This is a genomic window from Streptomyces sp. NPDC055966, assembly GCF_042269865.1.
Lineage (GTDB): Bacteria > Actinomycetota > Actinomycetes > Streptomycetales > Streptomycetaceae > Streptomyces.
Genome location: NZ_JBHJYK010000026.1, coordinates 1 through 55,901 on the forward strand (window position 1 = coordinate 1; position 55,901 = coordinate 55,901).

49 protein-coding genes and 8 pseudogenes (1 of these 57 running past the window's edge) are annotated in these 55,901 nt (G+C 69.4%); 33 read left to right on the forward strand and 24 right to left on the reverse strand.

Annotation, left to right across the window (positions count from 1 at the left end; translation table 11 throughout):
- Positions 1–516: 516 nt before the first annotated feature.
- Positions 517–1,551 (forward strand): alpha/beta fold hydrolase, encoded by a 1,035-nt coding sequence (locus ACFC8N_RS39670; protein WP_376294260.1) that lies wholly within the window; start codon positions 517–519, stop codon positions 1,549–1,551.
- 22 nt (positions 1,552–1,573) lie between these two features.
- Here ACFC8N_RS39670 and ACFC8N_RS39675 read toward each other — a convergent pair whose 3' ends face one another.
- Positions 1,574–2,338, reverse strand: coding sequence for an SDR family NAD(P)-dependent oxidoreductase (locus ACFC8N_RS39675; protein WP_376294040.1), 765 nt, complete (start codon positions 2,336–2,338; stop codon positions 1,574–1,576).
- Positions 2,339–2,458: 120 nt separating this feature from the next.
- Complete coding sequence (locus ACFC8N_RS39680; RefSeq protein WP_376294043.1) at positions 2,459–3,418, reverse strand: SDR family NAD(P)-dependent oxidoreductase; 960 nt, start codon at positions 3,416–3,418, stop codon at positions 2,459–2,461.
- Between the two features lie 161 nt (positions 3,419–3,579).
- Here ACFC8N_RS39680 and ACFC8N_RS39685 point away from each other — a divergent pair, with 161 nt between their 5' ends.
- The 6 genes from ACFC8N_RS39685 to ACFC8N_RS39710 all read left to right on the forward strand — a co-directional run bounded on the left by ACFC8N_RS39685 (position 3,580) and on the right by ACFC8N_RS39710 (position 10,565).
- Positions 3,580–4,164 (forward strand): TetR/AcrR family transcriptional regulator, encoded by a 585-nt coding sequence (locus ACFC8N_RS39685; protein WP_376294045.1) that lies wholly within the window; start codon positions 3,580–3,582, stop codon positions 4,162–4,164.
- A 125-nt stretch (positions 4,165–4,289) separates the two neighbouring features.
- The gene (locus ACFC8N_RS39690) at positions 4,290–4,499 is read left to right on the forward strand and encodes a hypothetical protein (RefSeq protein WP_376294047.1); all 210 of its coding nucleotides are present in this window, start codon (positions 4,290–4,292) and stop codon (positions 4,497–4,499) included.
- Between the two features lie 629 nt (positions 4,500–5,128).
- Positions 5,129–6,802 carry an NAD-dependent malic enzyme gene (locus ACFC8N_RS39695; protein WP_376294049.1) on the forward strand — a complete coding sequence of 558 codons (1,674 nt, stop codon included), beginning with the start codon at positions 5,129–5,131 and terminating at the stop codon, positions 6,800–6,802.
- Complete coding sequence (gene fumC / locus ACFC8N_RS39700) at positions 6,799–8,280, forward strand: class II fumarate hydratase (protein ID WP_376294052.1); 1,482 nt, start codon at positions 6,799–6,801, stop codon at positions 8,278–8,280. Before ACFC8N_RS39695 ends, fumC begins: the two co-directional genes overlap by 4 nt.
- A gap of 1,506 nt (positions 8,281–9,786) precedes the next feature.
- On the forward strand, positions 9,787–10,101 hold the full coding sequence (locus ACFC8N_RS39705) for a putative quinol monooxygenase (protein ID WP_376294055.1): 315 nt from the start codon (positions 9,787–9,789) through the stop codon (positions 10,099–10,101).
- A 233-nt stretch (positions 10,102–10,334) separates the two neighbouring features.
- Positions 10,335–10,565, forward strand: coding sequence for a hypothetical protein (locus ACFC8N_RS39710; protein ID WP_376294262.1), 231 nt, complete (start codon positions 10,335–10,337; stop codon positions 10,563–10,565).
- Between the two features lie 233 nt (positions 10,566–10,798).
- Here the strand turns inward: ACFC8N_RS39710 and ACFC8N_RS39715 are convergent, their stop codons facing one another.
- The gene (locus ACFC8N_RS39715; RefSeq protein WP_376294279.1) at positions 10,799–11,020 is read right to left on the reverse strand and encodes a hypothetical protein; all 222 of its coding nucleotides are present in this window, start codon (positions 11,018–11,020) and stop codon (positions 10,799–10,801) included.
- A gap of 41 nt (positions 11,021–11,061) precedes the next feature.
- Here ACFC8N_RS39715 and ACFC8N_RS39720 point away from each other — a divergent pair, with 41 nt between their 5' ends.
- Both ACFC8N_RS39720 and ACFC8N_RS39725 read left to right on the forward strand, forming a co-directional pair.
- Positions 11,062–11,859 (forward strand): DUF1989 domain-containing protein, encoded by a 798-nt coding sequence (locus ACFC8N_RS39720; protein ID WP_376294057.1) that lies wholly within the window; start codon positions 11,062–11,064, stop codon positions 11,857–11,859.
- 467 nt (positions 11,860–12,326) lie between these two features.
- On the forward strand, positions 12,327–12,692 hold the full coding sequence (locus tag ACFC8N_RS39725) for a hypothetical protein (protein WP_376294060.1): 366 nt from the start codon (positions 12,327–12,329) through the stop codon (positions 12,690–12,692).
- Here ACFC8N_RS39725 and ACFC8N_RS39730 read toward each other — a convergent pair.
- From ACFC8N_RS39730 to ACFC8N_RS39740, 3 genes are all read right to left on the reverse strand, one after another.
- Positions 12,619–13,440 carry an IS5 family transposase gene (locus ACFC8N_RS39730; protein WP_376294062.1) on the reverse strand — a complete coding sequence of 274 codons (822 nt, stop codon included), beginning with the start codon at positions 13,438–13,440 and terminating at the stop codon, positions 12,619–12,621. The genes ACFC8N_RS39725 and ACFC8N_RS39730 overlap by 74 nt on opposite strands.
- Positions 13,441–13,725: 285 nt before the next feature.
- Positions 13,726–14,520 (reverse strand): rhomboid-like protein, encoded by a 795-nt coding sequence (locus ACFC8N_RS39735; RefSeq protein WP_376294065.1) that lies wholly within the window; start codon positions 14,518–14,520, stop codon positions 13,726–13,728.
- Positions 14,521–14,692: 172 nt separating this feature from the next.
- Complete coding sequence (locus tag ACFC8N_RS39740; protein ID WP_376294282.1) at positions 14,693–14,953, reverse strand: hypothetical protein; 261 nt, start codon at positions 14,951–14,953, stop codon at positions 14,693–14,695.
- Here ACFC8N_RS39740 and ACFC8N_RS39745 point away from each other — a divergent pair.
- A pseudogene (locus ACFC8N_RS39745) lies at positions 14,880–15,326 on the forward strand (histidine kinase); the annotation flags it as partial. The gene ACFC8N_RS39740 and the pseudogene ACFC8N_RS39745 sit on opposite strands and share 74 nt — an antisense overlap.
- Before the next feature lie 36 nt (positions 15,327–15,362).
- Here the strand turns inward: ACFC8N_RS39745 and ACFC8N_RS39750 are convergent.
- Positions 15,363–15,488 carry a hypothetical protein gene (locus ACFC8N_RS39750; protein ID WP_376294284.1) on the reverse strand — a complete coding sequence of 42 codons (126 nt, stop codon included), beginning with the start codon at positions 15,486–15,488 and terminating at the stop codon, positions 15,363–15,365.
- 19 nt (positions 15,489–15,507) lie between these two features.
- Between ACFC8N_RS39750 and ACFC8N_RS39755 the strand changes: the two genes are divergently transcribed.
- The 3 genes from ACFC8N_RS39755 to ACFC8N_RS39765 all read left to right on the forward strand — a co-directional run bounded on the left by ACFC8N_RS39755 (position 15,508) and on the right by ACFC8N_RS39765 (position 16,874).
- A complete protein-coding gene (locus ACFC8N_RS39755) occupies positions 15,508–15,837 on the forward strand; it encodes an ATP-binding protein (RefSeq protein WP_376294265.1) in 330 nt (109 codons plus the stop codon).
- On the forward strand, positions 15,834–16,502 hold the full coding sequence (locus ACFC8N_RS39760) for a response regulator transcription factor (protein ID WP_356028048.1): 669 nt from the start codon (positions 15,834–15,836) through the stop codon (positions 16,500–16,502). Before ACFC8N_RS39755 ends, ACFC8N_RS39760 begins: the two co-directional genes overlap by 4 nt.
- A 204-nt stretch (positions 16,503–16,706) precedes the next feature.
- Complete coding sequence (locus ACFC8N_RS39765) at positions 16,707–16,874, forward strand: transposase (RefSeq protein WP_376294067.1); 168 nt, start codon at positions 16,707–16,709, stop codon at positions 16,872–16,874.
- Here the strand turns inward: ACFC8N_RS39765 and ACFC8N_RS39770 are convergent.
- Positions 16,871–17,014, reverse strand: coding sequence for a hypothetical protein (locus ACFC8N_RS39770; RefSeq protein WP_376294069.1), 144 nt, complete (start codon positions 17,012–17,014; stop codon positions 16,871–16,873). The genes ACFC8N_RS39765 and ACFC8N_RS39770 overlap by 4 nt on opposite strands.
- A 338-nt stretch (positions 17,015–17,352) precedes the next feature.
- Here ACFC8N_RS39770 and ACFC8N_RS39775 point away from each other — a divergent pair, with 338 nt between their 5' ends.
- On the forward strand, positions 17,353–18,096 hold the full coding sequence (locus ACFC8N_RS39775; RefSeq protein ID WP_376294070.1) for an HAD family hydrolase: 744 nt from the start codon (positions 17,353–17,355) through the stop codon (positions 18,094–18,096).
- On the forward strand, positions 18,093–20,495 hold the full coding sequence (locus tag ACFC8N_RS39780; RefSeq protein WP_376294073.1) for a glycoside hydrolase family 65 protein: 2,403 nt from the start codon (positions 18,093–18,095) through the stop codon (positions 20,493–20,495). The genes ACFC8N_RS39775 and ACFC8N_RS39780 overlap by 4 nt, the downstream gene beginning before the upstream one ends.
- A 630-nt stretch (positions 20,496–21,125) precedes the next feature.
- Here the strand turns inward: ACFC8N_RS39780 and ACFC8N_RS39785 are convergent.
- Positions 21,126–21,746, reverse strand: a complete 621-nt coding sequence (locus tag ACFC8N_RS39785) for a TetR/AcrR family transcriptional regulator (protein ID WP_376294075.1) — start codon at positions 21,744–21,746, stop codon at positions 21,126–21,128.
- Positions 21,747–21,808: 62 nt separating this feature from the next.
- Between ACFC8N_RS39785 and ACFC8N_RS39790 the strand changes: the two genes are divergently transcribed.
- On the forward strand, positions 21,809–23,029 hold the full coding sequence (locus ACFC8N_RS39790; protein ID WP_376294078.1) for an amidohydrolase family protein: 1,221 nt from the start codon (positions 21,809–21,811) through the stop codon (positions 23,027–23,029).
- A 307-nt stretch (positions 23,030–23,336) separates the two neighbouring features.
- Here ACFC8N_RS39790 and ACFC8N_RS39795 read toward each other — a convergent pair whose 3' ends face one another.
- Positions 23,337–24,017 carry a maleylpyruvate isomerase family mycothiol-dependent enzyme gene (locus tag ACFC8N_RS39795; protein ID WP_356028065.1) on the reverse strand — a complete coding sequence of 227 codons (681 nt, stop codon included), beginning with the start codon at positions 24,015–24,017 and terminating at the stop codon, positions 23,337–23,339.
- A 344-nt stretch (positions 24,018–24,361) separates the two neighbouring features.
- Here ACFC8N_RS39795 and ACFC8N_RS39800 point away from each other — a divergent pair, with 344 nt between their 5' ends.
- The 4 genes and pseudogenes from ACFC8N_RS39800 to ACFC8N_RS39815 all read left to right on the forward strand — a co-directional run bounded on the left by ACFC8N_RS39800 (position 24,362) and on the right by ACFC8N_RS39815 (position 26,967).
- A complete protein-coding gene (locus tag ACFC8N_RS39800; RefSeq protein WP_356028067.1) occupies positions 24,362–25,300 on the forward strand; it encodes a MerR family transcriptional regulator in 939 nt (312 codons plus the stop codon).
- A 146-nt stretch (positions 25,301–25,446) separates the two neighbouring features.
- Positions 25,447–25,993, forward strand: a pseudogene (locus tag ACFC8N_RS39805) (GNAT family N-acetyltransferase).
- A gap of 158 nt (positions 25,994–26,151) precedes the next feature.
- Positions 26,152–26,408 (forward strand): annotated as a pseudogene (locus tag ACFC8N_RS39810) (transposase family protein); the annotation flags it as partial.
- 181 nt (positions 26,409–26,589) lie between these two features.
- Positions 26,590–26,967, forward strand: a complete 378-nt coding sequence (locus ACFC8N_RS39815) for a nuclear transport factor 2 family protein (RefSeq protein WP_356028069.1) — start codon at positions 26,590–26,592, stop codon at positions 26,965–26,967.
- A gap of 153 nt (positions 26,968–27,120) precedes the next feature.
- Here ACFC8N_RS39815 and ACFC8N_RS39820 read toward each other — a convergent pair.
- A pseudogene (locus tag ACFC8N_RS39820) lies at positions 27,121–27,614 on the reverse strand (transposase); the annotation flags it as partial.
- 76 nt (positions 27,615–27,690) lie between these two features.
- Here ACFC8N_RS39820 and ACFC8N_RS39825 point away from each other — a divergent pair.
- Positions 27,691–28,281 carry a DUF6461 domain-containing protein gene (locus tag ACFC8N_RS39825; RefSeq protein ID WP_356028071.1) on the forward strand — a complete coding sequence of 197 codons (591 nt, stop codon included), beginning with the start codon at positions 27,691–27,693 and terminating at the stop codon, positions 28,279–28,281.
- 5 nt (positions 28,282–28,286) lie between these two features.
- Here ACFC8N_RS39825 and ACFC8N_RS39830 read toward each other — a convergent pair.
- Positions 28,287–28,838, reverse strand: a pseudogene (locus ACFC8N_RS39830) (transposase); the annotation flags it as partial.
- A 98-nt stretch (positions 28,839–28,936) separates the two neighbouring features.
- On the opposite strand from ACFC8N_RS39830, the gene ACFC8N_RS39835 reads away from it, so the two are divergent.
- Positions 28,937–29,113, forward strand: coding sequence for a hypothetical protein (locus ACFC8N_RS39835; RefSeq protein WP_356028220.1), 177 nt, complete (start codon positions 28,937–28,939; stop codon positions 29,111–29,113).
- Between the two features lie 237 nt (positions 29,114–29,350).
- On the opposite strand, the gene ACFC8N_RS39840 is transcribed toward ACFC8N_RS39835, so the two are convergent.
- Both ACFC8N_RS39840 and ACFC8N_RS39845 read right to left on the reverse strand, forming a co-directional pair.
- A complete protein-coding gene (locus ACFC8N_RS39840) occupies positions 29,351–29,965 on the reverse strand; it encodes a transposase (RefSeq protein WP_376294268.1) in 615 nt (204 codons plus the stop codon).
- Positions 29,966–30,018: 53 nt separating this feature from the next.
- Positions 30,019–30,501: a winged helix-turn-helix domain-containing protein gene (locus ACFC8N_RS39845; RefSeq protein WP_376294083.1), complete on the reverse strand. Its 483-nt coding sequence runs from the start codon at positions 30,499–30,501 to the stop codon at positions 30,019–30,021.
- Positions 30,502–30,733: 232 nt separating this feature from the next.
- On the opposite strand from ACFC8N_RS39845, the gene ACFC8N_RS39850 reads away from it, so the two are divergent.
- Complete coding sequence (locus ACFC8N_RS39850) at positions 30,734–31,462, forward strand: rhomboid-like protein (RefSeq protein WP_376294086.1); 729 nt, start codon at positions 30,734–30,736, stop codon at positions 31,460–31,462.
- A 1,626-nt stretch (positions 31,463–33,088) separates the two neighbouring features.
- Here the strand turns inward: ACFC8N_RS39850 and ACFC8N_RS39855 are convergent.
- The gene (locus tag ACFC8N_RS39855) at positions 33,089–33,664 is read right to left on the reverse strand and encodes a TetR family transcriptional regulator (protein WP_356028079.1); all 576 of its coding nucleotides are present in this window, start codon (positions 33,662–33,664) and stop codon (positions 33,089–33,091) included.
- Between the two features lie 91 nt (positions 33,665–33,755).
- Between ACFC8N_RS39855 and ACFC8N_RS39860 the strand changes: the two genes are divergently transcribed.
- The gene (locus tag ACFC8N_RS39860; RefSeq protein WP_376294089.1) at positions 33,756–34,586 is read left to right on the forward strand and encodes an oxidoreductase; all 831 of its coding nucleotides are present in this window, start codon (positions 33,756–33,758) and stop codon (positions 34,584–34,586) included.
- 319 nt (positions 34,587–34,905) lie between these two features.
- Positions 34,906–35,130: a hypothetical protein gene (locus ACFC8N_RS39865; protein WP_362817433.1), complete on the forward strand. Its 225-nt coding sequence runs from the start codon at positions 34,906–34,908 to the stop codon at positions 35,128–35,130.
- Between the two features lie 374 nt (positions 35,131–35,504).
- Here ACFC8N_RS39865 and ACFC8N_RS39870 read toward each other — a convergent pair whose 3' ends face one another.
- Positions 35,505–36,122: a helix-turn-helix domain-containing protein gene (locus ACFC8N_RS39870; RefSeq protein ID WP_356028089.1), complete on the reverse strand. Its 618-nt coding sequence runs from the start codon at positions 36,120–36,122 to the stop codon at positions 35,505–35,507.
- Positions 36,123–36,249: 127 nt separating this feature from the next.
- Between ACFC8N_RS39870 and ACFC8N_RS39875 the strand changes: the two genes are divergently transcribed.
- Entirely contained in the window at positions 36,250–37,242 is a 993-nt protein-coding gene (locus ACFC8N_RS39875) for a 4,5-dihydroxyphthalate decarboxylase (protein ID WP_376294093.1), read from the forward strand.
- 367 nt (positions 37,243–37,609) lie between these two features.
- Here the strand turns inward: ACFC8N_RS39875 and ACFC8N_RS39880 are convergent, their stop codons facing one another.
- The 3 genes and pseudogenes from ACFC8N_RS39880 to ACFC8N_RS39890 all read right to left on the reverse strand — a co-directional run bounded on the left by ACFC8N_RS39880 (position 37,610) and on the right by ACFC8N_RS39890 (position 39,289).
- On the reverse strand, positions 37,610–37,747 hold the full coding sequence (locus ACFC8N_RS39880) for a hypothetical protein (protein WP_376294096.1): 138 nt from the start codon (positions 37,745–37,747) through the stop codon (positions 37,610–37,612).
- 413 nt (positions 37,748–38,160) lie between these two features.
- Positions 38,161–38,553, reverse strand: a pseudogene (locus ACFC8N_RS39885) (hypothetical protein); the annotation flags it as partial.
- Positions 38,546–39,289 carry an alpha/beta fold hydrolase gene (locus ACFC8N_RS39890; RefSeq protein ID WP_356028095.1) on the reverse strand — a complete coding sequence of 248 codons (744 nt, stop codon included), beginning with the start codon at positions 39,287–39,289 and terminating at the stop codon, positions 38,546–38,548. The gene ACFC8N_RS39890 and the pseudogene ACFC8N_RS39885, both read right to left, overlap by 8 nt.
- A gap of 49 nt (positions 39,290–39,338) precedes the next feature.
- Between ACFC8N_RS39890 and ACFC8N_RS39895 the strand changes: the two are divergent.
- Positions 39,339–39,719, forward strand: a pseudogene (locus ACFC8N_RS39895) (winged helix-turn-helix transcriptional regulator).
- A gap of 340 nt (positions 39,720–40,059) precedes the next feature.
- Here ACFC8N_RS39895 and ACFC8N_RS39900 read toward each other — a convergent pair.
- Positions 40,060–42,018 (reverse strand): BTAD domain-containing putative transcriptional regulator, encoded by a 1,959-nt coding sequence (locus ACFC8N_RS39900; protein ID WP_376294099.1) that lies wholly within the window; start codon positions 42,016–42,018, stop codon positions 40,060–40,062.
- 280 nt (positions 42,019–42,298) lie between these two features.
- On the opposite strand from ACFC8N_RS39900, the gene ACFC8N_RS39905 reads away from it, so the two are divergent.
- Positions 42,299–44,347: a histidine kinase gene (locus tag ACFC8N_RS39905; protein WP_376294102.1), complete on the forward strand. Its 2,049-nt coding sequence runs from the start codon at positions 42,299–42,301 to the stop codon at positions 44,345–44,347.
- Positions 44,340–45,035 carry a response regulator gene (locus ACFC8N_RS39910; RefSeq protein ID WP_376294104.1) on the forward strand — a complete coding sequence of 232 codons (696 nt, stop codon included), beginning with the start codon at positions 44,340–44,342 and terminating at the stop codon, positions 45,033–45,035. Before ACFC8N_RS39905 ends, ACFC8N_RS39910 begins: the two co-directional genes overlap by 8 nt.
- On the opposite strand, the gene ACFC8N_RS39915 is transcribed toward ACFC8N_RS39910, so the two are convergent.
- The 4 genes from ACFC8N_RS39915 to ACFC8N_RS39930 all read right to left on the reverse strand — a co-directional run bounded on the left by ACFC8N_RS39915 (position 45,002) and on the right by ACFC8N_RS39930 (position 51,450).
- Positions 45,002–47,317 (reverse strand): M14 family metallopeptidase, encoded by a 2,316-nt coding sequence (locus ACFC8N_RS39915; protein WP_376294106.1) that lies wholly within the window; start codon positions 47,315–47,317, stop codon positions 45,002–45,004. The two genes, ACFC8N_RS39910 and ACFC8N_RS39915, sit on opposite strands and share 34 nt — an antisense overlap.
- Before the next feature lie 146 nt (positions 47,318–47,463).
- Entirely contained in the window at positions 47,464–47,571 is a 108-nt protein-coding gene (locus ACFC8N_RS39920) for an ALQxL family class IV lanthipeptide (protein WP_376294109.1), read from the reverse strand.
- Positions 47,572–47,597: 26 nt separating this feature from the next.
- The gene (gene lanL, locus ACFC8N_RS39925) at positions 47,598–50,375 is read right to left on the reverse strand and encodes a class IV lanthionine synthetase LanL (RefSeq protein ID WP_376294111.1); all 2,778 of its coding nucleotides are present in this window, start codon (positions 50,373–50,375) and stop codon (positions 47,598–47,600) included.
- 1 nt (position 50,376) lies between these two features.
- On the reverse strand, positions 50,377–51,450 hold the full coding sequence (locus ACFC8N_RS39930) for a radical SAM protein (RefSeq protein WP_376294114.1): 1,074 nt from the start codon (positions 51,448–51,450) through the stop codon (positions 50,377–50,379).
- Positions 51,451–52,562: 1,112 nt separating this feature from the next.
- On the opposite strand from ACFC8N_RS39930, the gene ACFC8N_RS39935 reads away from it, so the two are divergent.
- From ACFC8N_RS39935 to ACFC8N_RS39950, 4 genes and pseudogenes are all read left to right on the forward strand, one after another.
- Positions 52,563–53,945 carry an NADP-dependent succinic semialdehyde dehydrogenase gene (locus ACFC8N_RS39935; protein ID WP_376294117.1) on the forward strand — a complete coding sequence of 461 codons (1,383 nt, stop codon included), beginning with the start codon at positions 52,563–52,565 and terminating at the stop codon, positions 53,943–53,945.
- A 58-nt stretch (positions 53,946–54,003) separates the two neighbouring features.
- Positions 54,004–54,363 (forward strand): annotated as a pseudogene (locus tag ACFC8N_RS39940) (NAD(P)-binding domain-containing protein); the annotation flags it as partial.
- 36 nt (positions 54,364–54,399) lie between these two features.
- Positions 54,400–55,200, forward strand: a complete 801-nt coding sequence (locus ACFC8N_RS39945) for a maleylpyruvate isomerase family mycothiol-dependent enzyme (protein WP_376294119.1) — start codon at positions 54,400–54,402, stop codon at positions 55,198–55,200.
- Positions 55,201–55,234: 34 nt separating this feature from the next.
- Positions 55,235–55,901, forward strand: partial view of a type 1 glutamine amidotransferase domain-containing protein gene (locus ACFC8N_RS39950; protein ID WP_362817454.1) — the 5' portion only. 29 nt of this gene lie beyond the right edge of the window; only the first 667 of its 696 coding nucleotides appear in the window; it begins with the start codon at positions 55,235–55,237; its stop codon lies off the right edge, out of view.

Below are 55,901 nucleotides of genomic sequence, written 5' to 3' on the forward strand. Positions count from 1 at the left end.
GGGTGGTTCTGGTCATGAGGGGGTGGTTCTCCTGTCGTGCCCTCTCAGGCTAACCCGACGAAGCGGGACGTCTCACCCAAGGCTGACAGAGAGGGCTCATCACACGGAGCGGTCCCACCATCCGGCGGACGAGCAGTGAACGACGGCAGCAACGGGGCGAGCAGCTCCCAGAGTTCGTCAGGAACCAGACGCTGCGACAGATCAGCACCCACGACCTGCATCATGCCGCACAGACTTCACACCACGTGAGACAGCCACTATGTCGACTGCATGCCGGGTGGCCACTGGGATCACTCAGACGGAGCAATGTGTACATGGCCCGTCACGTTGCGCCGTCAGCGGTACGAGTGTTCCATGACAGAGGAGCGAACCGGCGTGAGAGCCCGGCCATGAAGGTCCTCGACCACGGAGATCAGACACATCCGACTGCCGGCCCCTCCCTCGGCGTCACGCCCTCCGTGGCCTGCCCGCGCCCTCCTCGAACAAGGAGATTCACCGATGGAAATGCGCGGACCCATGCATAGCCGTCGTCAATTCCTCGGAGCCGCAGCCGCAACCGCTGTGACAGCCCAGTTCGCCATGGGGGACACTGCGCAGGCACAGTCGGAATCGCGAGAACATATGGCTCATCCCGGGGTCGATCCTGCGAAACGGACGTCCTTTGGCCCGGTGAAGCAGATCCACGCCGGGGAACTCGACGTGGGGTACGTCGAAGCCGGACCGGCGAATGGGCAGGCGGTCCTGCTCATGCACGGCTGGCCCTACGACATTCACAGCTACGAGGCGGTCACGCCGTTGCTCGCGGCCAAGGGGTACAGGGTGATCGTCCCCTATCTGCGCGGCCATGGCACCACGCGATTCCTGTCGAGCAAAACGCCCAGGAACGCACAACAGTCGGCGTTCGCTGTCGACATCGTCGCGCTGATGGACGCCCTGAAGATCGACAAGGCCGTTCTCGCCGGGTACGACTGGGGATCGCGGACGGGCGACATCATTGCGGCCCTCTGGCCGGAGCGCTGCAAAGCGCTGATCTCGGTGACCGGCTACCTCGTTGTGAATGTCGAGGCCAACAAGACGCCGACGCCGCCGAAGAGCGAATGGGCCTGGTGGTATCAGTACTACTTCTCTACCGAAAGAGGCGTACTCGGCCTCCAGGAGTACCGGCGCGATCTGGCCAAACTGGTCTGGAAGTTCAACTCCCCGACCTGGAACTTCGACGAGGCGACCTTCGATCGGACGGCAGCGGCATTCGGCAACCCCGATTACGTCAGTATCGTGATCGACAACTACCGCTGGCGCCTTGGGCTCGCGAAGGGTCAGCCGCGGTATGACGAGCTGGAAAAGCGTCTGGCCGCGGCGCCGGTCATCAAGGTGCCGACGATCACCATCGACGGAGCGCACGATCCGTTCACCCCTCCGGGGAACGGGTCCGCGTATCGCAAGAAGTTCGCGGGCAAGTACGCGCACCGGACCCTGGACGTAGGGCACAACGTTCCGCAGGAGGACCCGCAGGGGTTCGCGGCGGCTGTCGTGGAGGTCGACGGGTTCTGACCGGTGCGGCGCCGCGAGGGACCTACCAGGTCTGCTCGGAAGCGCGGACGAGGACTTCGTTGACGGACACCCTGCGGTCACGCGTGACCACGAAGGCGACCGTGTCCGCGACGTCCTCGGGGCGCAGCATCTCCATCCCGGCCAGCTGCCGGCTCAACGACGCCCTGATCTCGTCCCGCGAGTGCGTGACGAACTCGGTGTCCACCGTCCCGGGTTCGATCACGCTCACGCGCAGTCGCTGCCGCATGATCTCCTGGCGCAGGGCCTCGGTGAACCCGTTCACACCGAACTTGGTCATGCTGTAGACCGCCGTGCCCGGCCGTGCCACACGTCCCGCGGTGGAGCTGATGTTGACCAGGTCCGCGACCCGGCGGGGCGAGTCCTCCGCCGCGCTCAGCAGGTGCGGCAGCGCCGCGTGGGTGACATGGAGCAGAGCCTGGAGGTTCACCCTCAGCATGCGTTCCCATTCCTGGGCCGGCGCGTTCAGGACCGGTCCGGCCATGCCCACGCCAGCGTTGTTGACGAGGACGTCCAGGCGGCCGAGTTCGACCACCACACGTTCCACGGCGGCCGTCGCCTCTTCCGGGTCCGTGATGTCGGCATCCACCACGAGGGCCGCCCCGCCCTCGGCGCGTATCTTCCCGGCCAACTCCTTGAGCCGGTCACGGCGCCGGGCGACCAGGGCGACGGCGGCGCCCTCCGCGGCGAGGCTCAGGGCGGTTGCCTCGCCGATGCCGCTGCTGGCGCCGGTCACCAGGGCAACGGTGTTCTGCAGACGTGCGGCCATGACTGTCTCCTTGATCTGGATCGAGATCGAAACTGGGGGGGAATGCGTGGCGGCGGCGATGCGGTGGTGGCCGACCGGCGCCCGTTGCGGGCCCGCGGCTGCTGGTGCTGGACGGTGCCGTCAGGCGGCCGTGGAGACGGTCGTGAGCATGTCGAGGGAGACCTGCCACAGACGGGCCGCGTTGTGGGGGTCCACCGCGTGGGCGGCGACTCCCCGGCGCACACCAGGCCGGTGCGGGCCGGCCTCGTTGCAGTCCTCGAAGTACCGGCCGGTCACACCCTCGGCCAAGGGAGAGGCGGCGAGCAGCACCGAGGTCGCGGCACCCTGCTCGATGTTCTTCCAGGACACGTCGGTGCTGGTGGGGTCGAACGAGGCCGGGCTGTTGGAGATGTCCCCGATGTGGCGGCCGAGCCGGGTGCTGGTGATGCGGCCCGGGTTGAGGGCGTTGACGGCGATGAGGTCGGTCGCCCAGCGGCGGCCCGCCTCGACCGCGAACAGGACATTGGCGGTCTTGGACTGGCTGTAGGCAGCCCATGGGTCGTAGGGGCGCTGCTCGAAGTTGATGTCGTCGAAGATCACGCCGCCGTTGACGTGGCCGACCGAGCTGACGGCGACCACGCGTGCACCGTGGGCTGCTGTCAGGGCGCTGTGCAGGCCGGTGGCGAGGGCGAAGTGGCCGAGGTGGTTGGTGGCGAACTGCATTTCCCAGCCCTCTTTCGTCCGCTCCAGCGGCGAGGCCATCACGCCGGCGTTGAGGACCAGGATGTGCAGGGGCCCCCGCCACGCCGCCACAAAGGCGTGCACCGATTTCTGATCGGCGAGGTCGAGCGGCGCGGCGTCGACCGTTCCCGGACCCTTTGCCGGCGCGATCTCCTTCGCGACCCGCACGCCGGCGGCCAGGTCGCGGACGCCGATGGTCACCTCGGCGCCGGCGGCGGCCAGGACCCGGGCGGTTTCACGTCCGATGCCGGAAGCGCCCCCGGTGACGATGGCGCGCCGGCCGCTCAGGCCGATGCCTGCCAGTACCTCGGCGGCGGTGGTCTGCGCTCCGAACGGGGTCGTGAGGAGGTTGTCGGTCATGGGTTCTCCAGGAAGGCGACGGGAACGGGAGGCGAGTGCGCGTCCGATGGCGCGCGGCCAGGGGGTGTCGTACCCTCATATCCGGAACTGGTTCCGGTTACGCCATCGAGAGTAAGCGGAACCGGTTCCGGTTGCAAGTGTGACGAGGAAGGGAGTCGGCGGTGACCGGCATCGAGGGGGGCTCGGCGCGGCCCGGCAGGCCGTTGCGCGCCGACGCGCAACGCAATGAGGACCGACTGCTGGAGGCGGCAGCGGACGCCTTCGCCCGTGAGGGAGCGGGCGCCTCGGTCAAGGACATCGCCCGTGCGGCAGGTGTCGGCGTCGGCACCCTCTACCGCCGGTTCCCCTCCAAGGAACTGCTGGTCGAGGCGATCTACCGGCAAGAAGTACAGCGCCTGTGCGAGGCGGCACAGCACCTCACCGCCACACAGCCACCGGTGGACGCGCTGCGGACCTGGATGGAGCGCTTCATCGACTTCATGGCCGCCAAGCAGGGCATGGCCGACGCGCTGGCCGTGGTCCTCACCGACGAGAGCGAGAGGGTACACACCCGGTCACTGCTCGCCGGCGCCATCGCCCACCTGCTCGGCGCCGCGGAGGGGCAGTCGGTGGCACGGCCGGGGGTCGAGGCGCAGGACGTGCTGATGGCCCTCGGCGGAATCAGTCTCATGGCCGCCAGCGAGGAACGACGCGACCTGGCCACCAGACTCATCGACCTGCTCCTGCACGGCGTCGTGACGAGCTGACGCGATCCGCGCGACCGCCGCCCCGGAGACTCCCTCGACGCCGCGATGGCCATGACGCCGGGCGGACCAGTGGGCAGTCGGTGTGGGCGCACCCCTGAACGCGGGAAGCGACCTGGGCGGCCTCGGTGGCGTCGAGGCTGGGTGGTCCGACGAGTCCACTCACCGCAGCCACCGAGCAGGAGCTGCGGCAGGCCGTACCGACACGGCTCGCCGCGGCCTTGGGCGGTACCGGTGCCTTGCCGGTGTCGGTCGGCGAAGGGCGACTGCGCGTCTGCTTCGACGGCGGGGTCCCGCTGCGGCGGGCCGACGCCGCGCACGGCACGTCGGTGCGCTGAGCACCCTCTCGGAGGCCCTCCGCACCGGCAAGGCGCAGCACCTTCCGCATCGGCAGGAATACATCCGCCGCCCGCGTCAGGACGTCACCGTGTCCCCGGTACGGCCATGACCTCGCCATGCCGGTCTTTCCCCTCGGCCCGGTCGGAGGCCGCAGCGCGACAGCGCGCCGGCGGATGGTCACCGCCGTTGTCGTCGAGGGCCCGGGCCCGTCGCTCGACGGGCCCGGGCCGGACGGCCCGCCGCCCAGGCCTTGCGCGGCGGGCTGGACGCCGAGGCGACCGCGGACCGGGTACTCGATGCCGCGTCCGCGGCCACGACGATGTGACGGTGCTGGTCGTGGGACGCGCCGAAGCGTGAAGTCGCGCACCCCGTCGGCGAGTCGTTAGCCTGAGTTCATACTCTGGCACCGATGAGGTCCCCACCGATGTGTGGGGCGGGCCCGCCGGGCCGCGCGCGTCGGCGAGTGACCGTCCCGTGGGGACGCCGGGCTCATACCTCCATATTCCGCCGGGCCCCGGGGCCGGTCCGACCGTCGCAGGTTCCGATCAGGATTGCACTCCGCATAGAGCGTGTCCGCGCAGTCACCCCGGGCAGAGCCGACTCGGCTTTCGCACAGAGGGAGATCGTCATGACCGACAGCCACGCGCGGACCCCGGCCATCCCCGGCGTCCTCGTCGATCCACTGCGTAACCGCGGCGTGGCCTTCACACCTGAGGAACGGGAAGCCCTCGGCCTCACGGGGCGCCTGCCCTCCGCAGTGCTCACGCTCGACCGGCAGGCTCAGCGTGCCTACCAGCAGATGCAGGCTCAGAACAGCGACCTCGCCAAGAACGTGTACCTGGAACAGCTGCACGACCGCAATGAAACCCTGTACTTCAAGGTACTCACCGAACACCTCGCCGAACTTCTGCCGATCGTCTACGACCCCACCGTGGGCGAAGCGATCGAAAAGTACTCCCACGAGTACCGACGCCCGCGCGGCATCTTCCTGTCCGTCGACCGGCCCGACGACATCGAGAAGGCCTTCGCCACGCTTCAACTCGGGCCCGAGGACGTCGACCTGATCGTGTGCACCGACGCGGAGGAGATCCTGGGCATCGGGGACTGGGGCGTGAACGGGATCCAGATATCGGTCGGGAAGCTCGCGGTCTACACCGCGGCCGCGGGCATCGACCCGAGCCGTGTCGTTCCCGTGTCGCTGGACGTGGGTACGGACCGGGCATCGCTCCAGGAGGACCCGCTGTACCTGGGCAACCGGCATCCCCGCGTCCGTGGCGCCGACTACGACTCGTTCATCGAGAAGTACCTGGAGACGGCGTCGTCCGCGTTCCCCGACGCGCTCCTGCACTTCGAGGACTTCGGTCCCAGCAACGCACGGCGGATCCTGGAGCAGTACGGCGGCCGCTACCGGATCTTCAACGACGACATGCAGGGCACCGGAGCCATCACACTGGCCGCGGCCCTGTCCGCCGTCAAGGTCAGCGGTGTGCGGATGCGTGACCAGAAACTGGTCGTCTTCGGCGCCGGGACCGCCGGCGTGGGCATCGCCGACCAACTGCGCGACACGATGATCCGCGACGGCGCGGACGCGGAGCGCGCCGCCGCACAGGTGTGGCTCGTCGACAAACAGGGACTGCTCATCCGGGACATGACCGACCTGCGCGACTTCCAGCAGACCTACGCGCGTGATCCGGCCGAGATCGCGGACTGGGAGCGGAGCGATGGTCAGGTCTCACTGCTGGAAACAGTGCGCAGGGTCGAGCCGACCATACTGCTGGGCACCTCCACCGCGCACGGCGCGTTCACGCGTGAGGTCGTCGAGGCCATGTCCGAGGGCACCGAGCGGCCGATCATCTTCCCGATCTCCAACCCCACCTCCCGGATCGAGGCCATGCCCGCCGACGTCATCGCCTGGTCCAGGGGGAAGGCGCTCGTCGCGACCGGCATCCCCGTCGAGCCCGTCGAATACGACGGCGTGACCTACCAGATCGGGCAGGCCAACAACGCACTGCTGTACCCCGGCCTGGGCCTGGGCACGATCGTCTCCGGTGCGTCCCAGGTGACCGCGGGCATGCTGCTCGCGGCCGCGCAGGCCGTCGCCGACCAGGTCGACCCCTCGGGGCCGGGCGCCTCCCTGCTGCCGCCCGTGGACGACCTGCGGGAGTCGTCCGCGATCACCGCGACCGCGGTGGTCGCGGCGGCCCTCGACGACGGCGTGGCCACCTCCAAACCGGTCGACATCGCAGAGGCTGTCCGCCAGGCCATGTGGCAGCCGGTCTACACGGACGGAGCAGCAGCATGAACAGGCGACACTCCGGCGCCGACCGCCCAGGGTCGGCCGCGCGGGACGAAGGCCCGGAGATCCTCGACATCCCCATCGGCCTGCACGCGACCGGCACCCGGCGGGAGACCGACTCCATGGGAGCCATCGATGTCCCCGCGGACCGCTACTGGGGCGCCCAGACACAACGGTCCCTGATCCACTTCTCCATCGGGGACGACCGGATGCCCAAGGCGGTCTACCACGCCTACGGCTACGTCAAGAAGGCCGCCGCCGCCGTCAACGGGCGCGCCGGGCGGCTCCCGGTCTGGCAGGCCGACCTGATCGAGCGGGTGGCCGACGAAGTCATCGCGGGCGACCTGGACGACCACTTCCCGCTGTACGTGTGGCAGACCGGGTCCGGTACGCAGTCCAACATGAACACCAACGAGGTGATCAGCAACCGCGCCATCCAACTGGCCGGCGGGGAACTGGGCAGCAAGTCCCCGGTCCACCCCAACGACCACGTCAACATGGGACAGTCGTCCAACGACACCTTCCCCACCGCCATGCACATCGCCGCGGTCAAGGAGATCCACGAGCACCTGCTGCCCAGTGTGCAGGCGCTGCAGCGTGCCATCGAGACGAAGGCACGGCAGTGGCACGACGTTGTGAAGATCGGCCGCACGCACCTGGAGGACGCCGTCCCTCTCACCGTGGGGCAGGAATGGTCCGGCTACGCCCACCAATTGCAACAAGCCATCGGCCGCGTCACCAGCGCCGCCGAGGGCCTGTACGAGCTTGCGATGGGCGGCACCGCGGTGGGCACGGGGCTCAACGCCCCGCCCGGATTCGGCGAGCAGGTGGCAGCCGACATCGCGGACGCGATCGGTTACCCGTTCACCACCGCGCAGAACAAGTTCGCCGCCCAGGGCGGTCTGGACGCCATGGCCGGCGCCTCCGCCGGGCTGCGGGCGCTGGCCGTGCCGCTGATGAAGATCGCCAACGACATCCGCTGGCTGGCCTCAGGCCCCCGCTGCGGCCTCGACGAACTCATCCTCCCGGCGAACGAGCCCGGTTCCTCGATCATGCCGGGCAAGGTCAACCCGACCCAGTGCGAGGCGATGGTCATGGTCTGCATCCAGGTGCTTTCCGAGGACGAGGCCATCGCCTTCGCCGGTACACAGGGCAACTTCGAACTCAACGCCATGCGCCCGGTCATCATCAACAACTTCCTGCACGCGGCGACCATCCTCGCCGACGCCTGCACCAAGATGCGCAAGTACTGCATCGAGGGCGCCGAGCTCAACCGCGACCAGATCGACCGTTACGTCGACCGGTCCCTGATGCTGGTCACGGCCCTCTCTCCCGTGATCGGTTACGACAAGGCCTCCGCGATCGCCCACAAGGCCGACGACGAGGACACCACCCTGCGTTCCGCCGCACTGGCTTCCGGTTACATCAGCGCCGAGGACTTCGACCGCATCGTCCGGCCCGCCGCCATGGTCGGTCAGGCGTAGAACAACACGGGGCGGGGCCGCCTGCACGTGGAGGCGCCCCGGTCGACGACACCTACCGACGGCAGCTCGGCAGCCCAGCCGCACAGCAGACCCTCGCGCGCTACCTGGACAACCTGGAAGGCACGCGGGAGGAAAGCCCGCTCCGGGCAGCTCAACGTGCTGGGTAACTGCGGAGCACGGCGCCGACGACGACCGCCACTGTGGAGGCGGCGGGGCCCATGGTGGTTGCAGCATGCACCGGTGCGCACCCGTAGCCGCTCCAGCGGTGGTGAGCCGCGCTCAAGGGGCCCACGATGGAGGGAGCGGCGGATCGCAAGCCCTTCGGTGATCACATGGTGGGACTGGTCGTCGTCGTGTAGTGCCTCCGCTGACCGCGTCGACTCTCTCGCCGGCGCTTGGCCAGTGGAAGATCACTGGCATGGCCGATCACTGCGGTCTGCACTCGGCGTTTGTCCAGGGCCATGCAACCGCCAGCCGTACTGGAGCCGAGATCCGCCTCCGGTTGGCGCCCTGCCACACTGCCGGGCGCCCAGCTGACTGACGGTATCTCACGCCACTGACAAACGCGGGGAGGCTGAGGCGTTGGGACCCACTGGGTTCGGCGCGCCGCTGCGCAGACAGTTACCTCAAGGGGAAGTCCGAAGCGCCGCCCAGACGCTGTGGCTCACGACGGCGTCACCAAACCATGGAGACTTCCTCTCAGCTTCCTGCCAGGCGACTCATCCGAGATCGAGACCTTCTTCCGCCATCACCTCGCATCCGTCGGAGTCGAGTGACCAGGTCGGTAGATCGACGCGGTCACGGGCCATGGTGGAAGGCGAAGACGGTCTCCAGGGGTGGGACGAGCGAGGCGATTCCAGCGGCGTTGCTCCCGCGCCCGCGGCCACGTCGAGGAATCGCCCGTGTATGACGTGACGATCCGGCGCACGCAGTACTGCTGCGAGCCTTTGCGGGCGAGCCCTGACGTAGCGGACGCCTCTTCGACCTGCAGTGCGTCCGCGGCGCCGGCCTTCGCGGGCCGAGGCGGTGTCAGGTCAGGTAGTCGGCGACGAGGGCGGCGAACTCGTCGGGAGTGGCGAGGCGGAAGCCTGCGGATCCCAACCGGGATTCGACGGCCCCGCCGCCCAACCCGATGACCCCGGTCACGTACGCCCGCCTGATCCACCAGATGTTCAGCCTCGTCGGCTACGCCATCGACAGTGACAACGTCGACTTGGCGGAACACCTCGACCTCGTCGACGCGATCCGCGAGCTCTACACCCGAGCCGGCACCGCTGCCCCCCGCCCCCGAGGACTACTGACCGCAACCGCGGAGCGATCACCCGGTGCAGCCACCACGTCCTGCTGCCGTGCAACCTCTAGCTTCCAACCATGCCCGTTGCATTGCGGCCGGGCTTCCTGACGGGGACCCGGGCAAGGCCGGGGTGCCCGTGCCTGGCATAGGCTTCTTGAGACCATCAAGATCGCGTCCGTGAATACGGACCGGTCCCATCCCAAGGAGGTTCCTTGCCCATCGTCGTTGCCACCCTCCGGACCAAGCCCGGCCGCCGGGAGGACGTGCTCGTTGCATTCCGCCGGCACGCTGCCGCCGTGCACGCTGAGCCCGGCTGCCTGCTCTACGCCGCCCATGCCGGCGAGGACCGCGTCACTGTCGTGGAGAACTGGGCCGATCAGGCCGCTCTCGACGCCCACTCGGCCGGGCCGGTGCTGGCCGCGCTGGGCGGGGAGATCGCGGACGCGCTGGCCGGCCCCATGGACGTCGCGGTGCTGGAACCGGTTCCCGCTGGTGAGCCGGAAAAGGGTCAGCTGTCGAACACCTGAGCCGGGCCGGGTCACCAGCACGGGTCGGCCGTCAGCGGCCGCCGCCCAGCCGCCCGCGCTGGCCCGGTCCCGACAGAATCGCCTGGATACGGCGCTGTCAGGGGCGCTGGGAAGAGACGACCGAGCTGGCCCGCGCAGTTGTTGAGTAGGTCGACAGCATTCATGACGAAGCCCGCCCTTTCGTCGTAGCCGCCCGCCACCTGTTCGCCGAGTGCCTGCTGCACACCGGCAACCTGACAGCCACCGAAGACCAGGCCACACGCGTGCGGCAGACGCGCACCGTGAGGCTTGGCGCCGACCACCCCTGCACGATCGTCATCAGCTGTGGCCTTGCCCGGATCCTCGCGGCCGCTGGCCGACTGGAGGAAGGCCAGCTTCTCGCCGCCCAAGTCCTTCCCGCGGCCGTGCGTGTCCTGGGTGAGCACAACGTTCACACCAGACGGCTCCGCGAACTGGCCGCGTGACCGCTGCCCGTCGCCTGGTGGGGCAGTCCGGGGTCGGCGGGCTGGAACTTCGACTGCTCGGACGGTGGCTTCAAGCTGGACGGCGGCTGCGGCGTCGAGGGCAGTGATGGCCTGGGCCACCACTGCACTGAGCCGGCTCGGCATCAGCTGACACGGCACGATTGCAGGCGCTGTCAAGCGTGTCGGAGGGCAGCGAGGCCGTGGCGGGACGGGTCATGGCGTCCGGCCCGTCGCTACGGGGGAGAGCTGCGGGCCGGACGCTTCACGATGACACACGCCCCCTGCCACCCGGAAGAATCGAGGTCGACTTCCTGCCGCGCGGCGTCAGGTGGGGTAGTCGGCGACGAGGACGGAGAACTCGCCGGGGTGGCGAGGCGGATGCCGAGGTCTTCGGCGTCGGCGCGTTGGGAGCCTGCGTTGTCACCGGCGACCACCGGGGTGGTCTTCTTGGTCACGCTGGACGTAGGCGCCTTGGTCTGAACACCAAGGAGGGATCATGGCTGTCACGATGACGCTGGCCGCACGCACAGGAGCGGCCTTCCAGGTACCGCGGGGCGGAACACTGCGTGTGATCAACACGTACGGGAGCCAGGTGGTCGACACCTGGGCCGTAGCAAGGCAGGAACCGCAGCACGGGCTGTCGATGGCGCACACCCGCGCCGTGCTCGGCCGCCTGGTGGTGAAGGCCGGTGACGAGCTGGTCGACGACCGGCGCAGGCCCGTCCTGCACATCGCCGAGGACACCTCGCCGGGCGTGCACGACACCTTGATCCCGGCCTGTGACCCCGTCCGGTACCGGCAACTGGGACACACAGGTCACCACGACAACTGCAGCGACAACTACCACCGAGCCCTCGCCGACTCCGGCCTCCCGGACCTCCTGATCCCAGTGCCCGTTCCACTCAATTTGTTCATGAATGTGCCCGTCAACTCGGACGGCGACATCGTGTTCAGCGCGCCGGTCAGCCGTCCGGGCGACTCGGTGCTCCTGCGGGCGCTCGCGGATGTGGTGGTCGTGCTGTCCGCCTGTCCGCAGGACATCCTCCCGGTCAACGGCGTTCTCCAGCAGCCGAGGGACGTGGAGGTCCGGATCACGGACGCCCCGGGCAAGCACACAGAAGAGCGGTCATGGACTGGGAAACGGGCTCGGACGCCGCTGCCACGCGTCGCCGGACGGCGGGGCCGCCTCCACACCCGTGGCGCGACAGGTCCTGACGTCCGGCCCGTAGCCACGGCGCCTGAATCAGGCTGCGGCTCGCGTGCATTGAGCTCCTTGCCGCGCATCGTGACGTAGTCGGTGAGCCGATCCTCCAGGCGTGACGGCACCTGCCCCACGAGCTCGATCCCATCCAGGGTGACCTACGGGCCACGCAGAGCGTTGACCGCGACACCCGCCAGGCCGATCGGCTCGTCGTAGTACGCAGTGACCGCCGGCCCGGAGAACCTGGCATCAGAGGCCGTGGTCCTACCGGATGTGATCACTGAGTTTCCGCTGTTCAGGCATGGTTCCGGTGTCGTCGTGGGAGCGTTTGGGCGATCAGTTCGTCCTCGACGATGCGGAGGTGGCCGGTGGCGTCGGTGCTGGGTTTGCTGGAGGAGCGGGAGACCGCTGCCCGGGTGCGGGGGGGAGGGAGGAGGAGCTTCAGGCGGAGGCGGACCGGATCCTGTCCGAACTCGCTGGAGCCGAGTCGGTGTTGGAGCGCCGGGTGATCGCTCGGGTGGAGCTGGCCGAGGCCCTGGGGGGATGCGACGAATGCGGCCGTGCAGGAGGCGCCGGAGCCGGTGCCGGCGGTCAAAGTGGTGAAGGTCCCGGTCGCGAATTCGATCGTGCCGCGCTTCGGGGAGGGAAGGACGGTGGAAGCGCTCGTGCCGGACTATCGGCGGATCGTGGAGCTGGTGGAGTCCGGTCCGGAAGCCGGTGAGGGGATGTCGGCGAAGGAGATCGCGTTCAGGCTGGGGCTGGAGGTGGTGCCGGCGAAGACCGAGGGGGTGCGGTCCAAGGCGAGGCGCCTGGCCGAACGGGGCTGGCTGGCCGTGTCGCCGTCCGGCCGGTTCACGCCGTGCCGGCCCACCGTGACTGTTCCTGCCGCCGTCGGGAAGCCGGGCGGGCGAGGCGACGGCTCATGAGCATGGCCTGCGAGAAGTAGATGAACGCCGCGGTGCTGGCGGGGAGTGTCTCAAAGTCCCGCACCAGGCGGCGCGGGCGCATCAGCCACCCCAGCGTGCGCTCTACTACCCACCTTCTCGGCAGCACCACGAACCCCTTCATGTCATCGCTGCGTTTGACGATCTGCAGCGTGAGCTGGAGTTTCTCGTTCGTCCAGGTGACCAGGCGGCAGGCATAGCCGCCGTCGGCCCACACCGGCGTGATCTTGTGGAACCGTGCCCGCAGGCGGGACAGCATGACGCGGGCGGCCTGGCGGTCGGTGACGTCGACGGCACACACCAGCACCACCAGCAGCAGGCCCAGGCAGTCCGTGATGACGTGCCGGCGTCTTCCGTTGATCTTCTTGCCGCCGTCATAGCCGCGCGTGACGGCGGACACCGAGGCGGCGCCCTTGACCGATTGCGAGTCGATGACCGCCGCGGTCGGCTCTGCCTCGCGGCCCTCGGCCTCACGGACCCAGCCGCGCAGCCGGTCGTGGAACTCCTTGACCAGGCCGTGCTCCCGCCACCTGTGGAAGAAGGCATACACCCGGTCCCAGGCAGGGAAGTCGGCAGGCATAGAACGCCACTTGATGCCGTTGTCGGTGACGTACCGGATCGCATCCAGCATCACGCGGTGACAGTAGCCCTCCGGCTGCCCGCCCCGGCCCTCCAGCCAGGTCGGCACCGGCATCGCGTCCCGCACCACTGCCCACTCCGCGTCCGTCATGTCCGACGGATACACCGGCACCCTCTCCGGGCGGTCGGCCGCGTTCCCGAACCTGTGCGCGAGACAATTGCACGACGACACACGGGAGTTGGACGAGACAGGGGCCGTCACGCAAGACTGGAACAACAGGGCCTCCTGGCACTCGCGTGGTCGCAAACCCGAGCTACCAAGGGGCCTTGAACTCATTCATCCACCCGGCCGAGATCACGCGGCCAAGGACCGTGCTGGAGTGGGACTATTCGCCTGAGCAGCCCTCATCCTTGCTGGGAACAGGCGCGGTGCCGGTCAGGGAGGAAGCGCCCCGGTGCGTTTCGAAGGGGGTACTTGGCTTGCTCCCGTCCCATCCAGTCTGTCGTGGGGTGTGAACCGACGCCGTGCTGGTGGCCGGATCACAGAAGGTACGCGACCATTGGTACCCCCCTCGGTCTGAAGCGATGCTGCGCGTGACGTCAGTCGTTGCAGGTGGCGGTGGTGGTGGCGGGCGTCGGACGACCGCAGAGCCCATGCCAGCAGCATGCCGGTGGACAGTGCTGTCACGTGGCCGACGGGAGTGACCCCCAGCGTGGTCAGGCCGCTCGTGATGTGCGGTGCGCGCACCGCGAGCGCGGCGAGCGCGGTCCATCGGTGCCACCGCCGGGCTCCCGCTGCCACCACGGCGGCCAGGGCCGAGACGATCACGTAGGACGGGCCGACGTCCAGCGTCGCACGCAGCGCCGGGTCGGCTTGGCCCGCCGCGATCCGCGCTGCCAGCAGCCCTTCGCTCACCAGCGTGCCGAGGACTTGGCCGGCCGCGATCAGCGCGACCGCCCGTATGTTGCCGAAGCGGATGACGAGAAACGCCAGCATGGCCCCGGTCAGGGCGATGCCGCGCAGACAGGCCCAGGGATCGGCACCGAACAGGAAGGCGGAGGCGACGAGCGCCTCCACAGGATGATCACCCATATTGGCCAGGTTGGTCGACGCCCAGGCGTTCACCGCGTGATCACCGCCGTACGTCAGGGACGACGCGGCGGCGAGCAGGGCGAAGCCCCAGGGCACAGGGGAAAGCCAGCGGCGGGCGGGAGTCTGGGAGAGATCCATGTGGCCGACCTTGGCAGAGGGTGCCCGTGCCGCGGATCTGGCCACGGAATGACCGGCTGATCTCTGTCTCTGGACAGAGGCGGATGATCGCCCTCCTGGCTAGGGTCGGATGCGTGCGAGGCATGATGGTGAGACATGACGTGGCGTCCTTCGCCAGGGGACTGAGCCCGACTCAGCTGATCGGGCTGGATGTGCTTTTGGCCATGGCCCTGATGGCGTGGAACGTCTTGTGGTGGACGTTTGGCGCGCACCGCACGGGCTGGCCGGCATGGCAGGCCGTGCTGACGTGCTCGTTGTTCTTGGCTGTCGCCGTCCGCCGGCTGCTGCCACTGCCGGCTCTGGCGGTGGCGTCGGTGGTGATGGCCACCGAGGCCGCGGTCGGCCTGTCGGGGATCGTGGCGACTGCCTTGGTGGTGTACGAGGTGGCGGCCACCCGGCCCGCGCGTGTCGCGGCGTACGCGGGCGCGGTGGCAGGCGCCGTACAACTCGCCTTGTTGACCCCTCTGCAGGACGTAACAGGGCATTCCTGGGGGTTGCCGGGGCTGATCCAACTCCTCATCATCCAGGCCGCCGCCTGGGCGATCGGGTGGTCCACCAGACGGGGCCGCGCCTATTCCCAGGGCCTGGTCGAGCAGGCCGAGGAGCGGGCACAGCTCCTCCTCGTCGAGGAACGCATACGCATCGCCCGGGAGTTGCACGACGTCGTCGCGCACAGCCTGAGCGTCATCGCGGTGCAGGCGGGCGTCGGCCACCACGTGATCGGCAGCCGACCCGACGAGGCCGCGAAATCCCTCTCCGCGATCGAGACCACCAGCAGGGCCGCGCTGGGGGAACTGCGCTCCCTACTGGGTGTCCTGCGTGACGACGACGGCGCCGAATGGCTGCCCGGCGGCCTCGACGACCTGAACACACTCGTCGAACAGACCCGACGGGCAGGCGTGCAGGTCGACTTGACGACCAGCGGTCACCCGCACGACCTGCCCCGAGGTGTGGACCGCGGCCGCCTACCGCATCGTGCAGGAAGCCCTGACCAACGTCGTCAAGCATGCCCGCACCAGCCATGCCCGGGCGACGGTCGCCCACGCGCCGGGCGAGGTCGCTCTCACGGTCGTCGACGCCGGAGCCGGCCGCACGACCACCCCGGTCACCGAGGGCCACGGCCTGACCGGCATGAAGGAACGCGCCACCCTTTACGGCGGCGAGTTTCACGCGGGCCCGCTCTCCCCGCACGGCTTTCGCGTCACCGCCCGGCTGCCGTACGCCACGGACGCGCGAGCAGCCCAGTTCCCCGTGGGCGCCGACCTGGAGGGCGCATGACGGTGCGGGTCGTCGTGGTGGACGACGAGACGCTGGTGCGTGCCGGGTTCCGGGTGCTGATCGAGTCGGAAAACGATCTCCAGGTCGTCGGCGAGGCGGCCGACGGGACCGAGGCGGTCAGGGTGATCCGCGAACTGCGCCCCGACGTCGCTCTGATGGACATCCGGATGCCCGGGCTCAATGGCATCGAGGCCATCCGCGCGCTGCTCGGCGGCCCGTCTCCGGTGCCCGTCCACGTCCTGGTGCTCACCACCTTCGACCTGGACGAGTACGTCTTCGAGGCGCTCCGCGCAGGCGCCGCGGGCTTCCTCCTCAAGGACACTCCACCCGCACGCCTGATCGACGCCGTGCGAGTGATCGCCACCGGGGAGTCGCTGCTGTCACCCGGCGTCACCCGCAAGCTCATCGAGACCTACGTCCGCCGCCCCGGCTACCCCGGCCCGGTCACCCGCACCTTGGACGGGGTGACCGGCCGCGAGCGTGACGTGCTGGGCTTGATCGCACGTGGCCTGTCCAACAATGAAATCGCAGCCGAGCTGTATCTGACTGTGGGCACGGTCAAGACCCACGTCAGCCATTTGCTGACGAAGCTGGGGGCCAGGGACCGGGCCCAACTCGTCATCGCCGCCTACGAAAGCGGACTGGCAGGGCCCGCACGTTGTTGAACCAGGACGAGCAGGAACCGGTTGTGGGGCAGGAGGTTCACGCCTCGGCCGGTGCGATCCACGCGGGGCACGACACAGCCCAGCCACCCGCGGATGGGTCAACCGGCTTGACGCCCGTCCCGGCGAGCCGCACGTACCCGGGCCCTCCACCTTGATCGTGGACACCTCGACACTGGATCTTGAGTCCAGGGAGAGGAGTTCCAGGTGGGGACCTACAACCACTCGGCGGAGTTCCGGGCCGACGCGGTGGCGTTGACCCGTTCGTCGGGTCGGCCCGTGTCAGGCATCGCGGCCGAGCTCGGCGTTGACCACGAGACGCTGCGGCCCTGCGCAAGCAGGTCCGGCGGATACGCAACTCCGCATCGTGGCTAGTGCTGCTCCCACTGCTCCTTGGTGATCTCGTACCGTACGCCTCCCTGCTCGGAGCTCTCGATCATCTCCATGCCGCAGGGAGTGGGGACGGTGTCCGCGAGCGTCAGCTTCTCCATGATGTTGTGCGAACCGTGGTTCACCGACATCGTCCCAGCCCTGACCATGCGCAAACCGAGTTCTGTGAACGCCTTGCCCAACAAGTTCCGCGAGCCCTCGGTGGGAAGACCCACTCCTTGCCGGTGATTGCCGCCGACGGCCGGATCCCCTTGGCGCAGCCGCCCTTGCGGCAGATCGTCGGCGCGGGATGGCCTTGCACGGCGGTGACCGGCCCGACCGCCTCACCGGCTTGAGACGGGCGCGTCGATCGCGGCGCCCGCGAATCGCGCGGCGGCGCAGGCCTCGACCGAGCGGGTGTCTCGCGGCGTGCCAGGCAGTGACGTACTGGGCGCGTCCACAGGCGGCTTCTAGCATCGGCGGCATGCTGGGGCTTCCTGCGCGCATCCGCGCCTGCCTGTTCGACCTGGACGGGGTGCTCACCCAGACCGCGAAGGTGCACGCGGCGTCCTGGAAGGAGATGTTCGACGCATATCTCCGCGAGCGCGCGACGTGCGAGGGCAACACGTTCGTGCCGTTCGACGCGGTCGGTGACTACGACGAGTATGTGGACGGTCGGCCTCGTGAGGACGGCGTGCGCACGTTCCTCGCCGCACGCGGGGTGCACCTTCCCGAGGGATCGCCAGGCGACCCGCCGGAGGCGGAGACGGTGTCCGGCCTGGGCAACCGGAAGAACGAGCTGGTCCTGCGGCGGATCCGCGAGGAGGGGGTGGAACCCTACGACGGCTCGGTCCGGTTCGTGCACACGGTGCGGGCGGCAGGACTGCGCTGCGCGGTGGTGTCGTCGAGCGCGAACGCCCGGGACATCCTGCGAGCGGCGGGCATCGAGGGGCTGTTCGACGAGCGGATCGACGGAGTGGTCACGCGCGAGCGCCGGCTGCGGGGCAAGCCCGCCCCGGACACCTACCTGGAGGCGGCCCGAGGGCTCAGCACGGATCCGGGGGAGGCCGCGGTGTTCGAGGACGCTCTCGCGGGCGTCGAGGCCGGGCGGGCGGGACGCTTCGGTGTGGTCGTGGGCGTCGACCGGGTGGGTCAGGCGGAGCAACTACAGGCGCACGGCGCCGATCTGGTGGTCCGTGACCTGGCCGACCTTCTGGAGGAGCGGTGATCACCCATCCCAGCTTCATGGTCGAGCCGTGGGCACTGCGTGAGACCGAGCTGAACCTGGATGTGCTCGCCCAGAGCGAGTCCGTCTTCGCCCTCTCCAACGGGCACGTCGGGTGGCGCGGCAATCTTGACGAGGGAGAGCCGCACGGACTGCCCGGCGCGTACCTCAACGGCGTCCACGAACAGCATCCGCTGCCTTATGCCGAAGCCGGCTACGGATATCCCGAGTCCGGCCAGACGATGATCAACGTCACCGACGGCAAGGTCATCCGGTTGTTCGTCGACGATCACCCGTACGATCTGCGCTACGGTCGGCTGGTCGCGCACGAGCGGGTCCTCGACTTCCGCTCCGGCATCCTCAGCCGCACCGCGCGGTGGACGTCGCCCGGCGGTCGTACGGTGCGCATTTCCTCGCGTCGGCTCGTGTCCTTCACCCAGCGCGCGGTGGCCGCGGTGGTGTACGAGGTGGAACCGGTCGATGGCCCGGCCACGGTGGCCGTGCAGTCCGAGCTCGTCGCCAACGCCCAGTTGCCGCGTTTCGAGGGCGATCCTCGCGTGGCCGCGGCGATCGAGTCACCGCTGCTGGCCGAGGAGCAGTTCGCCGAGGACACTCGACTGCGGCTGGTGCACCGTACCGACCGCAGTGCGCTGCGGGTGGGGGCAGCGGCCGACCATCTCGTCGAAGGACCGCAGATCACCCGCTGGACGGCGCAGTGCGAGCCGAACGTCAGCCGGCTGACGGTGACCGCGGACCTGGTGCCTGGGCAACCGCTCCGACTGGTGAAGTTCGTGGCCTATGGCTGGTCGGGGGAGCGTTCGCTGCCGGCCGTACACGATCAGGTGGACGCCGCGGTGGCGGCCGCGGTCAGCACCGGCTGGGACGGTCTGGCCATGGCGCAGCGGGCGTATCTGGATCGCTTCTGGGCGTGCGCGGACGTCGAGGTCGAGGGCAGCGCGCGCATCCAGCAGGCGGTGCGGTTCGCCCTCTTCCATGTGCTCCAGGCGGCGGCCCGTAATGAGAACCGCGCGATCCCCGCCAAGGGCCTGACCGGAACCGGGTACGACGGGCACTGTTTCTGGGACACCGAGTCGTATGTGCTTCCGGTGCTGACGTTCACCGCTCCGGGAACCGTCGCATCGGCGCTGAGGGCGCGTCACCGGATGCTGCCAGCGGCGCGGGAACGCGCACGCCAGCTGGGGCTTGCGGGAGCGGCGTTCCCCTGGCGCACGATCGACGGTGCCGAGTGTTCCGCCTACTGGCCGGCCGGTACGGCCGCCTTCCACATCAATGCGGCCATCGCGATGAGCGCCGACCGGTACGTCATGGCGACGGGGGACGAGGACTTCGAGCGCGGTGAGGGGCTCGACCTCCTCGTGGACACCGCTCGGCTGTGGCGCTCGCTCGGGCACCACGACGCGGAAGGCGTCTTCCACATCGACGGCGTCACCGGCCCCGACGAGTACAGCGCGATCGCCCGCGACAACCTGTACACCAACCTGATGGCCCGGCAGAACCTGATCTCGGCCGCGAACGCTGCCGCGCGTCATCCGGAACGCGCCGCAGAGCTGGGCGTCGACGACGAGGAGACCGCGGCGTGGCGGGACGCCGCGTCCCGCATGGCGGTGCCGTACAACGAAGCGCTCGGCGTTCACGAGCAGTCGGCCGGTTTCACGAGTTTTCAGCGCTGGGACTTCGAGGCGACGCCGCCCGAGAACTACCCGCTCCTGCTGCACTACCCCTACTTCGACCTGTATCGCAAGCAGGTGGTGAAGCAGGCCGACGTGGTGCTGGCGATGATGGAGTGCCCCGATACCTTCTCCGACGAGCAGAAGGCACGCAACTTCGCCTACTACGACGCGCTGACCGTCCGTGACTCCTCCTTGTCGGCGTGTTTCCAGGCGGTGCTCGCCGCCGAGACCGGCCATCTGCGCCTGGCCCACGCCTACCTCAGCGAAGCCGCGCTGATGGACCTGGACGACCTGGAGCACAACACCCGTGACGGGCTCCACATCGCCTCCCTCGCCGGGACCTGGATCGCGCTGGTCGGCGGGTTCGGAGGCTTGCGCCGGTACGTCGGCGACGAAGGGAGCCAGGACCAGCTGGCGTTCGCGCCCCGCCTGCCGGAGGCGCTGTCCAGGGTGGCGTTCACGCTGCTGGTGCGCGGACGCAGGCTGAAGGTGGACATCGGTCCGTCCCTTGTTCGCTACCGCCTGGTGGACGGCGAACCGCTGGTCGTGCTGCATCACGGCGAGCCCACGACCCTGACCGCCGACGCTCCGGTGGACCGCCGGATGCCGCCTGCGCCCATGCTCCCCGAGCCGCAACAGCCGCCGGGCCGGCGCCCAGTGGGCCTGCCGTCCGAGGACGAGGAACAGCCGACGACACAGGACTACCGGTAGTCCGTCAGATCCGGCAGTGGTGGGTGGTCCGTGGGTTGATGTCCGTTTCGAAGTGAGGCTTGGGGCAAGGGTGCTGGCTGCGGTGCCGGCTACTGTTGCCGGGTAAAGCAGCTGGTGTCGGCTTCGGTGAGGATGCCGAGTGTGACCAGGCGCTTCGGCTTGGCCCGGGTGCCTTCGACGTTCTTCGGCAGCAGTTCATGGCCGAGGGCCTGGCAGACGTCCTTGGCCCGCAGGGGCCGGTCGCTTCGTTGAAGGCGGTCGGGATGCGCGGGTAGTCCGGGTGCTCGGGCGGTTCGAGCGGGGATGCGGGGAGCCGGTCGGCGAAGCCGGCGACGGTCCTGCGGGTGATCGCGAGGCGCCTGAGACGTGTCTCGGGCTGCCGTAGCCGGGTCCGCAGGTCGTCGATTCGCGTGCGCAGGTCGTCGGCCAGGGCCCGGCGGCGTCGGCGGCGGTGGACCTCGAGACGGCCGCCAGCCGCCGTAGAAAAGGCGGTGATCCCGGTGACCGCGTCCACGACCGCACGGAACCCAAGGCTGTCCACAGGACCGCACCGGGGTCCGACCACCGGCTTCTTCGCGGCGTCGTCAGAGGGCTGGCCGGTGGTTGCACCGGGCCGTCTCTTGTGCTGCGTCAGCCCAGAAGCCCGGCAAGCACGGCCGTCGCCGCGTTCAGCAACTCCTCGGCAGCGGGGCCGCCCGCGGTGGTACGGGCGAGCAGGCCCTCACGTGCGGCCAGGACCACCTGAGCGGCCTGCTCGGCGGAAACGCCGGGGGGTACCAGCTCTGGCAGGACCCGGTGCAGCAGTGTCGCCACCGCCGCCGTCACCGTGCGGTCGTGCGCGGCGACCCGGTCGGCGAGTTCGGATGTTCGGGCGGCCAGCAGGCGGAACTCCAGGAAGAGCAGCATCCACCCGGCTTCGGCGGCCTCGACCCGCAGCAGTGCCTCGACCAGCCGACGTGCCCGTTCCTCGGGGCCCAACGCTTCGGCCGCTGCGGTCAGGTGTTCCAGCTCGCTCATTCGCTTGGCCGCTTGCTCGTCGAAGAGCGCCAGCAGCAGGTCCTCCTTGGTGGCGAAGTTCGAGTAGAAGGCCCCGCGGGTGTAGCCGGCGGCGGTGCAGATGTCCTCGATGCTCGTCCGTGCGTATCCCACGGACAGGAACAGTTCGCCCGCCGCCGACAGGAGGCGGGCTCTGGTGTGGACGCGGCGGCGTGGGGGCCGGGGCGTGGAAGGTCCGGCCGGAGAGGAGTTCACAACATCACGATACATGGTGTATTCAATACGTGTCGTATTGAAACGGGGAGAGGACCACAGCCATGAACCGACTGCTCATCACCGACGCCCACCTACTCCATCCCGAGACCGGCAGCCGTACCGACCCGGGCTGGATCGAGGTCGCCGACGGCCGGATCGCTGCCACCGGCACCGGCCGCCCGCCCGGCGCCGGACAGGACGTGCGGGTCCTCGGTGCGGCCGGCGCCACCGTGATGCCCGGCCTGATCGACGCCCACGTCCACCTGCTGGTCACCTCCCTCGACCTGGCCGCCATCGCCTCCTGGACCCCCGGCTACCTGACCGTCCGGGCCCTCGCGGAGGCGGAACGGATGCTGCGCCGCGGCTTCACCACCGTCCGGGACGTCGGCGGCGCCGATCACGGCATGGCCCAAGCCCTGGCCGAAGGGCTGGCACTCGGCCCGCGACTCGTCCACGGAGGGAAGGCGCTCTCCCAGACCGGCGGCCACGGCGACCTGCGCCCGCTCGGAGACGACTCGGTGCCCTGCTGCGAGAGCCGTCCCCACTTCGCCCGGATCGCGGACGGAACCGACGCCGTACGCGCGGCGGCCCGGGATGAGTTCCGTAAGGGCGCCGCCCATCTGAAGGTGCTGCTCTCCGGCGGGGTGGCCTCGCCGCACGACGAGATCGCGGCCGTCCAGTACAGCGAGGAGGAAATAAGCGCCGCCGTTCAGGAGGCGGAGAACCACAACCGGTACGTCACCGCGCACGCTTACCACCCACGCGCCATCGATCGCGCCCTGCGGGCCGGCGTACGTTGCGTCGAACACGGCAACCTGATCGACGACGCGACCATCCAACTACTCCTGGAGCGGGACGCCTTCCTGGTGCCGACCCTGGTCGCCTACGAGCAGACCGCGAAACTCAGCCGGCAGTCCGGCCTGCCGGAGTCGTCCTACCGCAAGCTCACCGAGGTCCGCGACCAGGGGCTGGCCGCCCTGGAGAACGCCCACCGCGCGGGCGTCAACCTGGTCTACGGCAGTGACCTGCTCGGACCGCTGCACTCAGCGCAGTTGGAGGAGTTCACCCTGCGCGCCGAGGTCCAGCCCGCTGCGGATGTCATCCGCTCTGCCACCAGCACGGCGGCCCGCCTGCTGCGGATGGACGGTGAGATCGGCACCCTCGCTCCGGGCGCGCACGCCGACCTGCTCGTCGTGGACGGCGACCCGCTCGCGGACCTGACCGTCCTCACCCGTCCCGAGCGGCACCTTCGGCACGTGATCAAAGCCGGTTCCCCCCTCTGAGGGGGCCTCTTGAGCGAGGGGGCGCATGAGGTTCTCGTGCGGGATCGTCATGCCATGGCGATGGCATGACGCGGACTTTGAGACGTCATCTCGTTCTCAAAGACGGGCTGGGAAAGACGGCCAGCCTGGTGACGTGATCATTTGGCCAGAGGGAGAACCGTCGCAGCAGGCAAGGATCTTCATCCGGCTGACATCACCAGAGAGGAATTGTCAAAACCTGTGGACGGGGAAGATCAGACGCTGACGGGCTGCCGTGGTCTGCGAGCTATGTCGAGGGCCCACGCGACTCAGGGCTGCTGGGCCGTTCCTAACCCAACGCGAGCCAGGTGACACCCAGCCTGGCGATCCGGGAGGACTCCTCCGGCCGCAGCGGCTCACGCCCAGTGAGTTTGCGAAGCAAACGGGCACGGCTCCAACCCAGCTCGGTCACCCCGCTCGTGTCCGGTCCGGCGAGGAGTTCCAGCAGCAGGTCTCCGGCCGGCGGCGTCAGCCATGTCTCACGCCCGAGTGCATCCGCCAAGTCGATCCCGTGCACGGCGACTTCGAAGACGCGCGTCAGCATGAAGTCGGCGAGCAACATGGCGTCGCCGTGTCGTGTCCGCACCACTCGGTGCTCCGGCTCCTTCCGGCACAACTCTTCCGCCTTCCGCCAGGTTTGGGTGAAGTCGGCGACGAGCTCGGCCCCTGAACGATGACGAGCGGCTCGGTCTCGTCCAAGCTCGATTCGGGCCGCGTTGGTCGCGGTGCTGAAGCGGCGGTCCGGCCTGTAGTACTCGGTCGCGGAAACTTCTGGGACCTCGGGAGCCTGGCCGTCGATCATGTCGGGCACCCAGTCCAGGACGACGCAGACATGGCCCAGCAGTTCATGGGCGGACCACGGTGAACACCGTGTCGGGCGGTCCCACGCCACTTCCGGCAGCCCCGCGAGTCCCCGGCCGAGCGCCTCGGCCTCTGTCTCGAACGCGTCCAACACCCGGGAGAGGTCCATGATCATCAGGCTACCAGCGGGCCCCGTACCGGTCTGTGGTCAGGCTGCAGCCGCAGTTTCCGGGCGTTCGACCAGGGGGCCGTTCTCGAAGCTGGCGCCGGCGCGGGCCAAGCCGTCTCAGTGAGGTCAGCTCTCTGGGGATGTCGGGGAGCTGACGATCGTCGAAGGGCGTAGCTCATTCTGCTGCCCTTGACCGAACCAGTACCCGATGACGGCTCCGGCGATCCCTGTGACTGGGGTGACATAGAAGCTGAAGTCCTGCGCAGCGACTCCAGCGATCATGGGAGGGGCTGGCAGGCATAGGGGCTTGAGTCTCCAGCAGGGGGAGACGTAAAGGTGGGGGCATGGATGGCGTCACGCTCTACTCGATCGGCGAGCTCGCTCAACGGACCGGTCTCACGGTCAAGACCATTCGGTTCTACTCCGATCGCGGAATCGTGGCGCCGACGGACCGCAGCCCGGCCGGCTACCGCCTCTACAACATCGACGCTGTCGCACGCCTGAACCTCGTGCGGACCTTGCGCGAGCTGGGACTGGACCTTCCCACCATCCGCAAGGTCGTGGACCGCGAGCTCTCGCTTCCCGAGGTCGCCGCGGCGCACGCCGAAGCACTGGCAGTGCAGATCCGCGTCCTGCGCCTGCGACGCGCGGTGCTGACGGCGGTGGCCGAGCGCGGGTCCACACCTGAGGAGACGGAACTCATGCACCGGCTGGCCCAGCTCTCCGAGGACGAACGCCGACGTCTGATCGGCGATTTCCTCGACGTCGTCTTCGGCGGTCTTGACGCCACCCCCGCATTCGCGGGGGTCATGCGCTCGATGACCCCCGAGCTGCCCGACAACCCGGAGGCGGAGCAGGTCCAGGCGTGGGTGGAATTGGCCGAAATATCCCTGGACCCGGATTTCCGCGCCAGCGTGCGGCGGATGGCCGAGGACCAGGCAGCCGAGCAGGCCCGAAGCGACACGATGGGCCCGCGCCGCGACATTGCCGCAGCCGTCCGTGACCAGGTCGGCCCGGCCCTGGCCGCTGGCATTGACCCGGCCTCGCCCCAGGCCGATCCGATCGTCGCGGCGTTCACGGCGCACTACGCGCACCTCCTCGGCCGCCCCGACGACGTCGAGCTTCGCCGTCGGCTGGCGACTCGGCTGGAGAGCGTGAACGACCCCCGCAGGGAGCGGTACCTCCAGCTGCTTGCAGTGGTCAACAGCTGGCCGGCCCCGGAGAGTCTGGCCCCAGTGTTCGACTGGTCCGTTCAGGCTCTGCGCGTCCGGACACAGCAATGACGGTGCGGTCGCAAGGCGACATGGGCCGGACGCGGCTGGCGTCGGGTGAAAACATCGCCGCGCATGATCGGTTGGTGAATGCTCCCGTCGTACTTCAGATGGCCGCGACGTCCCCCTCTCCCGCTCTCGTCCTTCGTGCCTGGCGCATGGAGGACGTTGCCGCATTGGTCGAGGTGAGCCGGGATCCCGCATTGCGCCAGTGGGCGAGCTCTGTCGTGGACAACGATGCTGACGGGACACGGTGGGTGCGGGCCCAGCAGCGAAGCTGGGCAGCGGGGGACCGGTTCAGTTTCGCCGTCCTTGAAGCACAACCCGGTTCAGTTCGCGAACAGTTGGTGGGCAACGTGGTCCTCAAGGAAGTCACCCCCGGCAAACCGGCGGCCGAGGTGGGCTACTGGACCGCAGCGCACGCTGGCGGGCGGGGAGTAGCCCCCCGCGCTCTTGAGGCACTCACCGGCTGGGCCTTCGACACCTTCGAAGTCGACAGACTGGAGCGCCTCGAACTCCTGCACCAGGTGGACAACCTGGCATCGTGCCGGGTTGCGGAGAAGAGCCGGTACGACTTTGACAGCGTCCTGCCCGCAGCGCCACCCTCCTTCCCCCCGCGATGGCCACCTGCACATACGGCGCACGGAAATGCCGGGGACTGAGCAGTCCGGATCAGGGAACGAACCGGTGCACGTGCCGCGTTGATCCCTCATGCTGTGAGCTGGAAATGTCGCGGGTGCCAGCTCATCGAGCCCCTTTCAACCTGGTGGGGCAGGCCGCTGGTTGGGCGGGTCTGCGATGTGGTGAAGCTCCTGGCAGACGGTGTCACGACCAAGATCCACTGTCCCCACCAGGAGCTTCACGTGCTTGCCCATCCGTCGGTAATCGATCTGTCCACCGCGCACCTGCCGCATCTGACGCGTCAACTGACCCGACACCGGAGGAAGATCGGTACGCGTCGGCAGCGGCTGCCGGCGGGCGTCAGACCCTGCCTGCCCTGGCGCACCTGCGGTGCGGTGACACCTATGCCCAGCTCGCCGATGGCTTCGGCATCGGGATCGCTACCGTGTACCGCTGTGTCCGGGAAGTCGTCGAGCTACAGGTCGCGCTCGCACCGACGGGCGTGCGTTTTCGACGGGGTGCCCGTGAGCATGGCAATTTCTTGTGGGGTGAGAAGCATTTCGGACCGTCTACGGCTGTTTCGCATCTTGTGCCAGTGCTGTGACCGGGATGGTTCACCGTGGTCGGGGGACGGCCCACGGGACGAGCGCGGTCCGCGAGGCGAGTGGTATTACTGGTGCATGCAGGAAGAGACCGCGCGGTCCGCGATCGACACGTTCATCTCCGCGTTCAACGCCACGGACGACAGCTATGTGACTGCGCTGCTCTCCCAGGCCCTAACCTCGGACGTGGTCTTCTGGGGACCGTTGGGCCGCAGTGAGGGGATCGAGGCGGTCGAGCGGTTCGTGCTGGACATCCGGCGCCACCCCGCGGGGACCGGCACGATGGTGCGCTGTTCGGCGGTGGACATGCCGGACGAGTGGGCCCGGTACCAGTGGGTCTTCACGACGCCGGATGGAGGCCCCCGCCTGGCGGGAACGGACGTCGTCCATCTGCGGCGGAGCCTCATCGACCAGGTCATCGTCTTCGCGGGGGAGATCGAGCCGTCCGCCTCCTGAGCCGTTCTCATCTGGCGCCGTCCTTCTCCTGAACCGGCCCTGTTCGGGGCTCCGTGTCTGCCCAGCCGAGATCATCTTCACAACGCTTCGGTCGTCCGCGCTTGGCCACGAGCGGACCGATGATGCGCTGTGGCTGTGTAAGTTCGCGGTTGGTCAGGCTGCGGTGTTGAGGGGGCGTCCGCCCCAACGGATGTCCTTCTCGCTTCGGATGCGGGCGCGTTCCTTGCGTTCGGCGGCCAGGACGGCGCGCTGGCGGGCGTTGGCGTTGCGCCAGCGTAGATAGGCGTGCAAGGCTCGTCTCTGCACCGTGTGGTTGGGGTGGTTGGGGTTGGCGATGGTGAACTGCCTCAGCGGTCCGAAGTGGGCCTCGATGGGGTTCGCCCAAGAGGCGTAGGTCGGGGTGAAGCACAGCTCGACCTTGTGCTTTGTAGCCCACCGGCGGATGTCGGTGCCTTTGTGGGCGGACAGGTTGTCCAGGATCACGTAGATGGGGGCGCCGTCGGGCCGGGCGGCGCGGATCGACTTGAGCGCGGCCAGCGTGAGTGGGCCGAACTCGTCGAACGCGAAGACCCGGTCGGGAAACGGTCCAGGACGTGCTCGATGCGGTCCAGCTTCGCCTCTCGGTCGGGGGCGGTGGATTCCTTCCAGACATCCGATGCAGTTGATCTGTCAAGGGCTGAGGTCCGGGACAGGGTGTCAGTGGGGCGTGGCAGCATCCGCCACATGACGAGCACAGATGCGGACCGCGGCCTGGACATCTTCCGAGACGGGGACTTTCCCTTCTACACACTGACCTTTGCGCGGGATCTGCCCCCGGAGGAGCTGCTGACCCGCATGAGGGTGGACCTGACGACCCTGACGCTTCGCGACGGCACAGACCTGGCGGATGACTTCGGCGACGATCTCTTTGACGATGATGAACCAGTCGTCACCACCGGTATCGACGGCTCCTGGACGTGGGCGTGGGAACAGGGCGGCACGCACGGACTCGATGAGCGGATCTTGAGCGCCGTCTCCGCCGGGACCGAAGCCGTCGCGCTGCACTACAACGAGAAGCCGATGCACTGGTTCAAGTACGCGGTGGGCGGCGAGATCATCGTCGACTTCCACACTCTCCAGGCGATCGAGCCGGCTGGGCACGAGCCGGCAAGGCTCGACGAGGTCATGAGGCCCCTCGGGCTCGTTCCTGGACAGGCTGCGCCTCTTCACAGCGTCTTGGGACTGGTGGAGAACGCTTTTGGCATCCGCTTGACGAAGCCTGGAGAGGTTGACGACGAGCGTTGGAGTGGCAGGCTGCGTCCTCTGCCGAACTGAACGTCTCAAGCGGCTGCGTTCAGAGCAGGGAGTTGAGGCGGTGGGAAAGCTGTGGCCTCCTCGTGGCGGGTGCGTGTGGCGAGGCAGTGATGGAGACAGCCGAGCATGCGGTTGAACAGGTGGCGTTGGGCGGCGCTGTGCCGGTCTCCAGCCTGGCGGCGCCGGTCGTAGTGAGCCCGCGCACCTGGTGAGGCTGACAGGGCGGAGAAGGCCCAGAGGTAGCCGGCGGCGGCGAGTCGCTGGTTCTTGACCCGGCGGGCCATGACGACGAAGCTTCTGCCGGACGCCCGGGTCACCGGTGCGGCCCCAGCGAAGGCCCTGAGCCCCTTCGCGTCGACGAAGCGGGATCGGTCGTCTCCGATCTCAGCGAGCACCCGGGCGCCGATGAGCGAACCGAGCCCTGGCAAGCCGGTGATGATCTCGGCATCCGGGTGTGCATCAAAAGACTCCACCGCCGCCGCGGTGAGGTCATCGACGCTGGCGCAGGCAGCATGGAGTTGTCGCAGCAGGGCGAGGGTCTGACGGCCCATCGCCTGCTCGACGAGGGGAAGCTGCCGCATCTGTGGGAGACGCCGTGGGTGGCCAGGAGGTCGAGGAGCTGCTGGAGGCCGGCAGCGTCATCGGTGATCCGGGCCCGGGCTAACAGGGCTCCGTCATGGTCGACCAGGGCGACGTCGTGGTGGTCGCTGGCCCAGTCGATTCCGCAGAATACGCGCATCGTGTGGTTCGGTTTCTTTCGATCGAAGGTGTTGCTGCTGGTCGCAGCCACGAGGGGGCACGCGTCTCCCTGATGGAAGGGCTCATGGCCCTGCATTCGATCGGCCGTTCGTGACCCCAGCTGCCCGCAGGGCCCTCGGTCCGCTCCAGAGCTCGGCGGCTCCAGGCTTGTTGAGGGGTGACCCCTGCGAACGGCTCGGACCACGGATATCAACGATCCGATCATCGGACTGGATGCGGTGCACACGTTGCGGTGGCAGCGGACGGAACCGGGGCCGGCTCTTGTCCGAGGGATCGAGTCCCGGGGGTGAGTGGACGACTACCCCGGCACCGACCGCCACCACCGCAGCGATCAGGCGGGAGCGGCCGGACCAGTCTGGAAGAAGAGCTCACTGGGCCCTGGTCTTGGTGTCTGATCTCTTCGGATTGGTGTCGGCTGGTGGGTGAGTTTGAGTCCGGTGCCGGCCAGGCAGCCGTCGATCGGGTCGGGGCGGAGCTGGATGTGACGCAGACCCCGGCGGAGGGTGCGTTCGAGGTGCTCGTCGTCGGTGAAGGCGGTATTGGCCATAGGTCCGCGCCGTAGCAGCGACCAGACGCCCTCGACCGGGTTCAAGTCCGGTGCGTATGAGGGCAATTGGATGATGGTGAGCCAGTCGTGTGCGGCCGCGTAATCGCGCATTCCGGCTGCCCGGTGGGTGTTGAGATTGTCCCAGATGACGACGATCGGGGCCTGGAGCTGGATGTGGGCGCGGACGACCAGGTCGCGGTAGTCGCTCCAGGCGCAGCTGTCGCGTCCCTTGCCCTTGTGCTTGCGGTGACGGCGCGGCCGATAGATCAAACGGGAGGCCTCGCCCGGCCGGTAGCAGCACATCACGGCGATCGACCAGCGGCGCCAGGACCGGCCCCGTACCCGCACCACCGGCGTGTGCCCACGCCGGCCCCAGGTGCGGGCCCGTGGCGGCGTCATCGAGAACCCGGCCTCGTCCTCGAAGACGACGTACGCGCCCAGCGCCGCCGCAGTCATTCCGCCTGCGGCCACACATCCTTCTTCCACAGGCCCACCGCCTGCTCGTCGCGCTCCAGAGCCCGGCGGGCGGGACCCTGCCAGGACCAGCCGTGCCGGTGCAGCAGCCGCCACACCGCCGCCGACGGGCAATCGAGCGAGAACTTCCAGGCGATCAACGCTCTGACCCGGGCCAGAGTCCAACGCTGGTCCTCCCACCAATGCACAGCCGGTCCCCGCGCCAACTCCTGCTCCAGCTCCGCGAACCGGCCGTCGGACAGCTTGGGCAGTTTGGGCGGCCCCACGGAAGTGAGCGCGCCCATCCCGCCCTCCCGCCAGGCACGCCGCCAGCGTTCCACCGACCGCTCACTCACCCGCAGATCCCTCGCGATCACCGCGGTCCTCTCACCGTGACCGAGCCGCTCACCCGCCTCGTACCGGATCCGCTCGCGAAACCGCCGCCGCTCCGCGGTCAGCCCACCACCCTGCGCGTACCGCATTCCACCGGCCTACCGCAGGGATCACCACACGTCACCACCCTCGACACCAATCCGAAGAGAGCAGAACGGAGTCCTACTGCAGCATCGCTTGGTGAGAATCCCTCTCATGTTGGCCGCCGTCGGAACCGGTCGCGGTGGCTGACGGTCTCTTCCCGGGAAGGGCGGGCACATCGCCCTTGAGTGCCCGATCGCGGGTGGCAAGCGTCGATCAAAAGCGTATGAAAGCAGGGAAATGAGGGCTGTGGAGACGTTGAGGCGGCGGCTGCCTGGCACCGTCGTATACGTGACGGCCCTGCTGCTCACCGCGTGGTGGCTGAAGGGACAACCGGCAGCGGAACGGGCCCGCTTCATGCGCCACAACAGCAGCAACGTGCACCACCTGGATGTCGGCAAGTGGTGGACCTTGTTCACGAGTGGTCTGGTGGTCGACGGTGTACCGGCCCTGGTCGGTATCGCCGCGGTGGCCGGGGTGCTGGGATGCGCCGAGTGGCGCTGGGGGACACTGCGCGCGTGCGGAGTCTTCGTCTTCGGTCACCTCACCGCGACCCTGCTCACCGAGGGCGCCCTGTGGCTGATGCACGTCGCCCATCTGCCGGGCGTGCCCACCCGGGCCCGTGACGTGGGCATCAGTTACGGACTGGTGACGACCGCCGCCTGCCTGTTCGCCCTCACCGCCGGCCGGCTCCGCCGCTATGGCCTGCCTCTGCTCGCCGCGGCGCTGACGGCCGCGCTGCTGTACGACCAGGAGCTCGCGGACGTCGGCCACCTGGCCTCCCTCGCACTGGGCTCCCTCGCCGCCCGCACGGCGTGGCTGCGCGCCCCGTCCGGCCCCCCAGTACGCACGATGCCCGTCGCGCGCGATCCCGTCGGCGCCGCATTCCCGAGCGGGAGTGCCCCAGTGAGGAACGACGGCGTTGGTGCGCGGGGTACGCCAGGAGCAGTCCCGAACGGCGGGCGTTGAGTGGTTCGCTGTCCCAAGCCGACAGGCCCGGGTGCGGGAGCTGGAAAGGTGGTTCGGAAGGCTTGCGCCCGTGGTTCTCCGCCCTGCACCCGGTGCTGGACTCGATCAGCGCGACGGCCTCGGGGTTGGGGTATCGGCCAGGAATTCTGGGACTCTGACACGCGGTCTGTGTGCTCCAGACGGTGGATTGAAGGCCCAGCCGGAAACCACAGGCCCCGGCTCAACTCCCGGCCACGAGGCCGCCCATGGGCACGAACTGGAAACAGCCCCATGGTCGGGGCTGTGGTCGGGCCCACGCCCCCGAGCACGTCTGTGCCGGGGCGAGCGAGGCCATGGCAGGCCGCAGTGGCGGGCCGTCGGCCCTGGGAGCTGTGGGGAAAGAGGCGATGGCCGGTCCGCAGCAGCCTGTAGCTGCTGCGGGACGCGGTGGCGAACGGGTCATGTCGGCCATCGTGAGGCGTCTGGCCCGCCGGGAGTTCGTCAATCCCTCAGACCAGCAACCGCGGCCCCGCCTCCGAATCCGTCACCTTCAGAGGTCAGGGTGACCACGCAGGACGCGTCCCCTGCAGATACGGACTGCTATTTCTACGCGTGGAAGCCCAGCCACAGCAGCTCCAGGATGACGGGTACCGGGGGCATCGAGTCGTGCTCAGGCGGGCCCGTGGCCTGTACCAGCGAGGTGGACCTTGAGTACTACGACGACTTCTCGAGCATGTGGCTGACGGCAGGGACCGCGCGTCAGTCCCTGTGTGCGCCACCGCTGCGGTCGTCGACCGCGTCGGCAAGCTGCGTGAACCGCCCCGGTGACCCCAACCGTGCCCGGCGTACCACTACGTACGGGACTCTCGTGAGCTCAGGCGGCTCCGCGGGCGGCGGCACGGTGAACAGCCTCGTTCTGTACGTGCCCTGCGGGCAGTGGGAAGTTGGAGGGCCTGGTTGTCGTCGGGTTGGTCCCCGGCTCCAGGCCTTCCACTCGCCGTAGAGAGGATCGACTGTGACCTCGGACCACGACATGCTGTGGAGTCGTTGCGCGCTGCTGGGCGGTGTCCTGCTGCCGCTGGTGGACCAGGAGCCTTGGCGTCAGTCTCGTCGCCACGAAAACTTGCGGGTCTGGGGCATCGACACGGCGGCAGGCGAGCGAATGATCGAGGTCTTCGCGGCCCTGGCCGCCCACGCCGTCGCGGTCGACGCTTCCGTGTCTGCCGCGGAATTCGACGCTCTACCTGACCGAATGGCGGATGACCATCGCCCGCGACCACCTCCGCGCCGACGATCTCAGCCTGGCCCAGATCGCCGACGCCGTCGGCTACGGTTCGCCGTTCGCCGTTCGCCTTCGCCGCCGCCTTCCGCCGTCACCACGGAGAACCGCCCGGAATCTGGCAGCAGAGGGAACGAGCGGGCGCAGACACGCGAGTGCTGACCACGCACCCCGGCCTGTGAGCGGTGCTCGGCTCCGGCGGCCGGGTAGCGGGTCCGGCCGTCCTGCCGCAAGACCCGGGCTGACGTCAGAACAGCGGCCTGTGACAGCGGATCTACGCGGCAGTGGACAGCACCCTGGCGCGAGCCGTGTTCGATGTTCACGAGCAGCGACAGCACCGTCTGACCCGAGTTCCGGGTCTCGTCGTGTCAGTTACCTGCTTGCCGGGTCGCGGTGGTCAGCCCGGGTGTGACGAGTGCGAGCCAGCGGGCGCGGGCCGTGGGTGGCTGGTCGGTGGGTGCGGTGGAGAACAGCAGGTAGATGTCGCTGACGGTGACGTCGGGGTGGATGTCGCCGTCGGCCTGGCCGGCGCCGATGAGGGCGGCGACAGCGGCACCGGCGCGGTCCTCGTCCGCGCGGTCACCCGGCTCCGCGCCCAGGGTCTGGGCGGCGGCCTTGACGGCGCGGTCGGTCACGGACGCTTCGACGACGCGGCCGAGGAACGCGGTCAGCTCGTCCACGGCGCGGGCACCGGCCTCGACGCGGCCGAGTGCGGTCTCGGCGTCGTCGGCGACGCGGGCGACGCATGCGGCGACGACCGCTGCGACCAGGTCTGTCTTGGTGGGGAAGTGCCGGTACAGGGTGCCCACGGCCACGCCCGCCGCGGCGGCGATCTCGTCCATGCCCACCTCGGGGCCGTGCGCGGTGATCTGCTCGCCGGCGGCGGCCAGGATCTTCTTCCGGTTGCGGACCGCGTCGGCGCGCGGCGCCCTGGCTGGAGTCACAGGGGTGCCTGCCCTTCCACTTGCATCAATCTGAACCTGGGTTCAGTATAGATTGTGAACCATAGTTCATCTTATGTGTGAGGACTCCGCCATGCCCGCCAAGACCGCCCTCGTCACCGGTGCCTCCTCCGGCATCGGCGAGGCCACCGCCCTCAAGCTCCACGAGCTCGGCTACACCGTCTACGGGGCCGCCCGCCGCACCGACCGGCTGCAGAAGCTCGCTGACCGCGGCATCCGGCCGCTGGCGATGGACGTCACCGACGACGACTCCATGCGCGCCGGCATCGAGAAGATCACCGCCGAGACCGGCCGGATCGACGTGCTGGTCAACAACGCCGGTTACGGTTCCTACGGCGCTCTCGAAGACGTCCCCCTGGACGAGGCCCGCTACCAGTTCGAGGTCAACGTCTTCGGCGCGATCCGCCTGACCCAGCTCGTTCTGCCCCGCATGCGCGCCCAGCGATCCGGCACCGTCGTCAACGTCACTTCGATGGGCGGCAAGATCTACACCCCGCTCGGCGGCTGGTACCACGGCACCAAGTTCGCCCTGGAGGCCCTCAGCGACTGCCTGCGGCTGGAGGCCAAGCCTTTCGGCATCGACGTCGTCGTGATTGAACCCGGCGGCATCGCCACCGAATGGGGCTCCATCGCCGCCGACAAGCTGGAGAAGTCCTCCACCGACGGTGCCTACGCCGCGCAGGCCGCCGCCGTGGCCACCTCCCTGCGCTCCGAGGCCAACGCCAACCGCAACTCCCCGCCCAGCGTCATCGCCGACGCCATCGGCAAAGCCGTCACCACCCGCCGCCCCAAGACCCGCTACGCCACCGGCTTCGGCGCCCGCCCCCTCATCACCCTGCGCCGCGTTCTGCCCGACCGCGTCTTCGACACCGCCATCTCCCGCGCTGTCGGCATGCCCCGCTGAACCGTCCGGGAGACCCCTGCAAGGCGCGGGGTGCTGACGAAGCCCGTGAACAAGGCCATCACCACGTGCCTTCGGTGCTGGTCTGCATCCTGCGTAACGCTGACCGGGGTGACGGACGAATTGCAGTGCCTGGCCGAGGATTTGACCGCGGACTACCTGCACGGCCGGTGGCGGCCGGAGGCGACCGAACAACACCGCGCCCGGATCCTGTCCACGCACGCGGCCACCGACGGGGGACTGGACGGCCTGGCGGCCGGCGGTGTCCTGGCGACGCCGTCCATCGAGCCGATGCTGCGCCCGCGACTCCTGGCGGCCGGCCTTGGTGCTCCGGGCCTACCCGGACGGCAGCGTGGAGGCCCAGGCCCTCGTGCGGGACCTGCTGGGCGCGATCACCGTCGGCGGCTTCCCGTTGCTGCCGCCTCGCCCCCTGCGCTACATCAAGGCCCCCGCGTGCTACGACGGCAAGGCCACCTCGCTGTTCCTGGCGGCGGCATCACCGGATGCCCCAACTGGCAGATGCGCGCCGTGCTTCAGCTGGATGTGATCGCCTCCGCGGCCACGCAGCCACGCCCGGGCCGTAGTCCGTCCGCGCAAGCTCGGCCTTCCTCCCGGAACGGGACCGTCAAGGGCCCTGCTACACCTGGCTGCACGTGTTGAGGCCCCGCTCCTGGCGCAGGCTCTGGGCATCACCGCGAGTACCGCCGTCCGCTGGAGGGTCCGCTGTGAAAGTGGATCAAGGTTGTGGATGATCACCGGCCGCGGGACGAGGTGGTCTGACGAATGACCGGTCCAGCACTCCTGTGTTTCGCGTGAGCTACCGCGACGTGCGGTGTGGGGATCAATGCGCTGGTGTCTGTCCGCTGTGATGCCCGTGGCGCGCTGCCTGAGCCGATCGGGCCGGCTTGGGGTCAACGCCCGTCACAAGATAAGCCCGGCGTGCAGGTCGTCTGCGAAGCCGGCCGTGTCCGTGAGTCCGAAGGCCACGCGCTGGAGCAGGAATCCGTGCAGCAGTGCCATCACCACGCGGGCTCCGCGGTCCGGGTCCATGGTGGCGGCCACCGCGCCCGCGGCCCGGCCGCGGCGCAGCGCGTCGGCGATGCTGGCGCGGACCTTCTCGAAGCCCTCGGTGGCCGGGCCACGCACCTCGTCGTTGCGCAGCATCTCCGACCACGCCTGCACGGCGCAGCGCAGCAGCTCGTCGACTGCGACCGTGTGCCCCGCCGCGTCCTGCACTGTCTGGCCGCTGATCGTGTCGAGCGCGGCGGCCACCAGTTCCGTGACGGCTGGGGCGTCTGTGCTCTCGGCCAGCCGCTCAACCGGTTCGAAGATCAGCCGGAACGCGTCGCCCGCAATAGCGAGGATGATCTCCTCCTTGCTCGTGAAGTAGCGGTAGGGCGCGCCGGCCGAGACGCCCGCCTCCGCGGCGATGTCCGGCATTGAGGTCTGGTGGAACCCGTCGCGGGAGAAGCAGCGGCGAGCCGCCGCGACGATCTCGGCGCGCTTGGCCTCGCGGCGCTCGGCTGTGATGCGCGGCATGGCGGTCCCTCTCATCGTGAATGAGCATTCATCTTGACGGCTCGACTATTCCGGGACCACCATAAAAGGTGAACGATCATTTACGGAAGCTGGCCTTCCCGTGTACTCCCCGAGAGGAGATCCACTGATGAGCACGCAGCTGAACATCGGCGTCTACGCCTACGAGCACACGGAGGCACTGTTCGACGGCCGGGTCGTGGTCGACGGGGTGGACGCGGTGTTCGAGACGGCGCCGCTCGTGTCGGACATCTTCCGTCGCGCCGTCGAGGGGTACTACGACCTTGCCGAGTTCGGTCTCACCTACTTCCTGCGCACCTTCGACCTCGACGATGCGCCGTTCCTGGCGCTGCCGATCCTGCCCAATCGCAACTTCCGCCACTCGGCGATCTTCGTGAACACCGCCAGCGGGGTTGAGAAGCCGCAGGACCTCGTCGGCAGGACCGTCGGCGAGTTCGGGCTCTACGGCCACGACGCCGGGATCTGGCCGAAGGGCATCCTGGCTGACGAGTACGGCGTGACCCCGGCCCAGTGCCGCTGGGTCATCGGCGGCACCAACCACCCCCTCCCCGCCTTCGACTGGGTCCCGCAGCCCGTCCCGGACGGCGTCGACGTGCGCCACGCGGAGGACGGCCAGACCCTGGGTGCCATGCTCGAATCCGGTGAGATCGACGCACTAATCTCCGTCGACGTGCCGAAGGCGGTTCTGGACGGCTCGCCGAAGGTCGCCCGTCTGTTTCCCGACTACGAGGCTGTGGAGCGCGACTACTACCGCCGCACCGGGATCTTCCCCCCGATGCACATCGTCGCGATCCGCAGGGAACTGGCACAGCGGCAGGGCCTCACGCGAGCCGTCTACGATGCCTTCACGGAAGCCAAGGAACTCGCCGAGCGGAAGTACCTCGACGACGCCGCGAAGCAGCACATGCGCGTCATCACGCCGTGGTTCAGCGCGCTGTTCGAGGAGAACCGTCGGCTGCTCGGCGACGACTGGTGGCCCTACGGGATCGACGCGAACCGCAAGGCCATCGACACGTTCTTGCGCTACCACCACGAGCAGGGCCTGTCGAAGCGCCGGCTGACGTGCGAGGACATCTTCGTGCCGGAACTCCTCGACACCTGAGTCGAGCGGCAACGACGCTTCGGGTTGGGGCTGCCTGGCATGATGATCCCCGGACAGTTCCGCATCCGGCCGATCCGGGCCACAAGCCGGGCTCGGGGGTGAACAACCTGAAGGACCCGGTGGTGACGAAGCTGCACACCGCGGTCTGCTCGGGCAAGGTCACCCTGAAGGCTGCGCAGAACGCCATCGTGACCGACTGGACCACCGCGCTGAGCAGGCTCGGCCTGGCCGCCTGACGGACCGGCACGCCGGGCAGCGGTGTTGAACTGAACGGCCGGGAAGGGGTCTACGGGGCTGAGCCGGCGCGGCTCGGGCCCGTCACCCGAAGCTACCGGGCGTCCTTCGCGCGCTGATCCTGGGCCTGGGGTCAGGAGCGGGGTGGCCGGCAGGCGAGGGCGACGATGAACCGTCGCGCGAGGCTGCGCCCGTGGCCCAGCGGGGTCGAGCCGGGTTCGGCGGCGAAGGCCTTGACGAGCCGCCCGAGGAACGAGCTGGCTCGGATCATCAAAAATCCCTTGGCGTGGGTGGACGTCGGCCGTCGAGACGCTTGAGGCGGCACGCCCCCGTATTGAGGCGGTGCGCGCCTACGTCAAGGAGCACGGCCAGCTGCCGCCCGAGTACGAGGACGCGCCGGACATGACCCACGCCATCGTGGTTGACGCGCGGGGCCGGCGGGGCGCCGCGTGACCTACCGGCTCCACGCCCCCGCCGACCAGTACGACGTTTTCGGACGAGGCACGCCGTGACATCGCGGTGTGCCTCGTCGACGCCGTCCATGACCGCATCGGGGCCAGCGAGCCCGTGTTCGGTGAGGTCTTTGAGGAGGTCGGCTGCTGGGGCGCCGGTGGTGGTGCGGGGGTTGAGGCGGCGGATTTCGTCCATGAGGACGAGTTGGACGCCGGCGGTGTTGTGGGTGTGGCAGACGGCGTCGGTGATCTGAGCCTGGGTCATGCGGGTGGTGGTGGGGATGCCGAGGTAGCGGGCGAATTCGGCGGTGAGGGTTTTCGCGGTGGCGCCGGGCGGGACGAGGACGTAGACGACCGGGACCTGAGGGTGTTGGCGGCCGGGTGCGGGCGGGTTGCGGTGGTGTAGGACAGGTGACAGGCGCGTGCGACGTGGAGCAGGGCGGTGGTTTTCCCTGAGGATGCGGGCTCGGTGACGATCAGTGAGGGCCTTGCGGTGGTGGTCTGGTGGCGGCCGAGGATCATCAGGGTGCAGGCCTGGGTGGCGAGGGTAACGCCAGAGGATGCACGCCCCGAGCAGACACTCGCGTGTTCCGTGACCCTGCCCAACCGGCGACCGGTCAGCCAGCCTTCAACAGCAGGTCGGTGAGTGCGTCCGGCACGGTGACCATGCAGTCATGGCCGCTTTGCAGCTCCCACACCTGCGACGCCGCGCCGCCCGGCTGCACCGCCGGCACCGGGCGGCGCGTGACGTCCCCCGGTGCGCTGCCGACACAGTGGATGTGCGTCCGGGAAATCGCGTCCACGGCCGGGTTGTCCAGCCGGACCGGCTGCAGGAAGCAGCGCACCGACTCGTCCGACAGCATCGTGCGCAGCCACGCCGTGTCCGCCGGGTCGGTCACCCCGAACAGACCCATGGGCGCGGGCATTTCCGGCACGGGCGGGATGCGCCAGGGGGCGTCGGAGGCAGCGGCCGCGTCGATCAGTCGCTGGGTCTTCTCCGGTATGACGTCCAGCGCGCTCTCACCGTCAGTCGGGACCATCGCGTCGACGTAGACCAGATGCGCGATCCGGTCCGGGACCTCGCCGGCCACGCCGGAGATGACCATTCCGGCGTAACTGTGCCCGACCAGCACCACGTTGGTGAGGTCCCGCTCGCCGAGGAGAGCGACGACGTCTGCGATGTGGGTGTCCAGGCCGACGTCCGGAGTGAGCAGGTGTTCCTTCTCGCCGTGGCCGGTCAGCGAAGGTGCGAACACCCGATGCCCGGACCGGGTCAGCAAGGGAACCACCCGGTCCCAGACGCGCCCGCTGTGCCAGGCACCATGGACAAGAACATAGGTTTTCGTGTGCGACGTACTCATGCGGAAAGACGCTACTGAGCCGATAGGTACCTCCTGGTAACCTTCGGCCATGCACGACTCAGCCGGAAGCGTCTTCCTGGCCGACTGCCCCGCCCGTCTCGCCATCGACATCATCACCGACAAATGAGCCGTCGTCGTCCTGTTCGCCCTCGGCCGCAGGCCCCGCCGGCACGGTGAACTCGTCGACCTCGTCGGTGGCATCTCCCGCAAGGTACTCACCCAGACACTGCGCAGACTTCAGAGCTACGGCCTGGTCGAACGCCATGCCTATGCCGAGGCACCCCCACGGGTCGAATACAGCCTCACCGACCTCGGTCAAACCCTCACCGAACCCATCGCCGCCCTGACCGACTGGGCGAAGACGTACGGCGCCGCCGTCGCCGACTTCCAGGAAGCGGCGCAGCAGGACACCACCGCCTCCGGCACCTGACCCGTGACCGCCACCGGACAGGTGATCGAGAAGGGCACTGTCTACGCGGTCTGTGAGCCGAGCAGACAGTCCGGATCGCAGCCTGCCACTACACCGCCCGCGACCCACGACGGCCCCTGACAGCCCTTGGAATCCCCTGACCAACTGGACGAATCGACGACACGCAAAGACCCTGACCCGGAACCCGCCGTAACATTCTGGCGGGGCCAGCGGGGAATCCAGACGCACCGGTCGCCGCTGGATGCCCACGTGGCAACCCGAAGCATCCAGCCCGAGACCGCGGCTGCGGTTGCGCGGGACGCGTCGACGTTGGAGCCGAGCCCATCGCGCGGGCTCCCGATCAGCCCCTGATCCGCAGCACTGGAAACGGCACCGGGGCGACGTCGATCTCTTCCATGCACCCGGCGTACATCCGGTAGCGGCGCCTGGCCTCGCCATGGCGGCCCGCAGTCGCCAGCAGCCGGACCAGGGCGAGATGGGTGTCCTCGTCGTACGGATCACGTTCCAGCAGACGGAGCCTGTAGTGGATCTCGGCGTAGGCGTCGCGGTTCTCGGCGGCCGCCGCGGCGAGCCTGGCCAGCAATTCCGCATGGGCGGCCTGGGCCTCCTCCCGCAGGGCCGTCGCCCACTGCGCGTACGGTTCGTCCGCCAGGACATCTCCGCGGTACAGGCCCTCGGCGGCGGCCAGCGCCGCGAAGGCGTGCTCGGTTGACCGCCCGGCGACGCCCAGCGCATGGCGTGCCGCGGCCAGGAACTCCTGCACGTCCACGTGCAGCCGGGCCAGGCCCACCACATAGTTGTCCGCGACGATGAAGTGGTCCTGGGCCATACGGCGCTGCGGATCGAGGACCAGACGCAGGACGGACAGCGCCACCGACAGCCGGTTGGCGCACCGGGCGGGATCCTGCTCGGGCCACAGCTCCTCCATCAGCAGTTCACGCGGTGTGGGCAGGCCGCGCCTGGCCACCAGGAGCTTGAGGAGGTCCCGTGCCTTCTTCGACTGCCACTGCTCGGCCCCGACCGGGCAGCCGTCCCGCAGGACCTGGAAGCCGCCCAGCACCCGCACCGTCACGGACGGGCACTGACTCGCCGCCGCCCGGTTGAGCAGCCCCGCCGCATCGCCGGCCCCAGCCCCCACCCCGAACTGGCCCAGCCGGGCGGTGGCCTCGCGCACCCGCGTCGCGCCGGCATCCTTGAGCCGCGCCCGTGCCACGGCGACCCTGGCCACCGCCAACGGACGCTGCGCGGTGGCCCACATCTCCTCGGCGTCCCCCAACAGCGCCTGCCGCGTGGCGGGATCGACGGCACACATCGCCTCCAGCTCCAGCAACTCGGCGAACACCGCCCGGCTCCCCTGCGCACCGGGCTCGCCTGCTGCCTGCCGGGCCGACTCCTCGGCCGCCTCACAGCGCCCGGCCGTCAGCGCGATCCAGCCGCCCGCCAGCAGGGCACGGATCCGCGGCGGACCGGCGCACCCCAGGGCCGCCCGGGACGCCAGAACCGCTGCCGAGTGAGGCTCGCTGCCGCCGCGGGACAGAGCGAGCCCGGTCAGCGCCGCGGACAGCGTCTGGCGGTCGCCGGACCGTTCGGCGAGGACCACCGCTTCCTGGTAGGCGGCCCTGGCCGGCCCCAGCTCACCACGCTCCCGGTGGACATCGCCGACACCGAGCAGCGCCGGCGCCCCCAGCGCGAGGCCCGCGCCGTCTCCCAGCCGGTGATAGTCCATCAGCACATCGGTGAACTCGGCGGCGGACCGGTCCAGTTCACCCAACACCAGCAGTGCGGCGGCCCGCCGGCACCGCGCCGAAAGCAACAGGGCCACCGCCAGTACGGCATCCTGACCGGCCGTACCCAGCGCACTGTCCAGTTCGGCGAGGACCTCACGCGGCTCCCCCTGCTCGATCCGCTGCTGCGCCGTACCCACCACCGACAGCAGCCGCAGCAGTGGATCGCCCGCCGTACGGGCGGCCTGCAGCGCGCACTGCCGGTGATGCTCGGCGGCCGCACACCGGCCGTCCGTGGCCGCCACGGCCGAAGCCGTAGTGCGAGCCACCACCACGGCGTACGGATCACTGCAGTGCTCCAGCGCGCCCACGGTGCGCCTGACGAGGTCCTGGGCCTGCCTCAGCGCGCCCCGCGCGCAATGGGCGGCGGCGGCCCAGGCCGCCGCCGCGATCTCCTCGGGTGTGTTCAACCCGGCCGAGGCCAGGCGCCGGTGTGCGGCCACGGCCCGTTGCGGTTCGCCCAGCAGCTGGAACAGCGCGACCAACCGACCGTCCTCGCCGGACTGCTCGCGCAACAGGTGTGCGACCGTCGTACATCGCGCCTTTCCGCGCTCAGGTAACCCGTGACACGGTGCCGTCTGTGTGGTGGTCATACCCGCCCCCTCGCCGCCCGCTGCGCGGCGCCAGCCACGCTCACCGCGACCCGGCGCCCCCGGATCGCCCAGCGAGAAGTGTGCCCTTCGCCGCCCGGACGGCGAAGGCGGGCGCCCTCTCTTCTGGTATGGAGGTTGTCCGCCACCACAGTAGGAGGCATGCGTCCTGTACAGCGCAAAACGGTCAAGGAACACTTGCGCCATGGCGGTTGAGGACGCACGGGGCATGCGTGTCCTGGCGATCTGCGGTGGACTGGGGCTGCTCTACGCGGTCGGGCTCGGGGCCTTGCTCTCGGCCACGCGGACGCTGCCCTGGGCTCTGGGCGCGGTATCGCCGTGCTATCTGGCGGGGCTTGCACTGTGCTGGAAGGCCCCGGCCCATCCGGTCGCGCGGCGGGCGCTGGCGACCGGATCGTGGGCTGCCCTCGGGCTGGTCGTGCGCTTCACCGTGGCTGCCCTGGGCTCCGTCGCCGGCTGGGTCCCGGGACCGGCCGCCAGCTGGCCGTTGCTACTGCTGGCCCGCACCATCGACGTGATCGCGGCCGTCATGACCGCCCGGCTGCTCGCCCTGCTGCCGGACGGACGCGAGCACCGCGCCCGCGAACGCATCACGCTGCGGCTGCTGTGGCTGCTGCTCGCAGCTCCGCTCGTACTCATGGCGGTGCCGATGCCGCAGTGGCTGGAGCTGCGGCTGCTGGTCCAGCCGGAGGCATGGATGCCCGCAACCGGAGCGGGGCTGCTGCTGGCACGCTCGCTGCCGGGCACCAAGCGCCCCGACACCCGGAACACCGGCCGGTGGCCCGCGGTCGTAGCAGCGGCCTTCGCTCTGTTCGCTGCCCGCGGCTCCATGCGGCTTGTGCGGATGTGGCAGGGAGACAGCGGGCCGGCCTACTTCGTCGGCTGCACCCTGGGCGCGCTGCCCTATGTCCTGATCTCGGCGGGTCTGGTGTACGCGGCGTTCCGGCACCGGCTGCCGGGGCTGGACTTCACCGCCCGGCGCTCCACCGTCTACGGCCTGCTCTGGGTCATCATCGGCGGATGGTACCTGGGCATGGTCACCGCCCTGGGGCTCACCGCGAGCCAGTACCTTCCCATCAGCGCCGCCGTCCTGGTGGCCGTCGCCGCGACGATGCTGTTCCAGCCGCTTCGCCAGCAGCTCAACCAGGTGGCCGCACGGCGCGTGTTCGGGGTGCGACGCTCCAACTTCGAACTTCTGGTGCAGTTCGGCACGACCCTTGAGCACGCCTACGACCTGACGCTGCTGGCACCGCAGCTCGCTGTCAGCCTGCAGGAGTGGCTGGTCCTGCGCTGGGTGAACGTCGAGCTGGGCACCGCCGATCCGGGCCGGCTTCCCTCCGCCCGGGGCACCGCTGGCACGATGCCGGACGGCACGGACGCCTCACCCACCAGGGTACGGCTCTGTTACGGCGACGACGTCCTCGGCTTCATCGAGTACGGGCCCAAGGCCCAGGGCCGGTTCGCCCCCGAGGACCGAGACCTGGTCGAGACCCTGGCCCGGCAGGCGGCACTGGCGGTACACAACGCACGCCTCAATGCCGAACTCTCCATCCGCATCGAGGAAGTGCAGCGCCAGGCCAGCGAACTCAACGCGTCCCGCACGCGCATCGTTCAGGCGCAGGACACCGAAAGACGCAGGATCGAGCGCCAGCTCCATGACGGCATACAGCAGGAACTCGTCGCGCTCGTAGCCAAGTTACGACTCGCCCGCAACCAGCTGTGCCGCAACGGCGACACGGTGCACACCACCCTCACCGAACTCCAGGACGACGCCTGCCGGGTCATCGACGGACTGCGCGAGCTCGCCCACGGCATCCATCCGCCCGTCCTGACCGACCAGGGCCTGGCGGCGGCCGTGATGTCCCGGGCCCGCAGACTGCCGATCCCGGTGACCGTCGAGATCGAACCCTCCGTGCGCGCGGCACGCTTCACACCCGACATCGAGGAGGCGGCGTTCTTCGTGGTGTCGGAAGCACTCACCAACGTCCTCAAACACGCCCGGGCAGCCGGTGTGACCGTACGCATCGGCCGCGCCGGCGGATCACTGCTGCTGGACGTCAGCGACGACGGGGTCGGGCTGTGCTCGACCACCGGGCTCGGCTCCGGACTGACCGGCATGCGCGACCGGATCGAGGCCGTCGGCGGCGAACTGTCCATCATCAGCCGGCCCGGCAACGGCACCACACTGCACGCGCGCATCACCGAGACGCGACGGGAGACCGCAGATGTCTGAACCAACGTCCACCAGGATGCGGGTCGTCATCGCCGAGGACCACTACCTGGTGCGCGAGGGCACTCGCCGTCTGCTGGAGGACACCGGCGAGGTGGTCGTCGTCGCTGCCGTCGGCACCGCGGAAGAACTGCTGGACGCGGTCCAGCGGCTGCGTCCCGACGCCGTGATCGCCGACATCCGGATGCCGCCCGACCACCACACCGAAGGCATCACCGCCGCGCACGCCATCCGCGCCGGCCACCCCGGCATAGGCGTGGTCGTGCTCTCCCAGCACGCCAACGAGCAGTACGCCTTCGCCCTGTTCCAGCACGGCACCGACGGATTGGCCTACCTGCTCAAGGAACGCATCGGCGAGCTTGAGGAACTGCTGCGGGCCCTGCGGGAGGTCGCCGCCGGACGTTCCGTGATCGACCCGCGCATCGTGGAGGTTCTGGTGGGCAGCCTCACTCGCACCACCGATGCGCCGCTGTCCCAGCTGACCCGCCGAGAACTCGACGTGCTGCGGCACATGGCGCAGGGCAAGAACAACCGGTCCATCGCCGAATCCCTGTCGCTGTCGGAATCCACCATCGAAAAGCACGTCAACTCCACCTTCGCCAAGCTGGGCCTCGCCGAGGAGACCCAGCTGCACCGCCGCGTCACCGCGGTCCTCACCTATCTGCGCTCGGGCCCGGAACCGGGACCCTGACCCTGCGCCCGCGCGCCCGCGCACACATCCCCGACGTCCACCCGCTGCCCCCGGCCGACGATGACCGCCCTGCCCCCCACCCGGTGCCCGCCCGGATCCTCACAGGTCAGGGTGTACGCCTCGGTGGGGCCATGGACAGTGGGCAGCGGCGAGCGGAAGTCGACCCGGCCCTTCCAGGGGTCCGCAACACGCGGGTCGGCCTGCTGGAAGTCGACCACCACCGCGGTGTACCGGCCCGGCGGCGGGTCGAACAGGACGACCTGCTGGGAGTCGGTGTCGCCGACGATCGACTCGCCCACCGTCCTGCCTGCCGCGTCCAGAACGTACAGATCCCATTCGGTGCTCCGCGACCGCCAGTTGACCGACACCGTCATACGCCCGTTGTCGGCCCGCGGCGGACCCTCGACGGTGAACGGGACACGGTCCGCCACCGGGTCCGTGGGGTAGTCGGTGTTCACCGGCGGCAGGACGGGAGGGTGGCCGAGGACGACCGGCGGCTGGACGGGGGCCTCGGGGTCTCGTCCGTAGCGCCCCGCCACGTAGGGCCGGGTGGAGGGGTTGACCGACCAGGCGAACCCGCCGCCCGGGGCGAGCAGCGTCGAATCGAGCGTGTCGGCCACCTCCAGCGGCGGCCCCTGCGATCCGTCCGCCCGCCGCACCGGCGAGGTCGGCGTCCGAAACGACTTGTGCAGCCGCAGCCGGTATCCGCGCGGTGCGGTCCCCACGACCGTGGCATGCGCCGCCGGGTCCGCGGTGTCGGCGAGCATCTCCAGCAGCGCCGCCCGGTTGCCGCCCTTGCCCGCCCCGGCTGCCGGAGCCAGACCCGCGTACTCGGCCACCACGCCGTCGGCGTAGGGAGGATGGGCGGTGCGCGGGCCGATCTCCAGGGTCAGGCCGAATCCACCGGTGGCCCAGTACGACCAGTCCTCCGTCATCCCGGTCGCCTCGTACAACTCCCGTGCCGGTTCGCTGTGGTAGCCGTTGTGGGCGGCGAGCCGGTCGCCCAGGGCCCGGTAGGCCGGTTCGTCCAGCGGCGGCTGGGTGTCGTTGGCACCCGGCGGGCGCACCACGAGGTCCCCATAGGTGTGCAGACTCACCAGGTCGGTGACCTGCCGGGCGGAGACCAGAGAGCGCACATTTCGGGTCTCGGGCTCGGAGAAGGGCGCCGGCCCGCGGTAGTGGTCGTCGTCCCACAGCGGTGAGGCCCCGGCACCGCCCCAGAAGCCCGCGTAATTGCGGTTGAGGTCCACACCGCGCAACCGCCCGGCCGCGTTCGCCGCGCACGGTCCCGTCCGGTCCTGCGCCGGCGCGCCCCCGGCGGCGCAGTTCTTGCGCTTGTCCTCGTAGTCGAAACGGGAGAAGTCCCCCTTGGGCGCCGCCGTGCGGGAGACGGCGAAACCGTCGGGGTTGACGACCGGCACGATGACGCTGCGGGTCCTGCGCACCAGCGCACGGATCCGGGGATCGGTGCGGTAGCCGAGCGTCAGCTCGTACGCCCACTCCATCGCGATCTCCCCGCTGGGCCACTCCGAGGCATGGTGCAGACCGAGGGTCAGCATCACCGGCTTGCCGTCCTCTTTCCGGACCGGGTCGGCGGCGATCTCCACCCCGGACACCTCCCGCCCCTCGGCGGTCAGGTAGGGCAGCGTGACGGAGGTGACCAGCGACGGATGGGTACGGGCGAGGTCCTTCAACTCGTACTCGTACTCGTACAGTTGCCGATACGTGCTACGGCCGGAAGGCAGCGCGGAACGCGCCGCGGCGGCGGCAGGGCGACGGGTGGGAGCAAAGGATCCCTGCCCGGGCACGACATCAGCACGCAGGGACACCGTCCCGGCGCGGCCGGCATAGCGGCAGCCCTGCAGCACCAGTCGCTGCCCCCGCACAACGGTTCCCTCGGCCAACTCCCGGCTGTGCGGCCCGGACGAGGCATCGACGAGGGCTCCGCCGGCCTTGTCGAACACGGCCACGTCCCAGTCCCCGGGCGCGCCGCCCCGGGGTGCCAGCCGCACCCGCAGCACACCGGTGGCCGGCGAGGTGATCTCGCGCACCGACACACCCGCAGTACCCGGACGGAGCAGGGCCGAGTAACAGGGCCGCGGCACGGCCCGGCCGGCGGAGAGTACGGCCCTGCCGACGGGGAAGGCGCGTGCCGCCGTCCCTGGCGGTGCCGGTACCGGAGCCAGGGCCGGTGCCGGCAGAGCGGCCAGGACGACGGCCCCCACCGGGACGACGGCAAGTACCGGCCACAGCGCTCTGCAGCGGCCCCGCGGTGTGCGCATGATCTGCCCTTCCCTCAAGCCCGGTCAGCCGGACCGGTCGTATCGGCCATGTCGGTGGTGTCCGCGATGTCACTCGTGCCGGTCGTGCCGGTCGGTCACCGCCCCCGCCGGGGCGGGGGCGGTGACCTGGTGGGCGGTCGCAGCCGTCAGAAGGTGCTGCAGCACGAGCACCGCGTCGGCTCGGGCCAGGCGCCGCTCTCGGGCTCCTCCTGCTCCAGAACCTGCAGGGCGTTCACGTCGAACTCCATTACCATTCACCTCCTTTCGTCATCGCGCATCATCAGCCGGTACCGGGGGCGGCCTGCGCCACCCGCGCACCGGAGTCCTCACCGCAGGCCTCATCGAGGCCTTCGGGTCTCGCCGCCGTCAGCGAGAGCGACAGCCACATCCGCGGGCCGCCGTGCGTGAGCCGTGACAAGAAGGCGATCACTCCGGAGAGCCCGGTGTTGAAGTCGGCCCACACGGCCGTGCCGGTGTCGTCGGGGACGACCATGCGCCCGTCCCGCACGACATGGCGGGCATGGATGCCCAGCGCGAGTTCCGCGGCCCAGTCCCGGTACCTGTCCTCGCCGGTGGCCTGGGCGAGATCGAGCAGGAACTCGCCGTCCCCGGCGAGACCGTGGCACTGGGTGGGCCCTTCGTGCCAGCGGGTACGGCGCACGGCCACGGCCGCCTGCCGGGCCGCCCCCAGCAGCTCCTCCTCGCCGGTCTCCTGCCAGGCGCGCACCAGGAACGTGCCCGCTCCCGAGGAGCCGCTGCACCAGTGCGTCTTGCGCGGGCTGCCCGGCTCCCCGGTCCGCCAGTACGCGCCCTCCTCCTCCACCTCGGCGACGGCGAGCAGCGTCCGGGCGGCCTCGACGGCCAGTTCTGCGTGCGCGGCCGTACCAGTGGCTCGTGCGGCCGCCAGGAGAAAGGCACCGACCCCCGCCACACCGTGCGCGAACCCGTAATGGGCGAGGTCGTCGGAGGCCGCCAGCACCTCCCTGGGAATCGGCCACAGCAGCAGACCGTCCCTGCGCACCGCCATGTCGGTCAGCGCCTCGGCCGCCTGCCGCGCCCGTTCCAGGAACCGCGGCTCCCCGGTGGCCTCCCAGAACCGCAGCTGGGTCAGCCCGGCCCCGGCCACACCATGGCAGACATCGGGCACCGGCCCCTCCACCGGCACCCCGCCCGCCAGCGCTTTTGCATGGTCCAGCAGCGCGGAGTCCCCCAGCAGCCCGGCCGCGTCCAGCAGCGCCCAGGCGGTGCCCGACCGACCATAGTACAGCCCCGGCAGGCACCGGGGCTCACGGCCCACCCGCCCGCTGATCCAGCGCGCGGCGCCACGCACCGCCTCATGCACCGCAGGCTGTGGTTCGAGCTGGTGGACCCGGACCAGTACACCGAGCACCCCGGCGGCGCCGTGCTGGACGTTGAACGGGTCCGCCACAGCCCCGGCCGGGCCGGAGCGCCACAGTCGGTCGGAGCGCTCCGGAGTCATCGTGGTGATGAGGTGGTCAAGACCGTCCGTCACGAGCTGCTTGAGTTCGCCCTCCCCGAGACGCCGGGACGCCGGGTCCGGGGCCGGACGGGAGCGTGCCGGTCCGGTCTGATCCTTTTGCAGCCGGTTCAGCACTTGGTCCAGGGCCGGCCGGGCTGCGGGATCGTCGTCGAGCAACGCCCGTACGAGCGGCGCGAGTCGGCGTGCGGCCGGGTTGTCGGCCGACAGCCGCGCCAGCCAGGAGACCAGCCGTTCCCTTTGCGCACCGGCCCCGCCGTCGCCGGAAGCCAGGAGCGGATCGACACCGGTTGCCAGATAGAACAGGGTCGCGCCGAGGCTGTACAGATCGGACTCGGTGCGGGGCGCGGCACTGATGCGCTCCGCGTTCACCTGCTCGGCCGCCGCGTAGCCGGGCGTGTGGACACGCTGGACGGGCTCCCCGGGACGGGCGAGCGTCTCCAGGTCGATCAGCCGCAAGGTGCCGTCACCGGCCACCATCACGTTGTTCGGATTGAAGTCCCGTAGCACCCAGCCCTTGTGGTGCACCGCCCGCATGAGTTCCGTCAGACGGCAGGCCAAGGACATCGTCTCGTCCGGGTCCGGCCCCCACGTGCCACCGTCGTCGAACACCATGTGGTCCAGCACCCAACGGCGCAGCGTGGCACCCACGATGGCCTCCTGCACCAGGAACAGATCACCCTGCTGCTCGAACACGGCGACCGGGCGCGCGGTGAAGCCGCTGCCGGCGAATTCGTCCAGCATCGCCGCCTCATGGCGCCGCAGACTGTGTGCGTCGCCCCCAGCCGTCGTGGCCGCCGCATGACGGCGCGCCTGCTTGACGATGACCGCCTCCCCGGTGCCCTGGTCGACCGCCCGGTAGACTCCGCCCGCGAAGGTATGCCGGATCACACTCCTGACCAGGAACCGTCCGTGCAGCAACACCGGTGCCGGCGTGGGCGGTTCGCAGGAGCGGCCGGGTGCGAACGGATCGCGCGGAGCCCACGGCGGCGGCGCGAACCACGCCCGGCGGCTGTCATCCACCAGCGCCCCGTCCGGGGCGATGAGCATCGCGGCACGCATCCCGTCCCCGTTCAGCGCGCTCACCCCGCTGAAGACCCCGTAGCGGTAGTGCACCAGGCTGTGCGGGAAACACACTCGGTCGGACAGAATGCCGGGCCCGGGCAGGCCCAGGGTCGCCCGGTGCAGCTCACCGGCCACATCCCGCAACCAGTCCTCGTCCCCCTCCGGGTAGACGGTGAGGAACTTCCCTCCTCCGCCCCGTTCGTAGTGCCGTGACACCAGTTCGCCCACTCGGTCGACGGTGCCGGCGAACTTGAACCTGCAGTTTCGCCGCACCAGGACCTCAGCCGCACGGCACAGCACCAAAGGAGCCGACAAGGGCGTAGCCGAAATGTGCAGCTTCCAGCCCTGTACCTGCTGCGCCTCACGCGGCGGAGACACGTAACACCAGAAGTCCCCAGCCCTCACACGCCAACCGCCCACAGGCCCTGATCCATCGTCCCCGGCGCGCGAGAGCACGGCCGTGACGATGTCGCACAGCATCGTGTCGGCGTCCATGTCAACGGCCTCCGTTCACTTCGACAGGAGCGGCGGGCAGATCGGGGCGGCGGGCGAACCGGGTTCGGTCGGCGTCCGTTCCGAAACGGTGGTCCATGAGCCGTACCGCCTCGGCCCAGTCGGCCATGGTGCGCACCGCGGACAGTGTGCGGGCCACGAACGGGTCGTCCCACCTCTCCAGCGCCCGCCTCCACAGCACGTCCACCGGCTCGTCGAGAAGACTTCCCACCGTCCCCTCGTACACGGGCATGGCCCGCACCTGCCCGTCCGGCTCCACCTGGATGACCTGGAAACCCAGCCCGCGCGCCACCTGGTCCGGAGCCATCCGCAGCTCCAGGTTGTCCGAGGTGACCACCAGGACTCCCGGCGGCGCAAGAGCGGCAAGCCGCGCCCGCTCCTCCTCACTGCCGAGCCGGCGAACCTGCTCGTCATCCGGCAGCTCCCGCTCCACAAACCCCGGGCGGCTGGCGAGTCCCGCGGGAATCACCGCCTGGAAGGACAAGATGCGCAGTTCCGCAAAGCGCGGCGCGATCCGGGTGCAGAACTCCTCAAGCCGGTCCGCGTTGCTGCGCACCACAACACAGTCCGTTCCGAACTGCAGGGGCTTCAGGCCTTGTTGACGGCGCTCGCGGGACACCTCGTCCAGCAGCCCGAGCGTGCGCAGGGCCCGGTCGAACGATCCCGCCCGGCCCCGGATCCGGTCGTGTACCTGCGCGTTCGGCCCGTCGAGACTGACCACGAAGCGATGGCACACCTCTGCAAGCCGTCCCACCATCGCCCGGGTGACCGACCAACCTCCCGTGTAGAGGACCACCTTGGCACCGCCACCGGTGAGCCGCCGGGCGACCTCGTCCAGCCACGGCACCGCCAGCGGTTCACCCCCGCCCAGCGACACCACACCCGGGCCCAGCGCCACGATCGCATCGGTGATCCGCAGCATCCGGTCCCGGTCCGCCTGCCGAGCGGGGCGCCGACCCGACTCGGAATAACAGTGCGTACACCGCAGCGGGCACGCATAGGTGATGTCCCAGATGACATCCCTGGGACCATCACCACTCTGAGCTGTTCGCCCCATCGCCGCCTCCGGCCGTCCTGTTCCTGCCCTGGCAACCATCCTGGCCGGTGCTCTGTCGGTGGCCTTAGTCCCGTCTTGCGGTCACCGGCTGCCGCCCCCAGGAGGCTGCAGATACAGGTCGCTACGGCGCCCCGCCGGGAGTGCGGGCCACTGCCCAGCGCACGCCGCTCGACGCCACCCCACGGGATCAGGCGACACTGGATCCCGCCGGGCGGCCGTCCACGCCACCCTGGCCCGGCAACCCGCTCCCGTCCCGGACGGTGATCCGGCCGCCGACCACCTGGGCCTTCGGAGGCGTGCACGCTCCGTCGCGCCCCCACGCACAGGAGCCCTGCGCCCCGGCACCCGCTCGCCGGAACCGCCCAGCTGGGCGACTTTCTTCAGGGCGCGGTCCAGGCACGCTGCCACTCCACCGGCCAGGTGGGGCACCAGGCAGGGGCGATGTCCTCCAGCTGCTCGTGCTGCGAATGCTCGGTGTTGTGGCGGTGGGTTGGTCGACAACGGGGTCTGACGTGGTGGATGCCTTGTTGGCCAGCATGTTTGTGGGCGGAGGTGTTGGAGTTCGGCTGTCATGGGGTGACTACTGATCTCATCGGATTGGTGTCGGGGGTGGTGACGTGTGAGTGGTGCATCGTGAAGCTTGCAGGTCAAGTGGGGTGGTGTGCGTGGGCTCCGGGGTGCTCATGCTGGTCAGGGGCGGATGACTGCCGGCAAGGTCATCGGTCAGCGGGCGACTTCGCGGTTCGTCAGCACCAGCAGGGCCCTCACCAGGGCGGTCGCCCACTTCGGGTCGGTGCGGACCTTGCCGAGCACGCGTCAATTGACCAGCGGAAACATCAGAGAAATGCGACTTTGCAAGAGCCCTGTAGGCAAGCCAGGCCGCAACAGCACGATCGATCATGTTGCCGCGACCATCGACGGCCGCGCCAGAGCGCCGACTCAAGCGACTGCCATCAAGATCCCGCACTCCCCGGACACCAGCTCCCACCAGGGCGGATGAGGATTTCGAGAAGGGCAAGGTCGAACTGATCGTGTTCAGCACGAAGGCTTGGTGCGATTAGTACGCATAGGGGTGAATTGCTGTCTTTGTCAAGCGGCCATACGGTTGATTCATGGCTATTGCTACTACGAGTCCTGTGACGGGTGAGGTCCTCGAGAGGTTCGACGAACTGTCTCCTGAGGAACTGGAGGGCAAGCTCGCTCGGGCGGCGGCAGCGGCCGCGTCGTACCGGTTGACGAGTGTCGAGGAGCGGGCGGGGTGGCTGCAGCATGCGGCCGAACGCTTGGAGAAGGAGATCGAGAGCGTCAGCCGGATGATCACCACGGAGATGGGCAAGACCTTCCGTGCGGCGGAGGAGGAAGTGGTCAAGTGCGTGCACGGGCTGCGTTTCTACGCCGCCGAGGGCCCCGCGTATTTGCGGGACTTGGAAGGCGACGGCGCACGTGTGGGCGCGAAGCAGACGTTCGTGACGTATCAGCCGATCGGTGTGGTGCTCGCGGTCATGCCGTGGAATCTGCCATTGTGGCAGGCCATGCGGTTCGCCGCGCCTGCCCTTATGGCGGGGAACGTGGGCCTGCTCAAGCACGCCTCGAACGTCCCGCAGTGCGCCTTGTACCTGGAAGAGCTCTTCCGCGACGCCGGTTTCCCGGACGACGTGTTCCAGACTCTGCTGATTTCCGCGGGGAGGGTGGAGCAGGTGCTGCGCGACCCGCGGGTGGCGGCCGCGACGCTGACGGGCAGCGAGCCGGCGGGCCGGTCGGTGGCCACCATCGCGGGCAACGAGATCAAGAAGGTAGTTCTCGAACTCGGCGGGTCGGACCCGTTCATCGTCATGCCCTCCACCAACCTGGAGAGGGCCACCGATGTCGGGGTCAAGGCACGGTGCCTGAACAACGGACAGTCCTGCATCAACGGCAAGCGGTTCTACGTGCACCAGGACATCGGTGACACGTTCATCGAGATGTTCGTGGCGAAGATGGGCGCGCTGGTGGTGGGTGATCCGATGGACGAGGGCACCGATGTCGGTCCGCTGGCCACCGAGTCCGGGCGGCGGGATGTGGAGGCCTACGTCGACGACGCCGTCGGCAAGGGCGCGACGGTGCTGCTGGGCGGCGAACGCCCTGACGGTCCGGGCTGGTTCTACCCGCCCACCGTGCTGACCGGCATCACACCGCAGATGCGGATGTACCACGAGGAGGTCTTCGGCCCCGTGGCGCAGGTATGGACCGTGTCCTCCCTGGAGGAGGCCCTGCGGGAGGCCAACGGCCACCCCTACGGACTCGGTTCGAACCTGTGGAGCGAGGACGAGGCCGAACGCGAACTGTTCGTCCGCGACGTCCAGTCAGGCATGGCCTTCATCAACGGCAACACGACCAGCTACCCCGAGATCCCCTTCGGCGGCGTCAAACGCAGCGGCTACGGACGCGAACTGTCCGACCTCGGCATGCGCGAGTTCATGAACGCCAAAACCGTCTGGATCGGCCAGGACGCCTAAGACACCCGGTCCCGGGCGGCAGTCGACCCACCGACATGCGTGCCGACCCTCGCGGCGCGCGGCCCGCCGAGCACCTGGAGGTACGACGATGAGCGCAGCGGACCGGACCCAGTCGTCCGCGCCCGAAAGGCCCGTGGTCGCGATGCTCGGCACAGGCACCGTGGGAGAGACCATGGCACGCAACATCGCAGCGGCGGGGCTGGGACTGCGCGTATGGAACCGCGACCGTGCCACCGCCGAACCACTGGCCGACGTCGGCGCCACGGTGTGCGACACACCGGCCGAGGCCTGCCAAGGCGCCGACGTCGTCCTGACCGCGCTCGCCAATGAAGAGGTGGTCGCCGATGTCATGGACCAGGCCCGCCACGGACTGCGAGACGACACGGTTCGGATGCAGACGTGCACAGTCTCATCCTGACCGCACCGCCCCTTCGAGCGAGACGAGGGAGGAACGATGACCCGTGCCGGCCTCGCCGCCGCGCGTTCGGGCACCACGCAACTCGCGGAGATCATCCCCCAGGTGAACGACGAGCAATGGGAGCTGCCGTCCGCCTGTGACGGCTGGCGCGTCATCGACGTGGTGGCCCACCTCGCCGCCCTCGCCTCCGAGGCGGTGGACCCACCGCCGCCCGACCCTTCCCTGCCGAAGAACCGCGAGCGGTATCACGACCTGCGCGTCGACCAACGCCGCGGCTGGAGCCATGCCGAAGTCCTCGACGAGTGGCGCCGCAGCACCCCCCGGCAACTGGACCTCCTGGAAGCGGCGCAGGAACCGCCCTCGGCCGACGAGCCCGTCGAGGTGGCCGGGCTCGGGACGTATCCACGCCACCTCCTGGCGAACACCATGGCGTTCAACGACTTCTGCCACCTGTACAACGACATGCTCGCCCCGGACGGCCCGCTCCCGTTCAGGCTGCCGGAACCGACTGACGATCTGGTCGCCCCCGCCGTCGACTTCATGCTGGCCGGCCTCCCTCAGATGCAGGGGCCCGAACTCACTGCCACCGTCGGCCGCCCCCTCGTCCTGGAACTGACCGGCCCGGGCGCCACCACCGTCACCATCCACCCCGCGACCGCGCCGGACGGACAGCTGACCGTGGCACCCGGTACGGACGACGCCACCACCCGGATCCACAGCACGGCACTCGACTTCATCGCGTGGGCCACCACCCGCAAACCCTGGCGCGACCACTGCAGCATCACAGGCGACGCAACCGCCGCCACACCGTTCCTCGACTTCCTCAACATCATTTAGCCCCCCAGGGCAATGTCTTTTGGAGGAGCTTCCAATGGCCAAGATCCTTTGCGTGCTGACCGGCGCGAGCTACTGGACACTGAAGGACGGGCACCGGCACCCCACCGGGTACTGGGCCGAGGAGTTCACGGCTCCGTACAGCGTGTTCACCGACGCCGGACACGAGGTCACCGTGGCAACCCCGGGCGGGGTCGTCCCCGTCGTTGACACAATGAGCCTGGAACCCCGCATGGCGGGCGGCGAGGAGAACGCCCTCCGGGAGGAGGCCGTCATCGAGTCAGCGGATGAACTGCGGCATCCCATCTCCCTCGAGGAGGTGCGTCTGGAGGACTACGATGCGGTCTACTACCCCGGCGGTCACGGCCCGATGGAAGACCTCTCGGTCGACCCCGAGTCCGCGTCACTGCTGCGAAAGGCACTCGATTCCGGAAATCCACTCGGCATCGTCTGTCATGCTCCGGCCGCTCTCCTCGCGACCCGTGACGCACACGGTGACACGCCGTTCGCGAACTACCGTGTGACGGGCTTCTGCAACGAAGAGGAGGAGGGCGTCGGTTTCGCCGACAAGGCCAAGTGGCTGCTGGAGGACGAATTGAAGAATCTGCCCACACAGTATTCGCGGGGCCCCGCCTGGGAGCCCTACATGGTCGTGGACCGCAACCTCTTCACCGGGCAGAACCCGGCTTCCTCGGGTCCCCTCG

Coding starts and splice junctions, on each gene's coding strand:
- ACFC8N_RS39670 (WP_376294260.1), top strand. CDS start 517: ATGCATAGCCGTCGTCAATTCCTCGGAGCCGCAGCCGCAACCGCTGTG.
- ACFC8N_RS39675 (WP_376294040.1), bottom strand. CDS start 2,338: ATGGCCGCACGTCTGCAGAACACCGTTGCCCTGGTGACCGGCGCCAGC.
- ACFC8N_RS39680 (WP_376294043.1), bottom strand. CDS start 3,418: ATGACCGACAACCTCCTCACGACCCCGTTCGGAGCGCAGACCACCGCC.
- ACFC8N_RS39695 (WP_376294049.1), top strand. CDS start 5,129: ATGACCGACAGCCACGCGCGGACCCCGGCCATCCCCGGCGTCCTCGTC.
- fumC (WP_376294052.1), top strand. CDS start 6,799: ATGAACAGGCGACACTCCGGCGCCGACCGCCCAGGGTCGGCCGCGCGG.
- ACFC8N_RS39720 (WP_376294057.1), top strand. CDS start 11,062: ATGGCTGTCACGATGACGCTGGCCGCACGCACAGGAGCGGCCTTCCAG.
- ACFC8N_RS39730 (WP_376294062.1), bottom strand. CDS start 13,440: ATGACGGACGCGGAGTGGGCAGTGGTGCGGGACGCGATGCCGGTGCCG.
- ACFC8N_RS39735 (WP_376294065.1), bottom strand. CDS start 14,520: ATGGATCTCTCCCAGACTCCCGCCCGCCGCTGGCTTTCCCCTGTGCCC.
- ACFC8N_RS39760 (WP_356028048.1), top strand. CDS start 15,834: ATGACGGTGCGGGTCGTCGTGGTGGACGACGAGACGCTGGTGCGTGCC.
- ACFC8N_RS39775 (WP_376294070.1), top strand. CDS start 17,353: ATGCTGGGGCTTCCTGCGCGCATCCGCGCCTGCCTGTTCGACCTGGAC.
- ACFC8N_RS39790 (WP_376294078.1), top strand. CDS start 21,809: ATGAACCGACTGCTCATCACCGACGCCCACCTACTCCATCCCGAGACC.
- ACFC8N_RS39795 (WP_356028065.1), bottom strand. CDS start 24,017: ATGGACCTCTCCCGGGTGTTGGACGCGTTCGAGACAGAGGCCGAGGCG.
- ACFC8N_RS39800 (WP_356028067.1), top strand. CDS start 24,362: ATGGATGGCGTCACGCTCTACTCGATCGGCGAGCTCGCTCAACGGACC.
- ACFC8N_RS39815 (WP_356028069.1), top strand. CDS start 26,590: ATGCAGGAAGAGACCGCGCGGTCCGCGATCGACACGTTCATCTCCGCG.
- ACFC8N_RS39825 (WP_356028071.1), top strand. CDS start 27,691: ATGACGAGCACAGATGCGGACCGCGGCCTGGACATCTTCCGAGACGGG.
- ACFC8N_RS39835 (WP_356028220.1), top strand. CDS start 28,937: ATGGTCGACCAGGGCGACGTCGTGGTGGTCGCTGGCCCAGTCGATTCC.
- ACFC8N_RS39840 (WP_376294268.1), bottom strand. CDS start 29,965: ATGACGCCGCCACGGGCCCGCACCTGGGGCCGGCGTGGGCACACGCCG.
- ACFC8N_RS39845 (WP_376294083.1), bottom strand. CDS start 30,501: ATGCGGTACGCGCAGGGTGGTGGGCTGACCGCGGAGCGGCGGCGGTTT.
- ACFC8N_RS39850 (WP_376294086.1), top strand. CDS start 30,734: ATGAGGGCTGTGGAGACGTTGAGGCGGCGGCTGCCTGGCACCGTCGTA.
- ACFC8N_RS39860 (WP_376294089.1), top strand. CDS start 33,756: ATGCCCGCCAAGACCGCCCTCGTCACCGGTGCCTCCTCCGGCATCGGC.
- ACFC8N_RS39870 (WP_356028089.1), bottom strand. CDS start 36,122: ATGCCGCGCATCACAGCCGAGCGCCGCGAGGCCAAGCGCGCCGAGATC.
- ACFC8N_RS39875 (WP_376294093.1), top strand. CDS start 36,250: ATGAGCACGCAGCTGAACATCGGCGTCTACGCCTACGAGCACACGGAG.
- ACFC8N_RS39880 (WP_376294096.1), bottom strand. CDS start 37,747: ATGATCCGAGCCAGCTCGTTCCTCGGGCGGCTCGTCAAGGCCTTCGCC.
- ACFC8N_RS39890 (WP_356028095.1), bottom strand. CDS start 39,289: ATGAGTACGTCGCACACGAAAACCTATGTTCTTGTCCATGGTGCCTGG.
- ACFC8N_RS39905 (WP_376294102.1), top strand. CDS start 42,299: ATGGCGGTTGAGGACGCACGGGGCATGCGTGTCCTGGCGATCTGCGGT.
- ACFC8N_RS39910 (WP_376294104.1), top strand. CDS start 44,340: ATGTCTGAACCAACGTCCACCAGGATGCGGGTCGTCATCGCCGAGGAC.
- ACFC8N_RS39915 (WP_376294106.1), bottom strand. CDS start 47,317: ATGCGCACACCGCGGGGCCGCTGCAGAGCGCTGTGGCCGGTACTTGCC.
- ACFC8N_RS39920 (WP_376294109.1), bottom strand. CDS start 47,571: ATGGTAATGGAGTTCGACGTGAACGCCCTGCAGGTTCTGGAGCAGGAG.
- lanL (WP_376294111.1), bottom strand. CDS start 50,375: ATGGACGCCGACACGATGCTGTGCGACATCGTCACGGCCGTGCTCTCG.
- ACFC8N_RS39930 (WP_376294114.1), bottom strand. CDS start 51,450: ATGGGGCGAACAGCTCAGAGTGGTGATGGTCCCAGGGATGTCATCTGG.
- ACFC8N_RS39935 (WP_376294117.1), top strand. CDS start 52,563: ATGGCTATTGCTACTACGAGTCCTGTGACGGGTGAGGTCCTCGAGAGG.
- ACFC8N_RS39945 (WP_376294119.1), top strand. CDS start 54,400: ATGACCCGTGCCGGCCTCGCCGCCGCGCGTTCGGGCACCACGCAACTC.